General features: G+C 71.5%; 53 protein-coding genes, 1 other RNA gene and 1 pseudogene (1 of these 55 only partly in view). 34 read left to right on the top strand and 21 right to left on the bottom strand.

The annotated features are described in order from the left end of the window. From pflA to ACFQQJ_RS00250, 6 genes are all read right to left on the bottom strand, one after another. Positions 1 to 341: the beginning of a pyruvate formate-lyase-activating protein gene (pflA, locus tag ACFQQJ_RS00275; protein ID WP_377103058.1), read on the bottom strand. 532 nt of this gene lie to the left of the window's left edge; 341 of the gene's 873 nt are visible here — the first part of the coding sequence; it begins with the start codon at positions 339 to 341; the stop codon falls past the left edge of the window. A 2-nt stretch (positions 342 to 343) separates the two neighbouring features. Beyond that, positions 344 to 2,614: a formate C-acetyltransferase gene (gene pflB / locus ACFQQJ_RS00270; RefSeq protein WP_377103057.1), complete on the bottom strand. Its 2,271-nt coding sequence runs from the start codon at positions 2,612 to 2,614 to the stop codon at positions 344 to 346. A gap of 222 nt (positions 2,615 to 2,836) precedes the next feature. Next, a complete protein-coding gene (locus ACFQQJ_RS00265; protein ID WP_377103056.1) occupies positions 2,837 to 4,180 on the bottom strand; it encodes a neutral zinc metallopeptidase in 1,344 nt (447 codons plus the stop codon). Between the two features lie 53 nt (positions 4,181 to 4,233). After that, a complete protein-coding gene (locus tag ACFQQJ_RS00260; protein ID WP_377103055.1) occupies positions 4,234 to 5,307 on the bottom strand; it encodes a winged helix DNA-binding domain-containing protein in 1,074 nt (357 codons plus the stop codon). 1 nt (position 5,308) lies between these two features. Then, positions 5,309 to 5,689: a hypothetical protein gene (locus ACFQQJ_RS00255; protein WP_377103054.1), complete on the bottom strand. Its 381-nt coding sequence runs from the start codon at positions 5,687 to 5,689 to the stop codon at positions 5,309 to 5,311. 26 nt (positions 5,690 to 5,715) lie between these two features. Then, positions 5,716 to 6,138, bottom strand: coding sequence for a MarR family winged helix-turn-helix transcriptional regulator (locus ACFQQJ_RS00250; protein WP_377103053.1), 423 nt, complete (start codon positions 6,136 to 6,138; stop codon positions 5,716 to 5,718). Positions 6,139 to 6,190: 52 nt separating this feature from the next. On the opposite strand from ACFQQJ_RS00250, the gene ACFQQJ_RS00245 reads away from it, so the two are divergent. From ACFQQJ_RS00245 to ACFQQJ_RS00205, 9 genes are all read left to right on the top strand, one after another. Then, the gene (locus ACFQQJ_RS00245) at positions 6,191 to 7,996 is read left to right on the top strand and encodes an ABC transporter ATP-binding protein (RefSeq protein ID WP_377103052.1); all 1,806 of its coding nucleotides are present in this window, start codon (positions 6,191 to 6,193) and stop codon (positions 7,994 to 7,996) included. 86 nt (positions 7,997 to 8,082) lie between these two features. Next, positions 8,083 to 10,767 (top strand): pullulanase-type alpha-1,6-glucosidase, encoded by a 2,685-nt coding sequence (gene pulA / locus ACFQQJ_RS00240; protein ID WP_377103051.1) that lies wholly within the window; start codon positions 8,083 to 8,085, stop codon positions 10,765 to 10,767. Between the two features lie 197 nt (positions 10,768 to 10,964). Continuing rightward, positions 10,965 to 11,225, top strand: coding sequence for a sulfurtransferase TusA family protein (locus tag ACFQQJ_RS00235; RefSeq protein ID WP_377103050.1), 261 nt, complete (start codon positions 10,965 to 10,967; stop codon positions 11,223 to 11,225). Between the two features lie 4 nt (positions 11,226 to 11,229). Further along, positions 11,230 to 11,658 carry a hydrogenase iron-sulfur subunit gene (locus tag ACFQQJ_RS00230; protein ID WP_377103049.1) on the top strand — a complete coding sequence of 143 codons (429 nt, stop codon included), beginning with the start codon at positions 11,230 to 11,232 and terminating at the stop codon, positions 11,656 to 11,658. A gap of 39 nt (positions 11,659 to 11,697) precedes the next feature. Next, on the top strand, positions 11,698 to 12,177 hold the full coding sequence (locus ACFQQJ_RS00225; RefSeq protein ID WP_377103048.1) for a DsrE/DsrF/DrsH-like family protein: 480 nt from the start codon (positions 11,698 to 11,700) through the stop codon (positions 12,175 to 12,177). Between the two features lie 33 nt (positions 12,178 to 12,210). Beyond that, positions 12,211 to 14,934: an FAD-dependent oxidoreductase gene (locus ACFQQJ_RS00220; RefSeq protein WP_377103047.1), complete on the top strand. Its 2,724-nt coding sequence runs from the start codon at positions 12,211 to 12,213 to the stop codon at positions 14,932 to 14,934. Beyond that, a complete protein-coding gene (locus ACFQQJ_RS00215) occupies positions 14,931 to 16,733 on the top strand; it encodes a CoB--CoM heterodisulfide reductase iron-sulfur subunit A family protein (RefSeq protein WP_377103046.1) in 1,803 nt (600 codons plus the stop codon). Before ACFQQJ_RS00220 ends, ACFQQJ_RS00215 begins: the two co-directional genes overlap by 4 nt. After that, a complete protein-coding gene (locus tag ACFQQJ_RS00210; protein ID WP_377103045.1) occupies positions 16,730 to 17,005 on the top strand; it encodes a MarR family transcriptional regulator in 276 nt (91 codons plus the stop codon). Before ACFQQJ_RS00215 ends, ACFQQJ_RS00210 begins: the two co-directional genes overlap by 4 nt. Further along, positions 17,002 to 18,177 (top strand): 4Fe-4S dicluster domain-containing protein, encoded by a 1,176-nt coding sequence (locus ACFQQJ_RS00205; protein WP_377103044.1) that lies wholly within the window; start codon positions 17,002 to 17,004, stop codon positions 18,175 to 18,177. The genes ACFQQJ_RS00210 and ACFQQJ_RS00205 overlap by 4 nt, the downstream gene beginning before the upstream one ends. Before the next feature lie 100 nt (positions 18,178 to 18,277). On the opposite strand, the gene ACFQQJ_RS00200 is transcribed toward ACFQQJ_RS00205, so the two are convergent. Genes ACFQQJ_RS00200 through ACFQQJ_RS00190 form a run of 3 tightly spaced genes read right to left on the bottom strand, consistent with a single transcriptional unit; the run spans position 18,278 to position 20,701 of the window. After that, positions 18,278 to 18,838 (bottom strand): DsrE/DsrF/DrsH-like family protein, encoded by a 561-nt coding sequence (locus tag ACFQQJ_RS00200; protein ID WP_377103043.1) that lies wholly within the window; start codon positions 18,836 to 18,838, stop codon positions 18,278 to 18,280. Between the two features lie 12 nt (positions 18,839 to 18,850). Beyond that, the gene (locus ACFQQJ_RS00195; protein ID WP_377103042.1) at positions 18,851 to 19,165 is read right to left on the bottom strand and encodes a TusE/DsrC/DsvC family sulfur relay protein; all 315 of its coding nucleotides are present in this window, start codon (positions 19,163 to 19,165) and stop codon (positions 18,851 to 18,853) included. 12 nt (positions 19,166 to 19,177) lie between these two features. Then, complete coding sequence (locus tag ACFQQJ_RS00190; RefSeq protein ID WP_377103041.1) at positions 19,178 to 20,701, bottom strand: NAD(P)/FAD-dependent oxidoreductase; 1,524 nt, start codon at positions 20,699 to 20,701, stop codon at positions 19,178 to 19,180. Between the two features lie 213 nt (positions 20,702 to 20,914). On the opposite strand from ACFQQJ_RS00190, the gene tkt reads away from it, so the two are divergent. The 3 genes from tkt to ACFQQJ_RS00175 are packed head-to-tail and all read left to right on the top strand — an operon-like array spanning position 20,915 to position 25,698. Then, the gene (gene tkt, locus ACFQQJ_RS00185; protein WP_377103040.1) at positions 20,915 to 22,996 is read left to right on the top strand and encodes a transketolase; all 2,082 of its coding nucleotides are present in this window, start codon (positions 20,915 to 20,917) and stop codon (positions 22,994 to 22,996) included. Beyond that, positions 22,993 to 23,937, top strand: a complete 945-nt coding sequence (locus tag ACFQQJ_RS00180) for a DMT family transporter (RefSeq protein ID WP_377103039.1) — start codon at positions 22,993 to 22,995, stop codon at positions 23,935 to 23,937. Before tkt ends, ACFQQJ_RS00180 begins: the two co-directional genes overlap by 4 nt. A 33-nt stretch (positions 23,938 to 23,970) precedes the next feature. Then, positions 23,971 to 25,698 (top strand): VanW family protein, encoded by a 1,728-nt coding sequence (locus ACFQQJ_RS00175; protein WP_377103038.1) that lies wholly within the window; start codon positions 23,971 to 23,973, stop codon positions 25,696 to 25,698. A 26-nt stretch (positions 25,699 to 25,724) separates the two neighbouring features. Here ACFQQJ_RS00175 and ACFQQJ_RS00170 read toward each other — a convergent pair whose 3' ends face one another. Then, entirely contained in the window at positions 25,725 to 26,252 is a 528-nt protein-coding gene (locus ACFQQJ_RS00170) for a hypothetical protein (RefSeq protein ID WP_377103037.1), read from the bottom strand. Between the two features lie 71 nt (positions 26,253 to 26,323). On the opposite strand from ACFQQJ_RS00170, the gene fdxA reads away from it, so the two are divergent. After that, a complete protein-coding gene (fdxA, locus tag ACFQQJ_RS00165; RefSeq protein ID WP_377103036.1) occupies positions 26,324 to 26,644 on the top strand; it encodes a ferredoxin in 321 nt (106 codons plus the stop codon). Next, positions 26,641 to 27,747, top strand: coding sequence for a succinyldiaminopimelate transaminase (dapC, locus tag ACFQQJ_RS00160; RefSeq protein ID WP_377103035.1), 1,107 nt, complete (start codon positions 26,641 to 26,643; stop codon positions 27,745 to 27,747). The genes fdxA and dapC overlap by 4 nt, the downstream gene beginning before the upstream one ends. Before the next feature lie 57 nt (positions 27,748 to 27,804). Here the strand turns inward: dapC and ACFQQJ_RS00155 are convergent, their stop codons facing one another. Both ACFQQJ_RS00155 and dapD read right to left on the bottom strand, forming a co-directional pair. Further along, on the bottom strand, positions 27,805 to 28,665 hold the full coding sequence (locus tag ACFQQJ_RS00155; RefSeq protein ID WP_377103034.1) for a hypothetical protein: 861 nt from the start codon (positions 28,663 to 28,665) through the stop codon (positions 27,805 to 27,807). A gap of 7 nt (positions 28,666 to 28,672) precedes the next feature. Beyond that, complete coding sequence (gene dapD, locus ACFQQJ_RS00150; RefSeq protein ID WP_377103033.1) at positions 28,673 to 29,596, bottom strand: 2,3,4,5-tetrahydropyridine-2,6-dicarboxylate N-succinyltransferase; 924 nt, start codon at positions 29,594 to 29,596, stop codon at positions 28,673 to 28,675. Positions 29,597 to 29,652: 56 nt separating this feature from the next. Between dapD and dapE the strand changes: the two genes are divergently transcribed. Beyond that, complete coding sequence (dapE, locus tag ACFQQJ_RS00145) at positions 29,653 to 30,708, top strand: succinyl-diaminopimelate desuccinylase (RefSeq protein WP_377103032.1); 1,056 nt, start codon at positions 29,653 to 29,655, stop codon at positions 30,706 to 30,708. 24 nt (positions 30,709 to 30,732) lie between these two features. Here the strand turns inward: dapE and ACFQQJ_RS00140 are convergent, their stop codons facing one another. Both ACFQQJ_RS00140 and ACFQQJ_RS00135 read right to left on the bottom strand, forming a co-directional pair. After that, positions 30,733 to 31,059 carry a hypothetical protein gene (locus ACFQQJ_RS00140; RefSeq protein WP_377103031.1) on the bottom strand — a complete coding sequence of 109 codons (327 nt, stop codon included), beginning with the start codon at positions 31,057 to 31,059 and terminating at the stop codon, positions 30,733 to 30,735. Positions 31,060 to 31,109: 50 nt separating this feature from the next. Continuing rightward, positions 31,110 to 31,466: a YchJ family protein gene (locus ACFQQJ_RS00135; RefSeq protein ID WP_377103030.1), complete on the bottom strand. Its 357-nt coding sequence runs from the start codon at positions 31,464 to 31,466 to the stop codon at positions 31,110 to 31,112. 77 nt (positions 31,467 to 31,543) lie between these two features. On the opposite strand from ACFQQJ_RS00135, the gene ACFQQJ_RS00130 reads away from it, so the two are divergent. From ACFQQJ_RS00130 to ACFQQJ_RS00120, 3 genes are all read left to right on the top strand, one after another. Next, positions 31,544 to 32,302, top strand: a complete 759-nt coding sequence (locus tag ACFQQJ_RS00130) for a TIGR00730 family Rossman fold protein (protein WP_377103029.1) — start codon at positions 31,544 to 31,546, stop codon at positions 32,300 to 32,302. A gap of 32 nt (positions 32,303 to 32,334) precedes the next feature. Further along, positions 32,335 to 32,592: a DivIVA domain-containing protein gene (locus tag ACFQQJ_RS00125; RefSeq protein ID WP_377103028.1), complete on the top strand. Its 258-nt coding sequence runs from the start codon at positions 32,335 to 32,337 to the stop codon at positions 32,590 to 32,592. A 130-nt stretch (positions 32,593 to 32,722) separates the two neighbouring features. After that, entirely contained in the window at positions 32,723 to 32,893 is a 171-nt protein-coding gene (locus tag ACFQQJ_RS00120) for a DUF3117 domain-containing protein (RefSeq protein WP_300143940.1), read from the top strand. A 59-nt stretch (positions 32,894 to 32,952) separates the two neighbouring features. Here ACFQQJ_RS00120 and glgA read toward each other — a convergent pair whose 3' ends face one another. Beyond that, a complete protein-coding gene (gene glgA / locus ACFQQJ_RS00115) occupies positions 32,953 to 34,146 on the bottom strand; it encodes a glycogen synthase (protein ID WP_377103027.1) in 1,194 nt (397 codons plus the stop codon). Positions 34,147 to 34,284: 138 nt separating this feature from the next. Here glgA and glgC point away from each other — a divergent pair, with 138 nt between their 5' ends. Beyond that, positions 34,285 to 35,511, top strand: coding sequence for a glucose-1-phosphate adenylyltransferase (glgC, locus tag ACFQQJ_RS00110; protein ID WP_377103026.1), 1,227 nt, complete (start codon positions 34,285 to 34,287; stop codon positions 35,509 to 35,511). A 96-nt stretch (positions 35,512 to 35,607) separates the two neighbouring features. Here the strand turns inward: glgC and ACFQQJ_RS00105 are convergent, their stop codons facing one another. Continuing rightward, positions 35,608 to 36,228, bottom strand: coding sequence for a helix-turn-helix domain-containing protein (locus ACFQQJ_RS00105; RefSeq protein ID WP_377103025.1), 621 nt, complete (start codon positions 36,226 to 36,228; stop codon positions 35,608 to 35,610). A gap of 72 nt (positions 36,229 to 36,300) precedes the next feature. On the opposite strand from ACFQQJ_RS00105, the gene ACFQQJ_RS00100 reads away from it, so the two are divergent. Then, positions 36,301 to 37,638, top strand: a complete 1,338-nt coding sequence (locus tag ACFQQJ_RS00100; RefSeq protein WP_377103024.1) for an MFS transporter — start codon at positions 36,301 to 36,303, stop codon at positions 37,636 to 37,638. Here ACFQQJ_RS00100 and ACFQQJ_RS00095 read toward each other — a convergent pair. After that, positions 37,628 to 38,287, bottom strand: a complete 660-nt coding sequence (locus ACFQQJ_RS00095; protein WP_377103023.1) for an O-methyltransferase — start codon at positions 38,285 to 38,287, stop codon at positions 37,628 to 37,630. The two genes, ACFQQJ_RS00100 and ACFQQJ_RS00095, sit on opposite strands and share 11 nt — an antisense overlap. Before the next feature lie 125 nt (positions 38,288 to 38,412). Between ACFQQJ_RS00095 and ACFQQJ_RS00090 the strand changes: the two genes are divergently transcribed. From ACFQQJ_RS00090 to ACFQQJ_RS00055, 8 genes and pseudogenes are all read left to right on the top strand, one after another. Next, positions 38,413 to 38,634: a biotin/lipoyl-binding carrier protein gene (locus ACFQQJ_RS00090; protein ID WP_377103022.1), complete on the top strand. Its 222-nt coding sequence runs from the start codon at positions 38,413 to 38,415 to the stop codon at positions 38,632 to 38,634. A 10-nt stretch (positions 38,635 to 38,644) separates the two neighbouring features. Continuing rightward, complete coding sequence (gene dapA, locus ACFQQJ_RS00085; RefSeq protein ID WP_377103021.1) at positions 38,645 to 39,526, top strand: 4-hydroxy-tetrahydrodipicolinate synthase; 882 nt, start codon at positions 38,645 to 38,647, stop codon at positions 39,524 to 39,526. A gap of 21 nt (positions 39,527 to 39,547) precedes the next feature. Then, positions 39,548 to 39,967: a sec-independent translocase gene (locus ACFQQJ_RS00080; protein WP_377103020.1), complete on the top strand. Its 420-nt coding sequence runs from the start codon at positions 39,548 to 39,550 to the stop codon at positions 39,965 to 39,967. Positions 39,968 to 40,013: 46 nt separating this feature from the next. Next, entirely contained in the window at positions 40,014 to 41,279 is a 1,266-nt protein-coding gene (locus ACFQQJ_RS00075; RefSeq protein WP_377103019.1) for a magnesium transporter MgtE N-terminal domain-containing protein, read from the top strand. Beyond that, positions 41,272 to 41,772 (top strand): DUF1003 domain-containing protein, encoded by a 501-nt coding sequence (locus tag ACFQQJ_RS00070; protein ID WP_377103018.1) that lies wholly within the window; start codon positions 41,272 to 41,274, stop codon positions 41,770 to 41,772. The genes ACFQQJ_RS00075 and ACFQQJ_RS00070 overlap by 8 nt, the downstream gene beginning before the upstream one ends. A 68-nt stretch (positions 41,773 to 41,840) precedes the next feature. After that, on the top strand, positions 41,841 to 42,995 hold the full coding sequence (locus tag ACFQQJ_RS00065) for an Mrp/NBP35 family ATP-binding protein (RefSeq protein WP_377103017.1): 1,155 nt from the start codon (positions 41,841 to 41,843) through the stop codon (positions 42,993 to 42,995). A gap of 115 nt (positions 42,996 to 43,110) precedes the next feature. Beyond that, positions 43,111 to 44,052 (top strand): HpcH/HpaI aldolase/citrate lyase family protein, encoded by a 942-nt coding sequence (locus ACFQQJ_RS00060; protein WP_377103016.1) that lies wholly within the window; start codon positions 43,111 to 43,113, stop codon positions 44,050 to 44,052. Beyond that, positions 44,049 to 44,546 (top strand): annotated as a pseudogene (locus tag ACFQQJ_RS00055) (general stress protein); the annotation flags it as partial. The gene ACFQQJ_RS00060 and the pseudogene ACFQQJ_RS00055, both read left to right, overlap by 4 nt. A 286-nt stretch (positions 44,547 to 44,832) precedes the next feature. On the opposite strand, the gene ACFQQJ_RS00050 reads toward ACFQQJ_RS00055, so the two are convergent. Beyond that, positions 44,833 to 46,149 carry a TrpB-like pyridoxal phosphate-dependent enzyme gene (locus ACFQQJ_RS00050; protein WP_377103015.1) on the bottom strand — a complete coding sequence of 439 codons (1,317 nt, stop codon included), beginning with the start codon at positions 46,147 to 46,149 and terminating at the stop codon, positions 44,833 to 44,835. 152 nt (positions 46,150 to 46,301) lie between these two features. Between ACFQQJ_RS00050 and ACFQQJ_RS00045 the strand changes: the two genes are divergently transcribed. Next, positions 46,302 to 46,928: an MOSC domain-containing protein gene (locus ACFQQJ_RS00045; protein ID WP_377103014.1), complete on the top strand. Its 627-nt coding sequence runs from the start codon at positions 46,302 to 46,304 to the stop codon at positions 46,926 to 46,928. 21 nt (positions 46,929 to 46,949) lie between these two features. Here the strand turns inward: ACFQQJ_RS00045 and ACFQQJ_RS00040 are convergent, their stop codons facing one another. Continuing rightward, entirely contained in the window at positions 46,950 to 48,446 is a 1,497-nt protein-coding gene (locus ACFQQJ_RS00040; protein WP_377103013.1) for an aminopeptidase P family protein, read from the bottom strand. A gap of 147 nt (positions 48,447 to 48,593) precedes the next feature. Here ACFQQJ_RS00040 and ACFQQJ_RS00035 point away from each other — a divergent pair, with 147 nt between their 5' ends. The 4 genes from ACFQQJ_RS00035 to rnpB all read left to right on the top strand — a co-directional run bounded on the left by ACFQQJ_RS00035 (position 48,594) and on the right by rnpB (position 52,374). Next, positions 48,594 to 49,337, top strand: coding sequence for a zinc ribbon domain-containing protein (locus ACFQQJ_RS00035; RefSeq protein ID WP_377103012.1), 744 nt, complete (start codon positions 48,594 to 48,596; stop codon positions 49,335 to 49,337). Then, entirely contained in the window at positions 49,337 to 49,882 is a 546-nt protein-coding gene (locus ACFQQJ_RS00030) for a reverse transcriptase-like protein (protein ID WP_377103011.1), read from the top strand. Before ACFQQJ_RS00035 ends, ACFQQJ_RS00030 begins: the two co-directional genes overlap by 1 nt. Positions 49,883 to 49,891: 9 nt before the next feature. Continuing rightward, positions 49,892 to 51,322 carry an RNB domain-containing ribonuclease gene (locus ACFQQJ_RS00025; protein ID WP_377103010.1) on the top strand — a complete coding sequence of 477 codons (1,431 nt, stop codon included), beginning with the start codon at positions 49,892 to 49,894 and terminating at the stop codon, positions 51,320 to 51,322. A 655-nt stretch (positions 51,323 to 51,977) separates the two neighbouring features. Further along, positions 51,978 to 52,374: RNase P RNA component class A (gene rnpB, locus ACFQQJ_RS00020), an RNA gene on the top strand. Positions 52,375 to 52,389: 15 nt separating this feature from the next. Here rnpB and ACFQQJ_RS00015 read toward each other — a convergent pair. Together ACFQQJ_RS00015 and ACFQQJ_RS00010 are read right to left on the bottom strand one after the other, a co-directional pair. Further along, on the bottom strand, positions 52,390 to 53,664 hold the full coding sequence (locus ACFQQJ_RS00015; protein ID WP_377103009.1) for a tyrosine-type recombinase/integrase: 1,275 nt from the start codon (positions 53,662 to 53,664) through the stop codon (positions 52,390 to 52,392). Further along, positions 53,664 to 54,359 carry a helix-turn-helix domain-containing protein gene (locus ACFQQJ_RS00010; RefSeq protein ID WP_377103008.1) on the bottom strand — a complete coding sequence of 232 codons (696 nt, stop codon included), beginning with the start codon at positions 54,357 to 54,359 and terminating at the stop codon, positions 53,664 to 53,666. The genes ACFQQJ_RS00015 and ACFQQJ_RS00010 overlap by 1 nt, the downstream gene beginning before the upstream one ends. A 112-nt stretch (positions 54,360 to 54,471) precedes the next feature. On the opposite strand from ACFQQJ_RS00010, the gene ACFQQJ_RS00005 reads away from it, so the two are divergent. After that, complete coding sequence (locus ACFQQJ_RS00005; protein WP_377103007.1) at positions 54,472 to 54,666, top strand: helix-turn-helix transcriptional regulator; 195 nt, start codon at positions 54,472 to 54,474, stop codon at positions 54,664 to 54,666. Positions 54,667 to 55,425: the final 759 nt, after the last annotated feature.

The raw sequence follows: 55,425 nt of genomic DNA, 5'->3' as shown, positions 1-55,425 counted from the left end.
AACACCCCGCGGTAGCGGCGGATCCGTGCCAGCAGGTCGTCCGCGCGGACCGGCAGGCCACGGTTGGCGTTCATCGTGTCGGGGTTGTGGCAGTACAGGCAGCGCAGCGGGCAGCCGGCGAGGAAGGTGGTCATGCGGGTGCCGGGACCGTCCACGGCGGTGACCAGCTCCCAGGAGTGCACCGACCCGACCTCCCCGGTGCGCTGGGCGCGCAGCAGCCCGGCACGGTCGAGACCGGTGGCCACCGGGACGCCCCCCAGCATCGGGGCCCGCGCCGGCGCAGCGGGGGAGAGCGCCCCGGGCTCATACCCCGGGGCGACCTCCACCGACGTCAGGGCCACGCTCAGACAGCCTCGTGGAACGTGCGCGACAGCACGTCCAGCTGCTGCTCCCGGGTGAGCTTGGTGAAGTTCACCGCATAGCCCGACACCCGGATGGTGAGCTGCGGGTAGTTCTCGGGGTTCGCCATCGCGTCGAGCAGCGTCTCCCGGTTCAGCACGTTGATGTTCGCGTGGTAGAGCCCCTCGCCGAAGCCGCCGTCGAGGATGCCGACGAGGTTGGCCACCCGCTCCGCCTCGGAACGCCCGAGGGCGTCCGGGGTGATCGTGTTCGTCAGCGAGATGCCGTCGAGCGCGTCGTCGTAGGAGAGCTTGCCGACACTGAGCATCGAGGCGAGCATGCCGTGGGTGTCGCGGCCGTTCTCCGGGTTGGCTCCCGGAGCGAACGGCGTCCCCGCGGCGTGCCCGCAGGGGAAGGCGCCGGTGGCCTTGCCGTAGACGACGTTCGAGGTGATGGTCAGCACCGACTGGGTGGGCACAGCGTCGCGGTACATCCGGATCCTGCGGATCTTGTCCATCACGGTCGAGACCACGAGCGAGGCCAGCTCGTCTGCCCGGTCGTCGTCGTTGCCGTACATCGGGAACTCGCCCTCGGTGAGGTAGTCCACGACCAGGCCCGAGTCGTCGCGGACGGGCGTGACCGTGGCGTACCGGATCGCCGACAGCGAGTCGGCCACGATCGACAGGCCGGCGATGCCGCAGCCCATCGTGCGCACGATCTCGTCGTCGTGCAGGGCCATCTCCATCGCCTCGTAGGCGTACTTGTCGTGGCTGTAGTGGATGATGTTCAGCGCCTCGACGTAGGTCTCGACAGCCCAGGTGAGCATCTCGTCGTACTTCGCCCACACGGTGTCGAAGTCGAGCGGGCCGTCGCCCTCGATGCCGGCGAGGCCGGGCACCACGAGCCGCCCGGACATCTCGTCACGACCGCCGTTGATGGCGTACAGCAGCGTCTTGGCCGCGTTGAGCCGTGCGCCGAAGAACTGCATCTGCTTGCCGATGGCCATCGGGGAGACGCAGCACGCGATCGCGGTGTCGTCGCCCCAGTGGCAGCGGATCTCCGCGTCCGACTCGTACTGGACCGCCGAGGTCTCGATCGAGATCTGCGCGCAGAAGTCCTTGTAGCCGGCGGGCAGCGCGGCGTCCCAGTAGATCGTGATGTTCGGCTCGGGGGCCGGGCCGAGGTTGCGCAGCGTCTGGAGCAGGCGGAAGGACGTCTTCGTCACCAGCGTCCGGCCGTCGTCGGCGAAGCCGCCGTCGGTCCAGGTGGCCCAGTACGGGTCGCCGGAGAAGATCTGGTCGTAGTCGATCGTGCGCAGGAAGCGGACGATGCGCAGCTTGGTGACCAGCGCGTCGATGACCTCCTGGGCCCCGGACTCGGTGATCATGCCCGCGGCGAGGTCGCGCTCGGCGTAGATGTCGAAGAACCCGGACAGCCGCCCGATGCTCATCGCGGCGCCGTCCTGGCTCTTCACGCTGGCGAGGTAGGCGAAGTAGGTCCACTGGACGGCCTCGACGAAGGTCGTCGCCGGGCGGGCGAGGTCGAAGCCGTACTCCTCGCCGAGGTTCTTCAGCTTCTTCAGCGCCTTGATCTGCTCGGCGTGCTCCTCACGGTAGCGGGCCCAGTTCTCGCTGAACGGCTGGTCGACGATGGAGTCCATGTCGGCCTTCTTGGCCTCGATCAGCCGGTCGACGCCGTACAGCGCGACACGGCGGTAGTCGCCGATGATCCGGCCGCGGCCGTAGGCGTCCGGCAGGCCCGTGACCAGGTGCGCGCTCCGTGCGGCCCGGATGCGGGGGGTGTAGATGTCGAAGACGGCCTCGTTGTGCGTCTTGCGGTAGCGGGTGAAGATCTCCTTGATCTTCGGGTCGGGGGTGAGCCCGGCCTCGGTGATGGCGGTCTCGACCATCCGCCAGCCGCCGGCCGGCATCATCGGCCGCTTCAGCGGGGTGTCGGTCTGGAGCCCGACGACCAGGTTGTCCTCGTCGCAGATGTAGCCGGCCGGGAACGCGTCCACGTCGGCGGGGATGCGGGTCTCGACGTCGTAGACGCGCTTCGCGCGCTCCACGCTGAGGTAGTCGCGCTGGAGGGTCTCCCAGACGGTGAGGGTGCGGGCGGTCGGCCCGGCGAGGAAGGCGGCGTCCCCGGTGTAGGGGGTGAAGTTGGAGAGGATGAAGTCACGCACGTCGATGCGGTCGGTCCACGGCCCGGTGGTGAAGCCCTCCCAGGCGTCGTCGCGGTAGAGCGGGGTTCGTTCCTCGACCTCGGCGGTCATCGGTCTCCTTCAGGGCGCAGGCGGGTGACGCCTGCTCGTCGTTGGGGAATTCTGTGCGCCGCGGCGTCGGGGTACGTGCCACGGGCGGGGCGGGGGTTGCCTGCCGACACCCAGACTAACTGAAATTGCGTACCTGGTCTGACCAATTGTGCGTTGGTGAGACGGCAGGCCGTGCCCCGAGCCCAGCCACCATCGCGCGCGGGCGCGCCGACGGCCCGTCGCTCACTTCACCACCGAAGCCTTGACCTTCCAGGTGTTGCAGGCGCCGATGGTGGAGGCGTCGAGACCGCGACGTCCCCAGTAGCGCTCGGCCTTCACCGAGCCGTGGCCCTTGGCGTCGTTGGTGTAGCTGAATTGGTACTCCGCGTCCGACCGGTCGAGACTGTCGAATCCCAGGTCGGAGTGGGTCAGCTGGTAGTGGGCCATGCAGTGGGCCTGCAGTTCCACGCGGCGGGTGGTCACCGCCCGGCTCTCGTCCAGCGCGTCCTCCGCGGAGAAGATGCCGGCCAGCTCCTGCACGTGGTGGGCGTACTCGTGCATCACGAATTGCGCCACGGCCAGCCGGTAGTAGCGACCCTGCTGGTAGGAGGCGGTCGAGAAGTACAGCGTGCGGTCGGCGCTGCAGTACGCGGCGGGGAAGGTGTTGCCCAGCTTGCCGCACGGGGTGGTGGTGCGGACGTCGTAGAACGTGACCTTCGGCTTGGCGAACTCGACCGCTGTCGGCGCGAGCGCCTTCTTCCAGGCCGTGTTCTCACAGGCCAGCAGGGCCTTCACCTGGGTGCGGAAGGCCGCCTTGCTGCTCGGCCTGCCCTGGCTGGGGCACTTCGCCGGCACCTTCACCGTGTAGATCGGGTTCTTCTTCAGCACCGCCACGGGGTCGCTCGGCATCGTCGGGCTGGGCTCGGCCGTCGGCGAGCCGGGCGTGGGGCTCGCCGAAGCGGACGGCGGCACCGGCGAGGCCGTGCCTTCCGGACGGCGACCGGGCACCTCGAGGGCCGTGAAGGACGGCACGGCCAGCGCAGCGATCAGTCCGACGACGACCACACCGACCACGCTCAGCAGCGCCACCAGCCAACCGCGTCCCGCCGAAGGGGGTGGGTCGTACCGCCCGTCCGAGAGTGCCCGGGGCGGGGCCGCCACCCAGTGTGGGGGAGGGCCCTGCGGCGCTCCGCCCGGGGGTGGGAACCCGGCCCGGCCGTGGTACGGCGGCGTCCAGGGTGCGCCGGGAGGGGCCTGATGGGCGTAGGGCTGGGGGGCGGTGGGCCGGCCGTACGGGTTCGGGTACGCCTGGCCCGGGTACGGCGGGGGCGGGTACGGCGGGGGCGGGTACGCCTGGCCCGGGTACGGCGGGGGCGGGTAGCCCTGGAAGGGGCCGGGGTGGGTGGGGCCGGAGGGGGGCTGCTGCCAGGAGGGGTCGGGCGCGGCGAAAGCCGGCCCCGCCGCAGCACCCGCGTACTGGTCGGGGGTGGGGAAGGCCGGAGGCGTCGCATCCGGCCCTGGAGCCGGTGTCGCAGGGGTGTCCCACAGGCGCGCGGGTCCCCCGACGGGGTCCTGCTCGCTGCTCATGGGGCTCCTTCGCGGTCGTTGCCCAGCCTAGGTGTACGAACCGGCCTGTGTGCTCAGGCGATCACCGTGGCGAGCGTCGCGGCGGCATCGTCGATCGCCTGGAGGGCCGAGGGGGACAGGGTGGTGTCGAGCTCGAGGTCGATCCGGACGCGACCGCCGCGGCGGGTTCGTTTCCAGGCGCCCACGTCCTCCAGGTCGCACAGCACGACCCCACCGCCCGCCTCCGCGAACCGGTAGGGGTCCTCGCCGGCGGGGTGCCCGGCCGACCGCGGCCAGGGCACCGTCCGGTAGCTGAGAAAGACCTCGTCGAAGGTCGAGACCAGCCAGGCCCGCTGCGCCCGGCTGGCCGGCAGGACGGCGTCCGGGGCATGCCATAGCACCTGTCCGTCCACCACGAGCGGGGCGACCTGCCCGTCGAGGTCGCGCAGCGCCGTCCGCACCTCGCCGAGCGTGACGCGGGCCCAGCGCACCAGGTCGGACGGTGAGACGGGCCCGTGCCCGGCGACGAAGCGACGCACGAGCTCAGCGAGGGCCTCCCGGTGCTCCCGGGGACGGCTGGCGGGCACCACCTCCTCGACCAGGGCGTAGTGGTGCTCGGTGCCCTCGACCGGAGCGGAACAGATCAGTGCCCGGAGTTCGCCGAGCAGCAGGACGTGCCCCACCTGCTGGCCGAAGAGCGGGTCGTCCCGGTCGAGGACGCCGGCTCCGGCCAGCGCCGCGCCGAGGGTGGGACGCGGGGCGAAGCGAAGCCCGGCCAGCGCGTCGGCCACCACGGAGAGTCCGGCGTCGACCCGGGCAGCGGTGAGCGACAACTGGCGGTGGCGCGACGCCATGCCGGATTCGACCTTCTCGGAGGTGAGCGCCAGCAGCCAGCACAGGTCCTCGGCGGCGAGGTAGTGCCACGTCGGGCGCAGCACGTGGGTGCGGACGAGCTCACCGCGCGCGACCGCGGCCCGGACACCGGCATCGGTGCCTCCGCAGCGCAGAGCGATCATGGCCCGTGCCAGGGGCGCGTCCTGGGCCTGGACGCAGAGGAGCTCGGCCACCGCCGACGCCGGTCCGGACGCGGGCGGCCCGTTCAGGCGCTGGGTGGCAAGGCGTGCGGCAAGCACCCCGTCGCGGTCCACGTCACTCCCGGAAGCCGGCGTAGAACACGGCCAGGGCGAAACCGAGCGCCGCAAGGAGCACGCGCACCCACCGTGAGGGGGGACGCACCGACTCCGCCGCGCCCCACAGGGCCAGCGCGGCGAGGCCGAGCCCGACCGCGCGTCCGGGGAAGGGCACCCGCAGCCCGAGGGCGCCGATGACCGCTCCGGCGGCCACCGCTGCGGCGCCGATGACCTCGAGGGCGCCACGCACGCGGCGTCCCACCCGGACCCACCCGGGTTCGGCGTCGGCTGCGCGTCGTCCGGCGGCGGGGGTGCGCGAGAACAGCTCGACCAGCCCGGTCACGGCGAACCACGCCGCGACGACCACGGCGAGGACCACGTCCCACCCGATCCGATCCACCAGCACCTCCTCAGGCGTGGAGCAGTCTAGGGCGCACCGCCGCCGAGCCTGGCGAGCAGCGCGGCCAGGGTGGCCCGGTCCTCGGCTCCGAGGCAGCCGAACAGTTCCGCGCCGACCTCCGTGCGGATCCGGTCGACCTCCGCGAGTGCCCGGCTGCCCTCCGGCGAGATCGCCAGCAGGTGGGCGCGCCGGTCCGCCGGGTCGGTGTCACGGACGACGAAGCCGCCGGCCACGAGCCCCGCGACGGCGTCCGTCGCGGAGCGGGCGACGATCCCCAGGTGTTCGGCCAGTTCGGACGGGCGCAGCGGTCCGGCCCCGGAGATCACCCGGAGCGCCCGCGACTGGTGGAGGTTCAGCCCGAGGGGGGCGATCCGGCGCTGGGTCTCGCGGCGCAGCTGCCTGGCGACGCGGAGGAACTCCTCCGCGAGGGCCTCCGGGAATACCTCCATGGCACCACAGCTTATATCCTGTGGTTACCTCACTAAACTTCGGAGGCCGCAGATGAGCCTGATGGCGACGAGCCCTGTCGAGATGCGCGGGCCCTCCCGGATCAACCCCGCCGACCGCGCGCAGCTGGCCGAGTCTCCGGTGGCCTTCTCCCGCGTCGCGGCGATGTTCCGGGGCCACCGCCTGGAACTGGCCGCCGTCACCGGCATCATCGTGGTCGCCTCGGTTGTCGGCCTCGCGCAGCCGTTCCTGCTGCGCGAGATCATCGACGTCGCCCTGCCCGGCGGCGACACCGTCCTGCTCGCCTGGCTGGTGGCCGGAATGGTGGCCGTCGCCGCCGTCACCGGCGTCCTCGGGGTGTGGCAGACGTGGCTCGCGACCGGGATGGGCCAGCGCGTGATGCACACGCTCCGCGTGAAGGTCTTCGCCCACCTCCAGGCCCAGTCGATGGAGTTCTTCAAGCGGACGCGGGGCGGCGAGATCCAGTCGCGACTCCTCCAGGACGTCGCGGGCCTGCAGTCGGTCGTGACCACCACCGCCACCTCGATCGCTGCCAACCTCACCACGGCTGTGGCCACCGCCGTCGCCATGCTGGTGCTCAACTGGCGGTTGTCGCTGCTCTCGCTCCTCGTCCTTCCCCCGGCCATCGCGCTCACCCGTCGCGTGGCCCTGGTGCGCCGCGACATCACCCTCGCCCAGCAGCGCGCGCTGGCCGACCTGCACACCCAGGTCGAGGAGGCGCTGAGCGTGAACGGGGCGATGCTCACCAAGACCCTGGGCAGCGGGCCCGCCCGCGAGCACGACTTCGCCGACACCTCCTCCGCGCTGATCGACCTGGAGGTGCGCTCCCAGCTGGCCGGGCGCTGGCGGATGGCGACCATGGGCATCGTCTTCGCCGCCATCCCCGCGTTGCTCTACCTCATCGCCGGCTTCCCCGGCCTGTCCGGCGACATCTCCATCGGCACGCTGATCGCCTTCGCCAGCCTCCAGGGGACGATCTTCCGGCCGATCATGGGCCTGCTGAACGTCGGCGCGCAGTGGGTGGCGTCCATGGCCCTGCTCAGCCGCATCTTCGGCTACCTCGACCTGCCCGTGGAGGTGCCGGAGCCCGCGCACCCGGTGCGGCTCGACCCCGCGTCCGTGCGGGGAGAGGTGCGGTTCGAGCGGGTGGGCTACCGCTTCCCCGACGGCACGCAGGACGCGCTGTCCGGCATCGACCTCAGCATCGGGGCGGGCCAGTCGGTCGCGGTCGTCGGCGAGACCGGCTCGGGCAAGTCCACGCTGGCGGCGCTGCTCGTCCGCCTGGCCGACCCGACAACCGGACGGGTGAGGGTCGACGGCGTCGACCTGCGTGAGCTCGCGAGCGAGGACCGGACGCGGATCGTGGGCATGGTGACCCAGGAGACCTACCTCGCGCACACGACGATCGCGGCCAACCTCCGGGAGGCAGCGCCCGGGGCGAGCGACGAGGAGTTGTGGGCTGCCCTCGAGGCGGCGCAGGTGGCCGACGTGGTCGCCGGGCTGCCTGACGGCCTCGACACCGTGGTGGGCGCGCGGGGCCACCGCTTCAGCGGCGGCGAGCGGCAGCGCCTCGCGATCGCACGGACGCTGCTCGTCAACCCGCCCATCCTGGTGCTCGACGAGGCCACCTCCGCCCTCGACACCGACACCGAGCGCGAGGTGCAGGCCGCGCTGGACACCCTCATGGCCGGACGCACGACCCTGACCATCGCCCACCGGCTGAGCACCGTCCGGGGCGCGGACCAGATCGTCGTGCTCGACCGGGGCCGCATCGTCGAGCGCGGACGCCACGACGAGCTGCTCGCCCGGGGCGGCCGGTACGCCCGCCTGCACGGTTGACCAGCGGGGGCGGCGGTGTTGGTGCATCCTTTCGCCCCGGATCTGGTGAACCCTGCCCGGGTGCGGCCGGTGGCAGAATCGGCAGGGTGCAGTGGACGGCCGATGACGCCCCCGGCCTCGAGGAGGCCCCGGGCCACTGGCTGCGTCCCGGCGTGATCGCCTGGCCGCCCGGGCACCTGCCGCCGGGAGAGGCGCCCGCCTCGCTCGACTGGCGGCTGCACTGGTCGGCAGAGGACCACATCGACCCCACGGCGAGCGAGCCGGTGCCCTGGCACACCGCGTCCCTCCGGTTCGACCCCGCGGGCCTCCCCGCCGACCTCGTGGCACGCTTCCCGCACCTGCACGCCCACCTGGCGCTCCGGCTGCCGGACGAGGCCGCGGCCAGCGCTGCCGAGGCCGTGCGCTGCCAGGTGGCGGTGAGCGCCCACCGGCCCTCCGGGCGGCTGCTGGACGCGGGGCAGCTGCAACTCGCCGGAGTGATCGACGAGCTCTCCGCCTCTGCGGCCGACGCCGACCTCGGCGCCACGTGGCACCTCGGCACCCCCACCCTCCGGTTGTGGGCGCCGACCGCCCGCCAGGTGGCCCTGCTGTTGTGGCCCGTGGGAGCGAGCCTCCACGACGCCCCGGAACGACGCCGGATGGTCCCCGCGGACGACGGCACCTGGGCGGTCACCGGCGAGGCGGGGTGGCGAGGTGCCCGCTACCGCTACGAGGTGACCGTCTACACCCCGCACCACCGGCGCGTGGTCGCGAACCAGGTGACCGACCCGTACTCGGTGTCGCTCACCGTGAACTCCACCCACTCGGTGCTCGTCGACCCGGCGGACCCGGCGCTCGTCCCGGCGCAGTGGGCGTCCGCGGTGCCGCCGCGGCTGGAGCACCCGGTGGACCAGGTGGTCTACGAGCTGCACCTGCGGGACTTCTCGATCTCGGACGCCAGCGTTCCCGCGGGCCTCCGCGGCACGTACCTCGCCCCCACCGTGGACAGTGCGGGCATGGCGCACCTGCGGCGGCTGGCGGACGCGGGGCTGAACACCGTCCAGCTGCTGCCGCTGTTCGACAACGCCACCGTCGAGGAGCATCCCGAGCGACGCATCGCGCCACCGTGGGAGCACCTGAAGCAGCTGCCGCCCGACAGTCCGGAGCAGCAGCGCAGCGTGAACGCTGCCGGCGGGCGCAGCGGCTTCAACTGGGGCTACGACCCCTGGCACTACTTCGCACCGGAGGGCTCCTACTCCTCGACCCTGGACGCCGCAGAGGGCGCGGCGCGGGTGTCGGAGTTCCGGGCGATGGTGGGCGCCTTCCACGCCGCGGGCCTGCGCGTCGTGCTCGACCAGGTGTTCAACCACACCGCGAGCGCGGGCCAGGACAGCAAGTCGGTGCTCGACCGGATCGTCCCCGGCTACTACCACCGCCTCGACGCCGTCGGTGCGGTGGAGACCTCGACGTGCTGCCCCAACGTGGCCACGGAGAACCTGATGGCCCAGAAGCTCATGGTGGACGCGTGCGTGCACTGGGTGCGGCACTACCGCGTGGACGGCTTCCGCTTCGACCTCATGGGCCACCACAGCCGGGCGAACATGCTGGCGGTCCGGGCGGCGCTGGACGCGCTCACCCCCGAGGCCGACGGGGTGGACGGCCGCGCGGTGACGATGTACGGCGAGGGGTGGAACTTCGGCGAGGTGGCCGACAACGCCCGGTTCGTCCAGGCCACCCAGGGCCAGCTCGGCGGCACCGGGATCGCCACCTTCTCCGACCGGCTGCGGGACGCCGTCCGCGGTGGGTCGGTGTGGGACGCGGACCCCCGCAGCCAGGGCTTCGGTACGGGCCTGCTCAGCGCCGACAACGGCACCGGAGTGAACGGGGACGAGCGGCTCCAGGGCGAGCGGCTCGCCTGGTACACCGACCTGGTCCAGCTGGGGCTGGCCGGCACCCTGCGCAGCGTCCGCTTCGGCTCGAACTCCCGCCACGCGGACGTCACCGGCGAGCAACTCGACTTCGGTGGTCGCCCGGCGGGCTACGCCGACGAGCCGGGCGAGGCGATCAGCTACGTGGACGCCCACGACAACGAGACACTGTTCGACGCGCTCACGCTGAAGCTCCACCCGGCGACGCCGATGGCGGCGCGGGTGCGGCTCAACACGGTCTGCCTCGCGCTCGCCACCCTCGGGCAGAGCCCGGTGATGTGGCACGCGGGCACCGACATCCTGCGCAGCAAGAGCCTCGACCGGAACTCCTACAACTCCGGCGACTGGTTCAACTACCTCGACTTCACGATGACCGACAACGGATTCGCCGCCGGGCTCCCGCCCGAGCGCGACAACGCCCAGGCCTGGCACGTGCTGGCGCCGCTGCTGGCCGACCCGCGCCTGAAGCCGTCACCGGACGACATCCGCCGGGCCCATGCCCAGGCCCTCGACCTGTTGCGGCTGCGCGCGTCCACGCGGTTGTTCCGCCTGGGCAGTGCCGCCCGCGTCAGGGCGAAGGTGTCGTTCCCGGCCTCCGACAGCTGGCACCAGCTCCCCGGCGTCGTCGCGATGGCGGTCGACGACCGCACCGATCCGGTGGACGAGCGGTGGTCGGGCCTGCTGCTGGTGGTCAACGCCACGCCGTGGCTGGTCCGGCAGGTCCTTCCGATGGACCTTGCGGGCTTCCGGCTGCACCCGGTGCAGCAGTCCGGGACCGACGAGATGGTCCGCGGGGCAGAGGCGGGCACGGACTGGGTGACCGTCCCGGAGCGCACGGCCGCGGTCTTCGTCCGTCCCCGCTGACCGGACGCACCGGTTCAATGATTCGCTCGCTCGACGTATCGAAAATGCCGGTGGCAGCCGCGATTTGAGGCCGCGGCGGTCCGTCGGATGGGTGTTGCGGAATTGCCGTCGAAAACGACGTGCGGGTACCCCCGGGGGTGTACGCTTCTGAGTACCGGACAGAGCTGTCCGGACAGAAATGAGGAGTACGAAGGACAATGTCCGCAACCATCACTGAACTCAAGTCCATTGCGTCCCCGGTCGTCGTCGACGCCCGCGGTGTCTCCTGCCCGGGCCCCATCCTCGCGGCGAAGAAGCAGATCGGTGGCGTGCCCGTGGGCAACGTCATGGAGGTCCTCGCCACCGACTCCGGGACCCTCAAGGACATCCCCGCCTGGTGCCGCAAGATGGGCCACGACTTCCTCGGCTCGTTCGAGGAGGCCGGCTCGATCCACCTGTTCCTCCGCAAGGCCAAGTAGTCCGATGTCCGGAGCTGCTGGCCCCGGCGACAGCTCGCCACGGATCCTGGTCTTCTCCACCATCAACATCTCCGACCCCGGCATCGACCTCGCCGGCAGCCGCCACCTCGAGTACCCCGCCACCGTGCAGACGATGGCGGTGCCCTGCAGCAGCGGCCTGAAGCCGTCCTGGCTCGTGCACGCGCTGGACAGCGGTTTCGACGGCGTCTTCGTCGCCTCGGACGGGGAGGAGTGTGCCTACCTGCCCGACTGCGCGGAACGCACCGCGCACATCATCAGTCAGGCCCAGGCGATCATGGCCGAGCGAGGCATCCCGGCACAGCGGCTGAAGATGGCCGCGCTGTGCTCGGTGTGTGCCGAGCCGTTCGCGAACTACATGCGCGAGTTCTCCGCCGCACTGACGCGGCTGGACGAGAGCGCGTCCGTGGCCTGAACCGGGCCACCGACAACGACGACACAGTTAGGAACCTCCATGTCGAAGAAGACCATCATTGTCTTCAGCGGCGACTACGACAAGCTGATGGCGGCATTCATCATTGCCAATGGTGCTGCCGCGATGGACGACGAAGTCACCATGTTCTTCACATTCTGGGGATTGGCCGCATTGCGCAAGCCGGTGGGCGCGGTGGCGAATTCCGCGGACAAGAGCGGCCTCCAGAAGGCATTTTCGGCAATGCTGCCGAAGCACGCCGAGAAACTCGGGCTCTCGCGGTTCAATTTCGCCGGCGCCGGTCGTTCGATGATGAAGAAGGTCATGAAGTCCGAGAACGTGATGACCGTGGCGGAGCTCATGGAGACCGCGCGCGAGCAGGGCGTGAAGATGATCGCCTGCACGATGTCGATGGACGTTCTCGGGATCGGCAAGGACGAGCTCGTGGACGGCATCGAGTACGCCGGGGTGGCGACCTACCTCAGTGAGGCCGACGAGTCCAACGTCAACCTCTTCATCTGACCGCACACCTCGTTTCACAAGGAGCGATACGCGATGGACTATGACGTCCTGGTCATCGGCAGCGGCATCGGCGGCATGGAGTCGTCGATCAAGCTGGCGGACATGGGTTACCGGGTGCTGCTCGTGGAGAAGGAGGCGAGCGTCGGCGGCCGAATGATCCTGCTGTCGAAGGTGTTCCCGACGCTCGACTGCGCCTCGTGCATCTCGGGGCCCAAGATGTCGTCGACGATCAATCACCCGAACATCACGACGATGGCCTACAGCGAGGTCCAGGGCATAAGCAGAAATGCTGATGGCCAGTTCCTGGCAGCCATTCAGGAGAAGTCGAAATTCGTCGACTGGGCGGCCTGCACCGGCTGTGACGCGTGCCAGAAGGCATGCACGGTCGCCGTCCCGGACCAGTTCAATGCCGAACTCGCCGCACGGCGGGCCGCGTACATCGCGTTCCCCCAGGCCGTCCCCAAGAAGGCGATCCTGCAGCGCGAGGGGACGTCGCCGTGCATCGGCGCGTGCCCGGCCGGCATCAAGGCCCACGGGTACGTGTCGCTGGTACGCGGCGGCAAGTACGAGGAGGCCTTCCAGCTCGTCCTCGACGCCACGCCGCTGGTCGGCACCCTCGGCCGCGCGTGCTACGCGCCGTGCGAGTCGGAGTGCACCCGGACCAAGCTCGAGGGCCCCGTCCCGATCCGGCTCCTGAAGCGGTTCGCCGCCGATCGGCACTACGAGGGCGCCGGGGCGGCCGACGGTCCGGCGATCGAGGTCGCGGAGCCGAACGGGAAGCGGGTCGCGGTCGTCGGTTCCGGCCCGGCCGGCCTGACCGCGGCCTGGCAGCTGGCCCGCAAGGGCTACCAGGTGACGGTGCTGGAGAAGAGGTCGCAGCCGGGCGGCTACCTCCGTCACGCCATCCCGACCTACCGGCTGCCGCACGAGGTGGTGGACGCCGACATCGCCAACCTCACCTCGCTCGGGGTCGAGATCCGCTGCGACGCCCCGGTCTCCGATCCCGAGGCGCTGAAGGCCGAGGGCTACGACGCGGTCGTCGTGGCGACCGGCACTCAGGTCGCGACGCGCATGGGCGTCCCGGGTGAGGACGCCGAGGGCTCGGTCAACGGGCTGGACTTCCTCGCCGCCGTGGCGAACGGCGCAGCTCCGGACCTCACCGGCCGGCGGGTCGTCGTCGTCGGCGGCGGCAACGTCGCGATGGACGCCGCCCGCGTGTCCCTGCGCCTCGGCGCGTCCGAGGCGCGGGTGGCCTACCGGCGCACGCGCTCGGAGATGCCCGCCCACCACGTGGAGAGCAAGGACGCCGAGGCCGAGGGTGCGGTGTTCGAGCTGCTCGTCGCCCCCACAGAGGTGGTGACCCGCGACGGCCGCGTCACCGGGCTGAAGCTCCAGCGCATGCAGCTCGGTGCGCCGGACGCGTCCGGGCGCCGCAGCCCCGAGCCGGTCCCCGGCAGCGAGTACGTGCTCGACTGCGACCTGGTGATCTCCACCATCGGCATGAGCCCCGACCCTGCGCCGTTCGCGAGGCTGGCGGACACGCGCGGCCGGATCACCGTCGACCCCCGGACGCTCCAGACCTCTGTGCCCTACCTGTTCGCCGCCGGCGACGTGACCGCGGGAGCGACCGACATCACCCGCGCGATCGGGTCGGGCCGCAGGGTCGCGCACATGGTCGACCGCTGGCTCACCGGCCAGCCGATGGACGGGTTCGTCGCCCTCGACGACCGGCTGGAGACGATCGCCCCCGACAGGGTGCTGGCTCGGCAGACGGCCTTCGGCCACCGTCACCCGGTCAGCGGCGAGGTCTCGCTGGTGGACCACCCGCGCGACTTCTCCGAGATCGAGGCCCCGCTGACGCTCGCGCAGGCGCGTGCCGGTGCCGGCTCCTGCCTCGACTGCGGGGTGTGCTCGGAGTGCCAGCAGTGCGTGCAGGCGTGTCCGGCCTTCGCCATCCGGATGGACCAGCGCGACCAGGTGCACGAGGTGCGCGTGGGTGCGGTGGTGGTCGCGACCGGCCACAAGCTGTTCGCCGCGGACCTGAAGCCCGAGTACGGGTTCGGGAGGTTCCCGAACGTGATCACCGGCATGCAGATGGACCGGCTGCTCGCTCCCACCCGTCCGTTCAACACCGTGCTGCGGCCCGGCGACGGAAAGGTGCCCGAGCGCATCGGCTACATCTCCTGCACCGGCTCGCGCGACAAGACCGTCGGCAACCCGCTGTGCTCGAAGTTCTGCTGCATGTACTCCATCAAGCAGAACCAGCTGATCATGGGGGCGCTGCCGCTGGCGGACGTGAGCATGCACTACATCGACATGCGGGCCGCGGGGAAGCGCTACGAGGAGTTCTACACGCAGGCCCAGGACATGGGCGCGCAGTACATCAAGGGCCGCGTCTCGAAGATCACCGAGGAGCCCAACGGCGACCTGCTGGTTCGCTACGAGGACATCGAGGGTGGGGGCGGCATCGTCGAGGCGTCCTACGACCTCGTGGTGCTCGCCGTGGGCATCCAGCCCAACCGTGACGTGGAGAAGCTGTTCTCCCAGGCCCCGCTCGGGCTGGACGAGTACTACTACGTGGCCGAGCCCAGCGCCGAGCTGAGCCCCGGCCAGACCAGCATCCCCGGGGTCTTCGTCGCCGGCACCGCGTCCGGGGCGAAGGACATCGTCGACACGATCCTGCACTCCGGCGCGGCGGTCGCCCAGGTCGCCGCCCACCTCGAACACCACCACTTCACCGAGGAGGTGCCGGTATGACCACGCCGGACAGCCCCGAGCCGGTCGCGGACGCCTCCGCGACGTCGGGCAAGCCCGAGCGCCGGATCGGCGTCTACATCTGCCACTGCGGCGGCAACATCTCCGACTACGTGGATGTGGAGGCCGTCCGGGAGGCGCTGAAGGACGAGCCGGGCGTCGTGGTGTCGGAGTCGCCGGTCTTCGCCTGCTCCGACGGCACGCAGCACGACATGATCGACGACATCCGCGGCCGGAACCTCGACGGGCTCGTGGTCGCGTCCTGCTCGCCGAAGCTGCACCAGGTGACCTTCCGCAACGTGGCGAAGCGGGCCGACCTCAACCAGTACGCCTACACCCAGGTGAACGTGCGCGAGCAGGACTCCTGGGCGCACCCCCACGACCGCTCCGGCGCCACGGAGAAGGCGATCGGCCTGGTCAGGGCGGGCGTCGCGAAGACGCGCCTGTCCGACCCGCTGGAGCCGCTGGTCGTGCAGACCGTGCCGCGGGCGCTGGTCGTGGGCGGCGGCATCACCGGCCTGCGGGCCGCGATCGGCCTGGCCGACGTCGGCATCCAGGCCGTGGTCGTGGAGCGCGCGGCCACCCTCGGCGGCTGGGTGGGCACCTTCGGGGCGACCTTCCCCGATGACGCGTCCGGCGCGGAGGAGGTCGCCGGCCTGGTCGAGGAGATCAGGAAGCGCCGCGACATCACCACCTACACCGGCGCGGAGCTGACCGGGAAGTCCGGCAGCTTCGGCAACTACACCGTCGAGCTCACCCTCCACCGGGACGGGTCGGACAAGGTGCTCAGCCTCGAGGTCGGCTCGATCATCGTGGCCACCGGGTTCGACGCCTACAGCCCCGACGACGGCGAGTTCGGCTACGGCATCGACGGTGTGGTCACCCTGCCCGAGTTCAAGGCCATGGTGGACGCTGCCCCGTCCGGCGGGCTCACCTGGCGGGGACGCCAGGTCCGCTCGATCGCCTACGTGTACTGCGTCGGCTCCCGGCAGGAGGCCGGCGGCAACGAGTACTGCTCGAAGTACTGCTGCACCGCCACCATCCACGCGTCGCTCCAGGTCGGCACGGTGGACCCGTCGATCCGGCAGTACCACCTGTACCGCGACATCCGCGCGTACGGCCGCAACGAGCTGCTCTACAACGCCTCCCGGGAGGCCGGCTCGACGTACGTGAAGTTCGCCGACGACCAGCCGCCGAGCGTGGCCGCCCTCCCCACGGGGGGCCTCGCCGTCACGGTGACGGACCTCCTCACCGAGAGCCGAGAGCTCACGATCGGGGTCGACCTGGTCGTGCTGGTGACCGGCATGGTGCCGCGGGATCCGTCCCGGCTCGTCGAGGTGCTGAAGCTCCCCGTCGGCAGTGACGGCTTCTTCAACGAGATCCACCCCAAGCTGCGTCCGGTGGAGACGGTGGTCGACGGCGTGATGATCGCCGGCTGCTGCCAGAGCCCGCGCACGGTCGGGGAGAGCGTCTCCGCCGGGCTCGCGGCCGTCGCGCAGAGCGCGGCGCTGCTGAAGAAGGGGTTCGCGGAACTGGAGCCGCTGGTCGCGCGGGTGAACCCCGAGAAGTGCACCGGCAGCGGGGAGTGCCTCTCGTCCTGCCCGTACGACGCGATCACCAGCATCGAGTGGGAGGGGCGGTCCATCGCGTCCGTCGACCCGGCCACCTGCAAGGGCTGCGGCGGCTGTGTCCCGGTCTGCGGGAGGGACGCGATCGACCTGCTCGGCTACACCGATGCGCAGATGCGCGCGGCCATCGAGGAGATGGTCGCGACCGAACGACCCAAGGAGCCGGTGGCATGACCCAGGTACTGCGTGACCCGCGCGAGGTGATCCGGGAGGAGCCGCTGATGCACGCCCCGATCCTCGCGGCCGTCGCGGACGGAGGGAAGACGATCGGCGAGATCGCCGAGCGCCTCGGCCACCCCACCCACGAGGTCGTCTACTGGGTGATGGGCATGCGCCGCTACGGCCTCCTCGTGGAGAGCACCGAGGCCGACGACGACGGCTACTTCAGCTACCGCGCCGTGGGCCAGGGCCCCGCGGCGGTCCTCGAGGAGTGTGAGTACGAATGACAGCGACGGTGGATCCGCACCTGATCACCGACCTCCAGAAGTTCGGGGCCGCGGACATCAACGCGTGCTTCAGCTGCGGCAACTGCACGGCCATCTGCCCGCTCGCCGACAGCGACGCGATGTTCCCGCGCAAGCTCATCCGGCTCGCCCAGGTCGGGCTGACCGACGACCTGGTGTCGAGCAAGGAGCTGTGGACCTGCTACGGCTGCGGCGTCTGCACCACCCGCTGCCCGCAGCAGGCGGACCCGGGCGAGTTCATGGGCACCGCGCGCCGCTACGCGATCGCCCACTACGACAAGAGCGGGATCGCCCGCGTGCTCTACACCAGGCCGGTGATCGGCAGCGCGATCGCGATCGGTGCCGCAGCCTTCTTCGCGCTCTTCTTCGCCGCGGTGCGGGGTGAGCAGAGCCGTGACACCCTCGCCCTGTTCGACTTCATCCCCTACAGCGTGATCCACACGACCGGCATCGTGCTGATGGTCGTCGTGGCGCTGTTCAGCCTGCTCGGCGTGGGCCTGCTGGCCCGGGACATCGCCCGACGCGACCAGGTCACGTGGTCGGCGCTGTTCGGCAGCCGGCAGGCGTGGGGACGGACGCTCCGCGCGGCGTGGTACGCCCTCGGCATCGAGTCGCTGGGACAGAAGCGGTACCGGGAGGACTGCCACGACGACGAGCCGGTGGAGCCGCTGTACCGGCGGCGCTGGCTGATCCACGCGCTCACCCTGTGGGGCTTCCTCGGGCTGCTGCTCGCAACCACGCTCGACTACGGGATGGACCTGCTGGGGATCAAGGCGACCGGCACCCCGGTGCCGATCTGGTACCCGGTCCGGCTGCTGGGCACGGTCGCCGGCCTCGCGCTGATGTACGGCGTCACCTGGTTCATGATCCGTCGCTGGCAGGAGACCCGCCAGGGCAACGACACCAGCAAGCCGTCGGACTGGTTGTTCCTCGTGCTCCTGTGGGTGGCGGGGCTCACCGGCTTCGTGATCGAGGCGGCGCTGTACGCCGAGCCGGTGCCGGGCTGGGGCTACTGGGTGTTCCTGCTGCACGTGGCCATCGCCATGGAACTGGTGCTGTTCCTGCCGTTCACCAAGTTCGCCCACGTGATGTACCGGCCGGTCTCGCTGTTCTTCTACGGCCTCGTGAAGGACGCACAGCGCACTGCTGGCTGAGCCCTCCGGGGCGGCGGTGGACAACTGCCCCCCGGGGGCGATCGTGGCGAACGCCTGTGACCAACCACGCGGAAGCGGCCCCCAGGGCCGGCGCCGGGGCTCAGATGAAGATGATCTGGCCGCCCTCGGACAACTCCATGAAGTCGGTCGCACTGATCACGGCCTCGACGCCCTCGTAGAGGTCGGCCTCGTTCAGCTGCATCATGTCGAACGACATGCGGCAGGCCCACAGGTGGCCGCCCATCTCGACGATCTGCTCCAGCATCTCGGGCACGGTCGGCACCTCGAGGTCGGCGATCTGCTTGCGCATCATCTTGGTGGCCATCCCGGTCATGCCGGGGATGGCACCCATCAGCGCGGGCAGCGGCATGTTCGGGGCCTGGACCAAGTGCATGGCCGTGTTCCCGAGCGGGTTGAACTTCAGGTGGTCCATGCGGGAGTTCGTGATCATGTCGAAGCCCCAGAAGGTGAAGAACAGGTGCGTCTCGATGCCTTCGCCCAACGCGGCCGCCCCGAGGATCAGGCCGGGGTAGGCCATGTCGAGGTTGCCCTTGCTGCAGATGATCACCAGCTTGCGCGGGGTGGGGGTGGACGACGTCGGGGCCGGGCAGTCGGCGCCGTCGAAGTCGGGCACGATCGGTGCGGAGATGGTGTCGGTCATGGTCGTGCTCCTTTACACACAGCCCTTGGGCTTCGGGAGGCCGGCGATGTAGGCCAGCTTCTTCGCCGGCTTGCCGGGGAAGAGCTCGAACAGCTGTTTGATCGGGTAACCGCCGACCGTGCTGGTGCGACGCAGCGTGGCGGTCTCGCCGCGGCCCGGGTAGTCCATCCTCAAGAACCGGATCGGGCCCCAGTGGGCGTCGGTCAGCTCGATCCCGATCAGCCGGGCGAGCTCGGCGCCGAGCTTCTCGTCCCACTGGTCGTAGACGGTCAGGAATCCCTCATCGTTCACGTCGATGGGGCGCCCGGCGATCATGGTGGTGGGCATCGGTGACTCCCTTCAGAACTTGGGGACGATCGGCTGGGGCAGAACGGTGGTCGGGTCGGCGGTGGAGTCCACCCCGGGACGGTCGACATAGCCGCCGACCGGAGCGGACGGCCGAGGTGCGGGCGCCGGTGTGGCGGCAGGACGCGGGGCCACCAGCGGTGTGGTCTCCAGCCGTGGCTTCGCCGGCGCACGTCCCTTCGACGCGACGGGCTCAGCGGTGGTCTTCGCCGGACGGGGCGGGGGGGCCGGGCTGGACGGTGCCGGCGTGGTCGGCATTCCCGTGCCCTCTGCCGTCACGTCGGTCTCCACCCGCTTGCCGACCAGGCTCATCGCCGTCGGGATCAGTGGGATCGGTCGCCCGGGCAGCAGCAGGTTCCAGTAGATCCAGCGGAAGGCCAGCTTCCCGATGTGGTTGAGGTGGGTCTCCTTGAGCAGCTTGAACGGACCGACGGCCGGCAGTGGGAAGTTCCCGGTGAACGGTTCGGTGGTGTAGTTGAAGTCGAGCAGCATGCCCTTGCGGTTGCCGGACTCGATGAAGCAATTGGCGTGCCCGTCGAAGCCGTGGGTGGCGGGCCGGCCGTTGAACTCGTCGACGAAGTTGTGCACGAACACGTCCACGGCGAAGTGGGCCACTGACCCGGCCTTCGAGGTCTGCAGCGTGCCGGCGTCTCCGAGTACCCACACGCCCGGATGGGCGAGGCTGGCCATGGTGTGCTGGTCGCACGGGACGAGGTTGAGCTCGTCGCCCATCCCCGAGCGGGCCACGTAGTCGGCGCCCATGTTCAGCGGCACGGTGACCAGCAGGTCGAACCCGATCCGGCGGCCGTCGAAGGACACCAGCTCGCAGGTGTTGTTGTCGATGCGCTCGACGGCGAAGTCGGTCTCCAGCCCGACCTGCCGGTCGACCAGCGCGGTCGCCAGCTCCCGGGACGCGACTGGCTTGGTGAACGCCCCGTCGAGCGGAGTGACGTAGGTGACCTCCGTCCGGTCCCGGATGCCGTGCTTGCGCAGCCAGTCGTCGGCCAGGAATGTGAACTCCATCGGCGCGACCGGGCACTTGATCGGCATCTCGGTGATGTGCACGACCAGTCGGCCGCCACGGAACCGGCGCATCGCCTCGGTGAGCGCCTGCGCACCCGGGAGGCTGTAGAACTCGTGCACCTTCTCGCCCCACAGCGCACCCTGCATCCCAGGCGTAGCGTCAGGACGCGGGGTGACGCCGGTGGCGATCACGAGGTAGTCGTAGGACAGCGTCCGGCCGTCCGCGAGGTGCACCGTCTGGTAGGTCGGGTCGACGCGATCGATCTCGGTGAGGACCAGGTCGACGCCGTCGTCGATGAACCGGTGCCGGGAGCGCACAATGTCGGTCGTGTTGTAGATCCCGAAGGGCATGAACAGGTAGCCCGGCTGGTAGTGATGGGCGTCGTCCCGATCGACGACGGTGATGTGCAGTTCGTGGGTGCCCACGGCGGCCCGGAGCTTGTTGGCCACCATCGTGCCCGCGGTCCCGCCACCAAGGATGACCAGTCGCTTCATCGTTGAACTTCCCGTCGGTGGTGTTGGTACCAACAGTACCTGAGGGGGTATCTGCTCGGGCCGATTCGGGGCAAGTGCGCGCGGTCGTGCCCGGGGCGCCGTAGTGCAACATCCGGTCGCCGGACGGGCCTGCCATCCTGAGTGTGAAATGCTGGCGGCGAGCGCCAGAACGGCTATTGTTACGTTTCAAAACGAGTTGGGAGAAGGCCGACGATGACCGATTTCACCTGGACCGAGCTGGATCAGCGGGCGGTGGACACCGCGCGGGTGTTCGCGGCGGACGCGGTGGAGAAGGTGGGCAACGGGCACCCGGGTACCGCCATCTCGCTGGCGCCCCTGGCGTACCTGCTGTACCAGAAGGTGATGACCGGTGACCCGGCGGATCCGACCTGGGCGGGCCGCGACCGGTTCGTGCTGAGCATCGGCCACTCCTCGCTCACGCAGTACTGCCAGCTGTTCCTGGCCGGCTACGGCCTGGAGGCCGCCGACCTCGCCTCGCTGCGCACCGAGGGCTCGCTGACCCCGGGCCACCCGGAGTACGGCCACACCGCGGGCGTGGAGTGCACCACCGGCCCGCTGGGTGCCGGCGTCTCCGATGCGGTCGGGTTCGCGATGGCCGCGCGCAGGGAGCGGGCGCTGCTCGACCCGTCCACCCCGCTGGGGGAGTCGAGCGTGTTCGACCGCACCGTCTACTGCATTGCCGGTGACGGCTGCATGCAGGAGGGCGTGGCCGCGGAGGCGTCCTCGCTCGCGGGGGCGCAGAAGCTGGGCAACCTGGTGCTGATCTACGACGACAACCGGATCTCGATCGAGGGCGACACCAAGATCGCGTTCACCGAGGACGTCGCCGCCCGGTACGCCGCCTACGGCTGGCACGTGCAGACCGTCGACTGGACGAACGGTGGCACCGGCTACGTCGAGAACGTGAAGGCCCTGTACGAGGCCATCGAGGCCGCGCGGGCGGTCACGGACAAGCCGTCCTTCATCAAGCTCACGACCGTGATCGGCTGGCCGCTGCCCACCAAGGCGGGCCACCACTCCGTGCACGGCGCCAAGCTGGGCGCAGAGGAGGTCGCCGGGCTGAAGAAGCTGCTCGGGTTCGACCCGGAGCAGAGCTTCGTCGCCGAGCCGGAGGTGCTCGAGCACACCCGCTCCAACGCCGCGGCGCGCGCGGCCGCGGCCAAGGCCGACTGGCAGCCCCGCTACGACGCGTGGCGCAGCGCCAACCCCGGGCAGGCCGCCCTGTTCGACCGGCTGTCCGCCCGCGCCCTCCCCGAGGGCCTGGCCGAGGCGCTGCCGGTGTTCCCCGCGGGCAAGAAGGCCACTCGGGCCGCGTCCGGTGAGGTGCTCACCGCGCTGGCCGACGTCATGCCCGAGCTGTGGGGCGGTTCTGCCGACCTCGCCGGCTCGAACAACACCACGATGAAGGGCCAGCCGTCGTTCCTCCCGCCGGAGCAGTCGTCCCACGACTTCGCCGGCGACTACTCCGGCCGCACGCTGCACTTCGGCATCCGCGAGCACGCGATGGGCAACATCGTGAACGCGATCACGATGTCGGGCCTCACCCGGGCCTACGGCGGCACCTTCCTGGTCTTCGCCGACTACATGCGCGGCGCCGTCCGACTGGCAGCCCTGCAGAAGGTGCCGAGCATCTTCGTCTGGACGCACGACTCGATCGGCGTCGGCGAGGACGGTCCCACCCACCAGCCGATCGAGCACCTCGCCAGCCTCCGGGCGATCCCCGGCCTCGACGTGATCCGTCCCGCGGACGCCAACGAGACCGCCCAGGCGTGGGCGGCAGCGCTGGCCCACACCGACCGGCCGAGCGCCCTGATCCTGTCCCGTCAGGACCTGGCGACGATCGACCGCAGCCTGCCCGGTGTCGCCCCCGCGTCCGACCTCACCAAGGGTGGCTACACCCTCGTCGACGCCGAGGGTGAGCTGAAGGTCGTGCTGATCGCGACCGGCTCCGAGGTCGAGGTCGCCCTGGCCGCCCGCGACGTGCTCCAGGCAGAGGGCATCGGCACCCGCGTGGTCTCCATGCCGTGCACCGAGTGGTTCACCGCGCAGGACGCCGCGTACCGCGCGTCGGTCCTGCCGGCGGGCGTCGCCCGGGTGGCGGTCGAGGCCGGCTCGCCCATGGGCTGGCGCGACTTCGTCGGCGACGCCGGCGAGATCGTGGCGATCGACCACTTCGGCGAGTCCGCCTCGGGCAACCTGCTGTTCGCGAAGTACGGCTTCACCGCGGAGAACGTCGCCGCGCACGCGAGGACCGCGCTCTCGCGGATCGGGTGAGCGTCACCGTCTCCTCACGGGGCCAGCGGCTGCGCGCGAACGGCGCGCTGCTGCTGGCCTCGGCCCTGTGGGGCTTCGCGTTCGTCGCCCAGCGGGTGGGGGCGGACCACGTCGGCCCGCTCACGTTCACCGGCGTCCGCTTCGCGATCGGGTCGGCCGTGCTGATCCCGGTGATCCTGCTCCGCGACCGGGTGCGCGGCGTCCCTGCCCCCAGGAGGGCCGCCGCGACGCGCGCGGTGCTCGTCCCCGGGATGGTCGCGGGTGTCTTCCTGACCATCGCGGTGAACCTCCAGCAGGCCGCCATGGCCGACACCCCGGCGGGCAACGCCGCCTTCATCACCGGCCTGTACATGGTGTTCGTGCCGGTCATCGCCGCGTTCCGCGGCCACCGCAGCAGCCCGGCCACGATCCTCGGCGTGCTCTCGTCACTCGCCGGGCTGTACCTGATCAGCGTCAGCGATGCCCTCACCATCGGCACCGGCGAGCTGCTGCTGATCCTCACCTGCATCCCGTGGGCCATCCAGATCCTCGTCATCGAGCACTACAGCCCCCGCCTGTCCGCGCTGCGGTTCGCGGTCGTCCAGTTCCTCACCTGCGCGGTGCTGAGCAGCCTGGCCGCGCTCGTCCTCGAGCCGGCGCCGTTCACCGGCCTCGACCAGGCCGTCGTCCCGCTGCTGTACGGCGGCCTGGTCTCTGTCGGCATCGCCTTCACCCTGCAGGTGGTGGGCCAGCGGCACGCGCTGGCCACCCACGCCTCCCTGATCATGGCCACCGAGTCGGTGTTCGGGGCCATCGGCGGCGCCATCCTGCTCGGCGAGAACATGGGGCTACGCGGCTACGCCGGTGCCGCGCTGATGATCGTCGGGATCGTGGTGTCCCAGCTCGGGCTGCCCGCCGCACCCCTGGACGACCTCGCCGACGCCGCCGAACCGCTCCCGTAGCATGGAAGCCGCTCACCCGAGAGGATCCTTCCCGTGGCCAACACCCGCACGCTGTCGACCACAGCCAAGATCGGCATCGGCGTCGGCGCAGGACTCGTCGTGCTCCTCGGCGGCGGCTACCTCGCCGGGCACTTCCTGGCCGGCGAGAACGTGCCGCGCAACGCCTCGGTGGCCGGCGTCCCGATCGGCGGGCTGACCCCGGAGACCGCGGAGCACACCCTGCGCGCCGCGCTGGGGGAGCGCAGCGAGAAGCCGCTGGTGCTCACCGCCGGGGACGAGAAGCTCACCGTCGCGCCCGGCGAGGCGGGCCTGGCCGTCGACTACGCCGCCTCGGTGGCACAGGCCGGGGGCGGCCGCAGCTGGAACCCCGCCGCGATCCTCACCGTGCTGTTCGGCGGCTCGGAGCACCCGGCGGTGCTGGCCGTCGACACCGCGAGGCTGGACGCCACGATCGGCGGCCTGGCCGACAAGGTCGACGTCCCCGCGGTCGACGCGACGGTCGGCTACACCGGCCTGAAGCCCGTCCGGACGACGGAGGGCGCCGACGGCCGCGTCGTCGACCGTGCGGCGACGGCGGAGGCGGTCAGGGCGGCCTACCTCACGACGTCCACGGTGGACGCGCCGCTGGTCACCGCCGCGCCGGTGGTCACCACCGCGGAGGCCGACGCCGCGCTCGCCGGGCCCGCCGCCACCGCCGTCGCTGCGCCGGTGGACGTCGCGGTCGGTGACGCCGGCACCCTGGTCGTGCGTCCGGAGCACCTGGCCGCGTCCCTCACCTTCGGTCCGGTGGACGGCGGCCTCGGTCCGGTGTTCGACGTGAAGAAGCTGGAGGCCCAGGTGAAGCCGGGTCTGGCGAAGCTCGGCCTGAAGCAGCCGCGGGACGCCACGATCACGATGGGGAAGACCAAGCCGCGGATCGTGCCGTCCGCCGACGGCCTCGGCGTCGACCCCGCGGAGCTCGCCGCCGCCCTCGTGCCGACGCTCGCCCAGCCGTCCGGACGCACCGCGTCGGTCGGGGTGAGCGCGCGGCCGGCGTCGTTCACCACGGCGGACGCCGAGAAGCTGGGGGTCAAGAAGGTGATCGGGAAGTTCACCACCTACTTCCCCGGTACCGCCTACCGGTACAACAACATCGGCAAGGCAGCGAAGCTGATCAACGGCACCTTCCTCAAGCCGGGCGAGGTGTTCAGCATGAACAAGACCCTCGGCAAGCGCACCAAGAAGGCGGGCTGGATGGCCGGCGGCGCCATCGACGGCGGCAGGATCGTCGAGCGGCAGGGCGGGGGCATCTCGCAGGCCACCACGACGACGTTCAACGCGATCTACTTCGCCGGCCTCGAGGACATCTACCACAAGCCGCACTCGCTCTACTTCAACCGCTACCCCGTCGGCCGGGAGGCCACTCTGGACTGGGTGAGCGTGGACATGAAGTTCCGCAACGACTCGCCCTACGGCGTGGTCCTCCAGGCCTGGATCACCGGGCGGCCCGGCACGACCGGCTCGGTCACCGTCCGGGTGTGGTCGACGAAGCGGTACACGATCAAGGCGTCCAAGCCGGTGCTGTCGAACTACCGCGCCCCGGGGAAGACCGTCTACGACGACTCGGACGGCTGCATCCCGCAGAGCGCGATGACCGGCTTCGACGTCCACCACTACCGGCTGTTCTACAAGGGCGACAAGCTGGTGAAGAAGGAGCGCTTCAACTGGCGCTACAACTCCCTGACCCCCGTCGTCTGCGGAAAGAAGCCCTCGGACGCCTGAGCGTCCGGGGCCGGACGGTCGGCCGGTCAGGGCAGTTCGGTGAAGCCCAGGCGCAGCAACTCCGCGATCGCGGCCGGGTCGTCGGTGCGCACCTGGATGCTGCGGGCGTCCTGCCGGGTGGCCCACCGGGCGAGCGCGATCAGGTCGTGGCAGTCTCCCGTGGTCACCCACTCCCCGGCGAGCACGGCCGGGCAGGGAGGCGACTCGCCCCAGGCGTCCGGGACGGTGGGGGAGCGCGGGTCGAGGAGTTCGCTCACCCGGGCGACGAAGGCCGGCCCGGCCACCCCGGCCGCGTCGGCGAGCCGGTCGAGTTCCTCCCGGGGGGCACGCCTCGGGTCCCGTCCCCGGGCCACCCCGACGGTCCGCAGCGCCCGGACGTCCGCCCAGGCCACCTCGTGGACCGTGCCGCGGCGGTCCCGCAGCCGGAGCCCGTCGGCGTCGGCCGCGAGAACGAACCCGACCAGGTCACCCGGCTCGCCGTCGGGCCGGACGCGGCGCAGGCTGACCCGTTCGCCCGGGTGGGGCGGTCGCTGGTCGGGATGCGGGCGAGCCACGTCGTATCAACTCCAGGTGCCGGTTGTAGAGTGCTCTCAGTTTGCCAAGTACCTGATGAGGAGCCGGTCCCATGACCTACGTGATCACCCTCCCGTGTGTGGATGTCAAGGATCTCGCATGCGTCGAGGAGTGTCCGGTCGACTGCATCTACGAGGGCAACCGGATGCTCTACATCCATCCTGACGAGTGCGTCGACTGCGGGGCCTGCGAACCGGTCTGCCCGACCGAGGCCATCTTCTACGAGGACGACGTGCCCGCCGACCAGGCCGAGTACTACGACATCAACGTCCACTTCTTCGACGAGATCGGGTCCCCCGGCGGCGCGGCCAAGCTGGGCCCGATCGACGCCGACCACCCGACCGTCGCCGCGCTCCCGCCCCAGGGCGAGTGACGCCCGGGCTGGCCGGCCAGCTGCCCGACTTCCCCTGGGACTCCCTGGACGCTGCGAGGGCGAGGGCGGGCGCCCACCCCGACGGCATCGTCGACCTCTCGGTCGGGACACCCGTCGACCCCACCCCTGAGGTCGGACGGCTCGCGCTGGCGGCGGCCGCGGACGCGCCGGGCTATCCGACGACCTGGGGGACACCACGCCTGCGGGCAGCGATCCGCGGCTACCTCGAGCGGCGGTGGGGTGCCGTCGGGCTCGCCGACGACGGCGTGCTGCCGGTGGTCGGCACCAAGGAACTCGTCGCGCTGCTGCCGACGCTGCTGGGCGTGGGCCCGGGCGCGACCGTGGTCATCCCGTCCACCGCCTACCCCACCTACGACGTGGGCGGACGGATCGCCGGGGCCACCGTGGTGGCGACCGACGACCCGTCCGACCTCGCGTCGCTGCGTCCCGGGCTGGTGTGGATCAACTCGCCGGCCAACCCTCACGGGGCGATCCTGTCGCCGGACGCGCTGCGCGCCTGGGTGGACGCCGCACGCGCCGCCGGAGCCGTCCTCGCCTCCGACGAGTGCTACGGAGAGTTCGGCTGGGACGTCGAGCCGATGTCCGTGCTGCACCCCGAGGTCAACGGGGGCTCCCTCGAGGGGCTGCTGGCGGTGCACTCGTTGTCCAAGCGGTCGAACGCGGCCGGCTACCGGGCGGGTTTCGTCGCCGGTGACCCGGAGGTCGTGCGTCCGTTGCTGGAGGTGCGCAAGCACGCCGGGCTGATGGTGCCCATGCCGGTGCAGGCGGCCATGGTTGCCCTGCTGGACGACCAGGTCCACGTCGAGGAGCAGCGGGCGCGGTACCGCCGTCGCCGGGCGATGCTGCGCCCCGCGCTCGTCGCGGCCGGGTACCGGGTCGAGCACTCCGAGGGCTCGCTGTACCTGTGGTGCACGCGGGACGAGGACTGCCGCGCGAGCGTCGACCACCTGGCCGGGCTCGGCATCCTCGTCGCTCCCGGAGACTTCTACGGCGAGGCCGGACGCCGGCACGTGCGGGTCGCGCTCACCGCGACCGACGAGCGGGTGGAGGCGGCCGCACGCCGCCTGCTGGCCCAGGCCTGACCGCCTCCAGACGCCCCGGGGTGGCGATCGCGCGTCCCTGCTGCAGCCAGACTCGGGTCAGCGGGGTGCTGGCTCGGAGAAGACCAGCGTGACCTTCACCGCGGTGCTCGGGCCCGTCCCCTGCCACTGCGCCGGCCCGGCGGGGGAATGTGTCCATGCGTACGGGCCGACCTGGACGGAGGCGAGCCCGTAGGAGGCGGTGTTCGCGACCGCCAGGTGCGCGACGGCCCACGCCGCGGTCGGGTTGTCGGTCGTCACGGTGAGGGTCGACCCGTTCACGCGGGTGGTGACGGCGCCGGCGCCGAGGGTCTTCTTCAGGAAGGACGCCATCGCCTGCGGGTCGCCCTCGCCGGGTGACGCCACGACGCAGCTGAACGACGCCGGGGTCTCTCCCGTCAACGAACTGGCCAGCGCGCGGGCGTTCGGCACGTGGCGCCGGTAGGCCTCCGGGTAGGCGCTGCGCTGCACGGCCTGGGCCACGTCGTTGATGTCGCGGGTCTTCCAGTTCTTCACCCGCACCAGCGCCTGGTAGAACGACCGGGACGCGTACCAGGGGTCGGTCACCTGCTCGACCGTCCCCCAGCCCTTCGACGGCCGCTGCTGGAACAGCCCCAGGGAGTCCGCGTGCCCGTAGTCGAGGTTGCGGATGCCCGACTCCTGGTAGGCCGTGGCCAGGGCGATGGACGCCGCCCGGGGCGCGAGGTCGCGCCGGATCGACACCCCGGCGATGATCGCGGCGTTGCGGGCCTGCTCCGGCGTGATCGTCGTGGTGTGCCCGCCGGCCGTGGCGGTGCACCGGTCCTCGATCGGCAGGGGCACCTTGTTGTAGGTCGACCACAGCACCACGCCCCCGACGACGAGCGCCAGGGCGACGGCGATGCCCAGAACCGCCCAGAGTGCACCCCTGGCCCGCTTCATCGGCGCCTCAGTTGTCGTGCAGCGCGGCGTTCAGCTCCACGCCGGTGCCGCGCCGGTCGCGGGCCTCGACCGCGCCGGTGAGCGAGTTGCGAAGGAACAGCAGGCCGCTGCGGCCACTGAGCTGGACGGCCTTCACCACGGCGCCCCCGGCCAGCGTCACCTTCGTGCCGGCCGTCACGTACAGCCCCGCCTCGACCACGCAGTCATCCCCGAGCGAGATGCCCAGGCCGGACTCCGCGCCCAGGAGGCAACGCTCGCCGATGGTGATCTGCTCCTGCCCGCCGCCCGACAGCGTGCCCATGATGGACGCGCCGCCGCCGATGTCGGTGCCGTCGCCGACCACGACGCCCGCCGAGATCCGCCCCTCGACCATGGACGTCCCGAGCGTGCCGGCGTTGAAGTTCACGAAGCCCTCGTGCATCACGGTCGTCCCGGGCGCGAGGTGGGCGCCGAGGCGCACCCGGTCGGCGTCGGCGATCCGGACGCCCCCGGGGACGACGTAGTCGGTCATGCGGGGGAACTTGTCCACCCCGTAGACGGTCACCCGGTCACGGGCGGACAGCAGGGCGAGGCGGACGTCCTCGAAGCCCTCGGCCAGGCACGGGCCGAAGTTCGTCCAGACCACGTTCGGCAGCACGCCGAAGATGCCGGTCAGGTCGAGCGTGCGCGGGGCGCAGCGCCGTGAGCTCAGCAGGTGCAGGCGCAGATAGGCGTCCGGGACGTCGGCGGGCGGGCTGTCGAGGTCGATCTCGACCAGGACCGGCTCGGTGCGCACCTGCCGCTCGTCGTCGCGGCGCGCGGCGGCGACCAGGGTGGCCGGGGCGTCACCACCGGGCGCCTCGCCGAGGGCGGGAGCGGGGAACCAGGTGTCGAGGACCTGGCCGGAGGCGTGGATCGTGGCCAGGCCCCAGCCGTGCGCGGGTCGGGTCATGCCGGCCAGCCTACCGGGCGCCTCCGACGCGCCGGCGGGCCCTAAGATGGCCGTCCATGAGCCTGGACCTGACCGGCGACCTGGTGGCCCTCTTTCGCGACATCGTGGACGTGGAGTCGGTCAGCGGCAACGAGAAGGAGCTCGCCGACCTCGTGGAGGCCGCGCTGCGCGGGCTGCCGCACCTCGACGTCGTCCGCGACGGCGACACGGTGATCGCGCGCACCACGCTCGGACGGGCCGAGCGGGTCGTCGTCGCCGGGCACCTCGACACCGTCCCGGTCGCGGGCAACCTGCCGTCCCGGGTCGAGGACGGCGTGGTCTACGGCCGCGGCACGTGCGACATGAAGGGCGGGATCGCGGTCGCCCTCGCCTGCGCCGCCGCGCTGACCGAACCCCGGCGCGACGTCACCTGGGTCTTCTACGACCACGAGGAGGTCGCGGCGGAGTTCAACGCCCTGGCCCGGATCGCGCGGGAGCACCCGGAGTGGCTGGCCGGCGACTTCGCCGTCCTGATGGAGCCCACGTCCGCGGGTGTCGAGGGCGGCTGCCAGGGCACGCTGCGCTTCAGCCTCACCACCACCGGCGTCGCCGCGCACTCGGCCAGGTCCTGGCTGGGCCACAACGCCATCCACGACGCCGCCGACGTGCTGGGCCGGCTCCAGCGCTACCGGCCCCGCGAGGTGGAGGTGGACGGGCTCACCTACCGGGAGGGCCTCAACGCCGTGGCCATCAGCGGCGGCATCGCCGGCAACGTGGTGCCCGACGCCTGCACGATCACGGTGAACTTCCGGTTCGCGCCCGACCGCGACGAGGCGGACGCGCTCGCGCACTGCCGGCAGGTCTTCGACGGCTACGAGCTGGCCGTGGTCGACGTGGCCGCCGGCGCCCGGCCCGGGCTGGACCGTCCGATCGCGCAGGAGTTCCTGGCCGCGGTGGGCGGCGAGCCCCGCGCCAAGTACGGGTGGACCGACGTCGCGCGCTTCAGCGCGCTGGGCGTTCCGGCGGTCAACTTCGGGCCGGCCGACCCCGGCAAGGCCCACGCCGACGACGAGTGCTGCCCGGTCGACGACCTGTTCACCTGCAGGGACGCGCTGCTGCGCTGGCTCGGCTGATCCCTGCCCGGTGGCCGCGGACGGTCAGGACCGGCGCCGGCTCCACGCGTAGACCGTGTTGACCAGCACGATCCCGACCCACGCCACGATCAGCCCGGCCACCCCGGCAGTGCCGGCCGCGATGGCGGTCAGCGGGATGCCGAGGGCTGTGGAGACGATCGCCAGCACGAACACGGTCCGGTCCGGCCGCGCCTGCGGCGCCGGCAGCGCGGTGTGCGGAGCCGGGACCGGCGGCTGTGCCGCGGGCAGGGGCGCCAGGCCGTGTCCCTGGAGCGGGGGAGCCGGGGCGGGGGCGGGCGGCTGTGCCCAGAGCTCGGCGTTGGTCGGCTCCCGGAAGTCGGAGCTACTCATACCGCAGATGGTAGCTGCGCCGGACCCCGTGCGGCGGAGGGGACGACCGCTCAGGACGCGGTGCCGTCGACGTAGAACCAGCGGCCGGCACGCTGCGCGAACCGGGACACCTCGCGCTGGAAGCCGCGCCCGGTCGGACCGCGGTAGCGCGCGATGAACTCGACCGTGTCGCCGTCGGTGGCCACCACCTGGAGGGACAGCCAGGTGAGCTCCGGGTCGAGCGCCAGCCGCGCGGGCCGCGTCCGGGGGTGCCAGGTGCGCAGCAGGTGGTCGGCGTCCCCGACGGCGAAGGCGGTGTAGCGGGAGCGCATCAGCTCTTCGGGGCTGCCGGCGACGCGCTCCCCGCTGAGCAGCGGGCCGCAGCAGGCGTCGAGGGCGGATCCGGATCCGCACGGGCAGTCGGGCACGCCCCGACCCTAGTCGCCCGGGCCGGGTGCGGCGCCGTCCCCGACGGAGGGCCCGCGCCGGGCATAGATTGGCCGCTGTGAGCAAACAGGCGCGCACCCAGGGGCCGGTGATCCGGCGTCACGACCAGGTCCTGCCCACCACCACCGACCAGCGACTGCTGTCCAGCAAGGGCGACGGCGAGTGGGTGCACTCCGACCCGTGGCGCGTGCTGAGGATCCAGGCGGAGTTCGTGGAGGGCTTCGGGACGCTGGCCGAGCTCGGCCCCGGCATCGGGGTGTTCGGCTCGGCGCGGACGCCACGCCGCGACCCGATGTACGCCGCGGCCGTGGAGATCGGCCGAGGGCTGGCCCAGGCGGGCTACGCGACGATCACCGGCGGCGGGCCGGGGATCATGGAGGCGGCCAACAAGGGTGCGCTGGAGGCCGGCGGGGTGTCGGTCGGGCTCGGCATCGAGCTGCCGTTCGAGCAGGCGCTGAACAAGTACGTCTCGCTCGGCATCAACTTCCGCTACTTCTTCGCCCGCAAGGTGATGTTCCTGAAGTACTCGCAGGGCTTCGTCGTGATGCCGGGCGGCTTCGGCACCTTCGACGAGGTGTTCGAGGCCCTCACCCTCGTCCAGACCCGGAAGGTGACCTCGTTCCCGATCGTCCTGTTCGGCCGCGCCTTCTGGACGCCCCTGCTGGACTGGCTCGAGGACGGTGTGCTGGCCGGTGAGTACATCGCCTCCGCCGACCTCTCCCTGCTCCAGCTCACCGACGACCCCCAGGAGGCCGTCGCGCTGGCCACCGGCCCGGGTCCCCAGCCGCGTCCCTCGGCCGCCCGCCAGATGTCCTGACCGCGGTCGCGGCACTGGGTAGAGTTCCGGCCATGGAATGGGTGCTGTGGATGATCGCCGTCGCGATCCTCGGCCTGGCCGCGGTCGCGTCGACCGGCCGGCTGGGCGAGTTCCCGGCCACGGTCACCGACACCCCGCGTCCGCACGTCCCCGAGGGCGAGCTGAGCGGCGACGACCTGCGCGGGCTGCGGTTCGGCGTCGTCACCCGGGGGTACTCGATGCAGCAGGTGGACGAGCTGCTGGACCGCCTCGCCCGCCAGCTCGACGCCAGGGACCACCAGGACGCCTGACCGGCGCGCCACTCCCTACTCCTGTTCAGGGCCACCCCGGGGGCGCGCCCGCCACGTGGCCCCGCCCGTCTGCGCGGGATGGAATAATGGGAGAGTTGGATCCACAACCAGCCAGAAATTGAGGTATGCGATGGCAGCGATGAAACCGCGGACCGGTGACGGGCCGATCGAGGTGGCCAAGGAGGGTCGCGTGATCGCCATGCGGATCCCTGCCGAGGGTGGAGGACGCCTGGTCATCGAGATGAACGCCACCGAGGCCGCAGAGCTGAAGGCCGCCCTGGAGGGCGTCGTCGTCGCCTGAGAAGACAACGCAGTACGAGGGCCCCGGGAAGATCCCCGGGGCCCTCGTTCCGTTCCGCGTCAGTGCGACTGGTGGTAGGCGATGGCCTTCTCGTACACCGCGACGGTCTCCTGGGCGATCTTCTCCCACGAGAACTCGTCGATGCAGCGGCGGCGGCCGGCCTTGCCGAAGCGCTCCGCCAGCGCCGGGTCACGGGTGATCCGGTTCACCTGCTCGGCGAAGCCGGCCTCGAACGCCGACACGAAGGCCGGGTCGCCGGCCTGCTTCGGGTCGTAGGGAACCAGGATGCCGGTCTCCCCGTCCACGACGACCTCGGGGATGCCACCGACGGCCGAGGCGACGACGGCGGTCTCGCAGGCCATCGCCTCGAGGTTCACGATGCCGAGCGGCTCGTAGACCGACGGGCAGGCGAACACGGTGGCGTGCGTGAGCACCTGGCGGACGGAGGCCCGCGGCAGCATCTCCTGCACCCACTTCACGTTGCCGCGCACCTTGCTGAGCTCGGCGAACGCCGTGTCGAACTCGGCCGCGATCTCCGGGGTGTCCGGCGCGCCGGCCAGCAGCAGCAGCTGCGTGTCCGGGTCGAACTGCTGGGCCGCGCGCACCAGGTGCACCAGGCCCTTCTGGCGCGTGATCCGGCCGACGAACACCACCAGCGGACGGTCGCGGTCGACGCCGAGCGCGTCGACGACGTCCGTGTCGAAGTCGGGCTTGAACTCCTCGGGGTCGATCCCGTTCTTCACCACGTACACGCGCTCGGGGTCGAGGTCGGAGTACGACTCGAGCACGTCCGCGCGCATGCCGGCGCTCACCGAGATCACCGCTGCGGCGTCGACGAACGAGGTCTTCTCCGCCCACGACGACACGCGGTAGCCGCCGCCGAGCTGCTCGGCCTTCCACGGGCGGTGGGGTTCGAGGGAGTGGGACGTGACGACGTGCGGCACGTCACGGAACTTCGAGCCGATCAGGCCGGCGAAGTTCGCGTACCAGGTGTGGGAGTGGATGACATCCACGTCGCCGATCGCGTTCGCCATGGAGATGTCCGCCCCCAGCACCCGGAGGGCGGCGTTGGCCCCCGGCGGGAAGTCCTCGGCGTGGGCGGTGGCGCCGTCACGCGGCTCGCCCATGCACTGGACCTCGACGGACTCGGTGAACTTGCGCAGTTGGGGCACCAGCTGGCCGACGTGGACGCCGGCTCCGCCGTAGATGTGGGGAGGGTACTCCCGGGTGAGGATCGAGACTCGAAGCGCCATAGCGCGATCGTGTCACACAACCCCCCGCGGCGTCGCCGGTTGGGCGGGTTCCGCCCGCTCGCAAGCCCGGGTCCAGATCCCGCTCGGCAATTCTCGGGTTTCCTTGTGGGCCGCGACGCGACGCCTTAGGTTCTGAGCATGACTAGCGGACCGAATGTGTTGTCGATCGTCCTCGCCGGCGGCGAGGGCAAGCGACTCATGCCGTTGACGGCGGACCGGGCCAAGCCCGCGGTTCCCTTCGGAGGCACCTACCGGCTCATCGACTTCGTGCTGTCGAACCTGGTGAACTCCGACCTGACCAAGATCTGCGTGCTCACGCAGTACAAGTCCCACTCCCTCGACCGGCACATCTCCGTCACCTGGCGCATGTCGGTCCTTCTCGGCAGCTACGTGACGTCCGTTCCCGCACAGCAGCGCACGGGCAAGCAGTGGTACCAGGGCAGCGCCGACGCGATCTACCAGTCGATGAACCTGATCAACGACGAGGATCCCGACTACGTGGTCGTCTTCGGCGCCGACAACATCTACCGGATGAACGTCGAGGACATGGTGAACGCCCACATCGAGTCCGGGATGGACGCCACCATCGCCGGCATCCGGGTGCCCAGGAGGGAGGCGAGCGCGTTCGGCATCATCGACGCTGCTCCGGACGGCCGGATCAACGCCTTCCTCGAGAAGCCCGCCGACCCGCCCGGCCTGCCCGACAGCCCCGACGAGTCGTTCGCGTCCATGGGCAACTACGTGTTCAGCAGGAAGGCCTTCGTCGAGGCGCTCAACGACGACGCCGCCAGCGCCGACTCCCGGCACGACATGGGGGGCAACATCATCCCCGGCTTCGTCTCCCAGGGAGCGGCGCAGGTGTACGACTTCACCAAGAACAACGTCCCCGGCTCCACGGAGAAGGACCGCAACTACTGGCGGGACGTGGGCACCATCGAGGCCTACCACGCCGCGCACATGGACCTGGTCTCTGTCGAGCCCGACTTCAACCTGTACAACCGCAAGTGGCCGATCTGGACGTCGCAGGCGCAGCTGCCGGGCGCCAAGTTCACCCTGCGGGGCACGGCGGAGGACTCCATCGTGGGCTCGGGCTGCATCATCTCCGGCGGCGACGTGGACCGCTCGGTGCTCTCGCCCAACGTGATGGTCGACAAGTGGGCCAAGATCGAGGAGTCGGTGATCTTCTCCGGCTGCCGCATCGGCCGCAACGCTGTCGTCCGGCGCGCGATCCTCGACAAGAACGTCGTGGTTCCCGACGGCGTCGAGATCGGCGTGAACCCCGAGCACGACAAGGCCCGAGGCTTCCACGTCGAGGACGGCATCACCGTGGTCGCCAAGTCTGCGGAGGTTCCCGGCAACTGGTGAGCCCTGCCGTCCGCCCGGACGACGCACGAGAACGGGGACGGTTCCTGACTCCCGCCGGCCGGTGGGAACGGGGACCGTCCCCGCTCGGCGTCGGGGTCAGTCGGTGCCGGCGAGCGGGAAGACGTCGACGTGGACGCGGAAGCGGCGGGCGCCGTCGGGCAGGTCGCGGCCGCGGACCGCGGCGGCGTGACGCTCCAGCACCTCGTTCAGCTCGGTGGTCATCGTCTCGGCCTCCGCGGGGGTGAGGGCGAGCGTGGAGGAACTCAGCAGGCCGTCGTCGGCCTGGTCGGGGTCGTAGGCGTTGAACCAGGCCGTCAGGGCGGCCGCCCGCTCGGCGATCACCTGCTGGACCACCGCCCGCACCGCCCCCGAGGTGGCCGGGTCGCGCAGCAGGGCGGGCTCGGTCATGGCGAAGCCCACGGCCCGCCACCAGCGCTCGCGTCCGCCGGTGTGCGCCGGGTCGTCCTCGACGAAGCCGTGCCGCTCGAGCTGGCGGAGGTGGTAGCTGGTCTGGCCGCTGCTCTCCTCCAGGGCCCGGGCCAGCTGGCTGGCCGTCGCAGAGCCGCGTCGCTGGAGCTCGGCGTAAAGGGCCATCCGCAGCGGGTGTGCGAACGCCTTCAGCGCGGTGGGGTTCACCGACTCCTGGCCGACCGCGGCGAAGCGTCCGCGGGGGCCCTCCTGCGGGCCGGTCGCGGTCGGGGGCTTGCCGTCCGTCATATGCAGAGATACCTTTGCATAGATTCCTTTGCAGAGGTTTCTCTGCACACTCATCCTAGGAGGTGCCCGCCCGTGTCCGCCACCGTGAGACCCCGCCGCAGGGCCGTCGCGGCGAAGGCGCCCCTGGGCCGTCCGTTCGCCACCCAGCTCGCCTCGACCGGCCTGGCCAACCTCGGGGACGGCGTGCTCGTCACCCTGGCGCCCCTGGTGGCGCTCTCGCTGACGACGTCGCCGGCCCAGGTGTCGCTGCTGTCGGCGGCGGCCTGGCTGCCCTGGCTGCTCCTCGGCGTCGCCGCCGGGGTGGTCGTCGACCGCGTCGACCGCCGGCGGGCGCAGGTGGTCGCGCTGGGCGCCCGGGCTCTCGTGCTGGCGGCGGGGGCCGCGCTCGGGTTTTCCGGGGCGCTCACCATGCCACTGCTGGTGGGCGTGGTGCTGGTCTACGGCGTGACGGAGGTGTTCGCCGACCTCGGCGCCACCTCGATCGTCCCCGACCTCGTGCCCGCCGACCGGCTTCCCGCGGCCAACGGGCGGGTGCTGGGCGTCCAGCAGGTCGCGAACGCCTTCCTCGGCGCGCCCCTGGCCGGCGCCCTGGTCGTCCTGGGTGCCGGGATCGGCTTCGGTGCGTCCGCGGGCCTGGCCGCGCTCGCCGCCACCGTGCTGGCCGTCGGCCTTCGGGGCGACTTCCGCAGGGTGGTGCCCGACGGACGGCGTCCGCACGCCCTCCGCGAGGTGCGCGAGGGCCTCGCGTTCCTCGTGCGCCACCGGGTGCTGCGTCCGCTGGTGATCGCCTCCAGCGTGCTGAACATGGCCAGCACGGCCTACTTCGCGGTGTTCGTGCTGTGGGCCGTCGGCCCCGGCTCCGCGATGGGGCTGACGCCCGCCCAGTACCCGCTGGTGATGCTGGGCTTCGCTCTCGGGGCGGTCGCCGGGTCCCTCCTGGCCGAGCGCGTCCGCGACCGGCTGGGGGAGGTGCCCACCCTGATGTCCATGCTCACCGCCAGCGTGGTGCTGATGCTGGTGCCGCTCGCCTGGCCGGACGCGTGGGCCGTGGCCGTGGCCGTGACCGCCGTCGGTGTCACCAACACGATCGGCAACGTCGTGTCGATGTCGTTGCGACAGCGGCTGGTGCCCGGGCCGCTGCTCGGACGGGTGGGTGGTGCGAGCCGCACCCTCTCCTACGGACTGATGCCGGTGGGCGCCGTGCTCGGCGGCCTGGTGGCAGAGGTGGCGGGCCTGCCGGCGACGTTCCTGTCCGCCGTGGCGGTGTCGCTGCTGGCCTGCGGGACGCTCGCGCTGCGTGTCCGGACCGCCGACGTTCGCGCCGCTGAGGACGCGCCCCCGGCCGCGCACCGTGCGTCGGGTGGTGAGGCTGCCGTCCCGCTCGCCGCGTGCGACGGCGTCAGGCCCTGACGGCCACCAGCAGGCCGTCGCCGAGCGGCAGCAGCGCCGGGGTGAAGGCCTCGTCGCCCAGGACGACCTCGAGGGCCTCGCGGATGATCAGGGGCTCGTCCTCGTCGTTGCGCTCGTCGGCGACGAGGCCCCGCCACAGCGCATGGTGCACCGCGAGCAGGCCGCCGGAGCGCAGCAGGCGCTGGGCCTGCGCGACGTACTCGACGTACTCCAGCGGGTCGCCGTCGATGAAGACGATGTCGTAGGCGCCGTCGGTCAGTTTGGGCAGCACGCTGAGGGCCTGCCCGGCGATGAGCCGCACGCGGCGGCTGGGGATGCCCACCGCGGTGAGCACCTCGCGGGCGGCGAGCTGGTGCTCGGCCTCGGCGTCGATGCTGGTCAGCACGCCGTCGGGCACCATCCCGGCGAGCAGCGCGAGGGCGGCGACGCCGGTCCCCGTGCCGATCTCGGCCACGGCCCGGGCGCCGACGACCTTCGCCAGCAGGGTGAGCGCGGAGCCCACGCCGGCGCTGATCGCCTCGAGGCCCAGTTCCTCGGCGCGCCGGCGGGCGAGCGCCGAGCCCTCCGGTTCGTCGGCGAAGGCTTCCGCGTACGCGAGGGAGGCCGACGGCGAGGCGGCGCGGGCGGCGCCCTTGGGTGCTGGGTTCACGGAGGCCAGCCTACGACGCCCCTTCTCGCCGCGTCAGCAACTCCGGCACGCCGGGACGTCGTGGCGGGGCCGCCACCACCCGGGCAGCGCGCCGCCGGGCGGGTGTGCCCCTACCATTGCGTCCCATGAGTCATGTCGTCGTGGCCGAGCTGGTCGCCAACGTCCTTTCCGTCGAGGTCGCGCCGGGCCAGCGGGTCCAGGCGTCCGACCCCGTGGTGGTGCTGGAGTCGATGAAGATGGAGATCCCGGTGCTGGCCGATGTGGCGGGGACGGTGAGCGAGGTCGTCGTCCAGGTCGGGGACGTGGTTCGGGACGGCGACCCGATGGTCGTGATCGCGACCGCTTAGGCTTGCCCCCATGACAGCGCTGCCCTTCGGCCGGGTCCTGACGGCCATGGTGACCCCGTTCGGCGTGGACGGCTCGGTGAACCTCCCCGAGGCCCGCCGGCTGGCCGCGCACCTGGTGGACGTCCAGGGCAACGACGCGCTGGTCGTCAACGGCACGACGGGGGAGTCCCCGACCACGACGGACGCGGAGAAGCTCGCGCTGCTCGAGGCGGTGGTGGACGAGGTGGGCGACCGGGCGAAGGTCCTCGCCGGCGTCGGCACCTTCAACACCGCGCACACCATCGAGCTGGCCGCCCAGGCCGAGCAGGCCGGGGTCGACGGGTTGCTCGTCGTCACCCCGTACTACAGCCGCCCGCCGCAGGACGCCCTCGCCGACCACTTCCTCACCGTGGCCGATGCGACGTCGCTGCCGATCATGATCTACGACATCCCGCACCGCTCCGGCGTCCCCGTCGAGACGGCCACCCTGGTCCAGGTCGCGGCCCACCCGAACATCGTCGCGGTCAAGGACGCCAAGGGCCTGCCGGTGGCCTCGTCCCAGGTGATCGCCGCCACCGGCCTGGCCTACTACTCCGGTGACGACGCCATGACCCTGCCGTTGCTCGCGGTGGGAGGTGTCGGCGTCGTCGGCACCTCCACCCATTTCACGGGACGGCGCACCAGGGAGATGATCGACGCCTTCGTCGGCGGCGACCCGGCCCGCGCCACCGCGCTCAACGCGGTACTGCTGCCGGTCTTCCTCGGGGTGTTCGCCACCCAGGGCTGCATGCTGGTGAAGGCCGGCCTGGCCGCCCGGGGCTTCGCGCCCGGACCGGTGCGCAAGCCCCTCCTCGACGCCACCGCCGAGCAGGCCGCCACGTTCGTGGCCGTCCTTGATGCCGCGGGGTTGTGAGTCCGGAGGAACCGTCACGTCATGATCGACCTGAACTGGTCGGAGATCCTCGTCCTGGCGATCTTCGCGGTGATCCTCTTCGGACCGGAGAAGCTGCCGGAGCTCGCCCGCAAGGCTGCGCGCGTCCTCAACTACCTGCGCAACATCGCCAACGATGCCCAGGGGCGGCTGCGGGAGGAGCTCGGCCCTGAGTTCGCCGACCTCGAGCTGACCGACCTGAACCCCCGGGCCCTGGTGAGCAAGCACCTCGTCGCGCCGGTCCAGGAGGGCCTCGAGCCGCTGAAGGCCGACCTGGAACCGCTGCGGGCTGAGCTGGAGCCGCTGAAGGCGGAGCTGGAGCCCGCGCGGAACGCCCTCGCCGGCGCCCCGGTGTCGTCGGTGGCCCCGGTGCCGCTGCCCGTCCCTGTTGCCGCGGTGGCGTTCGATCCGGAGGCAACGTAGCGGTTCGGGGTGGGGTGGGTCACGCGGACGCGGTACCCTGCCGGACGTGACCTCGGCTTCGTCGATCTTCGTCTCGAGGATCAAGGGACTGCCCATGCTCGACCCCAATGGCGAGCAGGTGGGCAAGGTGCGCGACGTCGTCATCCAGAACCGCTCGGGCAAGCGGCCGCCGAGGGTGAAGGGGCTTGTCGTCGAGCTGTTCGCGCTGCGACGGATCTTCTTCCCGATGGAACGCGTCCATTCGATCGACGCCAACCAGGTGATCATCTCCGGCCTGGTCAACACCGTCCGCTTCTCCCAGCGCGAGCGCGAGATGCTGGTGGTCAACGACCTGTTCGACCGCACCGTCAGCCGGGTCGGCGCGAGCCAGCCGGAGACCATCTTCGACGTCGCCATCAAGCGCAGCCGGTCGCGCGACTGGGTGCTGGCAGAGGTGGCCCTGCGCGAGGCCGGACGACGGCCGTTCCAGCGCGGCCACGTGACGATCGTGGACTGGTCGGAGGTGCCGGACTTCATCGAGCAGCCCGCCCCGAGGGACGCGGAGCAGCAGGCGATGCGCCTGTCCGAGCTGAAGGCGGCGGACGTGGCCCGCGAGCTGCACGACATGGACCCGGTGCTGCGCAACGCTGTGGTGCGGGCCATGGACGACGACCGGCTCGCCGAGGCGCTGGAGGAACTGCCCGAGGACGAGCAGGTGGACGTGATCGCCTCGCTCGACACCGAGCGCGCCGCCGACGTGCTGGAGGAGATGGACCCCGACGACGCGGCCGACCTGATCGCGGAGCTGGACTCCGAGCTGGCAGAGACGATCCTCGAGCAGATGGAGCCCGAGGAGGCCCGCGACGTCCGCACGCTGCTCAGCTACGACGCCGCCACCGCCGGCGGCCTGATGAACCCCGAGCCGGTGATCCTGAACGCCGACGCCACGGTGGCCGACGCCCTCGCTGCCGTGCGACGCCAGGAGATCACCCCGGCGATGGCGGCGCTGGCGTTCATCTGCCGTCCGCCGATGGACACACCGACCGGTCGCTACCTCGGTGCGGTGCACATCCAGCGCCTGCTGCGCGAGCCGCCGTCGGTGCTCGCCGCGGGCCTCATCGACTCCGACATCACCCCGCTCACCCCGCAGAGCAACATCGCGCAGGTGAGCCGCTACTTCGCCACCTACGACCTCGTCTGCGCCCCCGTGGTGGACGCGGAGCGGCGCCTGCTGGGCGCGGTCACGGTGGACGACGTGCTCGACCACATCCTCCCCAACGACTGGCGAGGGGTGCAGCTGGACCGACTCGACGCGGAGGTGAGCGATGGCTAAGCAGGAACGTCTGGACACGCCGGGCCGCCGTCGCAACGAGTGGCTCCCGCGGATGCGGATGGAGGACGACGCGTTCGGCAGCTTCGCGGAGTCCTTCGCCCGCTGGATGGGGACGGCGAACTTCCTCCTCTGGATGTCGATCCTGATCATCATCTGGGTGGTGATGAACGTCGTGCTGCCCAAGGACGTCGCGCCCGATCCCTTCCCGTTCCTGTTCCTCACCCTCGCGCTCTCGCTCCAGGCCTCCTACGCGGCGCCGCTGATCCTGCTCGCGCAGAACCGCCAGGAGGCCCGCGACCGGGTGAGCCTCGAGCACGACCGCGAGGTGGCGGCCCAGTCGCGCGCCGACATGGACTTCCTGGCCCGCGAGATCGCGTCCCTGCGCATGCGGATGAACGATGTCGCCACCCGCGACTTCATCCGCTCCGAGCTGCGCGACCTGCTCGACGAACTCGGCCGCGAACCCGAGGAGCCGAAGACCCGGGCGAGCTGACCGGCATACCCCGTCCGGCATCGCGCCCGGTTTGGGGTGGGGCTGCGGCGCGGATTAGTGTTGCGGCCATGTCTGAGTTGGCCACCGCCGTCCGCACCGCACTGTCCGGGGTCATCGACCCCGAGATCCGCCGTCCGATCACCGACCTCGGCATGGTCGAGTCCGTGTCCGTCGACGACGCGGGGGTGGCGTCGGTGACCGTGCTGCTGACCATCGCCGGCTGCCCGCTGTCGAACACGATCGAGTCCGACGTCACCGCGGCCGTCTCCGCGGTGGAGGGCGTCACCGGCGTGAACGTGGCCCTCGGCACGATGAGCGACGAGCAGCGCGCGGAGCTGAAGAAGCAGCTGCGGGGCGGGCGTGAGGAGCGCGAGATCCCGTTCTCCCGGCCCGACTCGCTCACCCAGGTGCTCCTGGTCGCGTCCGGCAAGGGTGGTGTGGGCAAGAGCTCGGTGACGGTCAACCTCGCGATGGCGCTCGCCGCGCGGGGCAAGAGCGTCGGCATCCTGGACGCCGACATCTACGGGCACTCGGTCCCGCAGATGCTCGGGCTGATGGAGGCCATGCCCACCAGCGTGGACGGCATGATCATGCCGGTTCCCACCATGGGCATGCGGGTGATCTCGATCGGCATGCTCAAGGAGAGCCGCGACCAGGTGATCGCCTGGCGCGGGCCGATCCTGGACCGCGCGCTGCAGCAGTTCCTCGCCGACGTCTACTGGGGCGACCTCGACTACCTCGTCGTCGACCTGCCGCCGGGCACCGGCGACGTCGCCCTCTCGCTGGGCCAGAAGCTGCCCAACGCCGAGGTGATCGTGGTGACCACCCCGCAGCAGGCCTCCGCGGAGGTGGCCGAGCGCGCCGGGACGATGGCCTCGATGCTCGACCAGAAGGTGATCGGGGTCGTCGAGAACATGGCCTACCTCGAGGTCGCCTGCCCCCACTGTGGCGAGTCGCACCGGGTGGACGTCTTCGGCACCGGTGGTGGCGCGGAGGTGGCCGGCACCCTGAGCACCCGGCTCGGCTACGAGGTGCCGTTGCTGGCCGAGGTGCCGATGGACCCGGCCCTTGCCTCCGGTGGGGACCTCGGCGTGCCGCTGGTCGCCACCGCCCCGGAGCGTCCGGCAGCGGCGGCGATCATGGCGCTCGCCGGGCGCCTGGCAGCCAGGAAGCGAAACCTCGCCGGCCTCAAGCTCGGGCTCACCCCGGTCTCGCAGGGCTGACCCGACCGCCCACCGGCGGTGGGTGGCACACGTGCGCACCGCTGAGCCCCGCCCCACAGCCTGCGCACAGCGCACGTCTGGCGGAGCCGTCCGCGGGCTGCAATAGGCTGGAGCGGTGACCACCAGCCGCGCCGTGCCCCGCCGCACGATCCTCGCCGTCCCCGGCTCGTCCGACCGGTTCATCGAGAAGGCCCGCACCCTCGGCGTCGACGGGTTGTTCCTCGACCTGGAGGACGCCGTGGCGCCCGCGGTGAAGGTGGAGTCGCGCCGCCGCATCGTCGACGCGCTGAACAGCCCAGCGGGCTTCGCGGCAGGCCTGGTCACCGTCCGCGTCAACGGCTGGGAGAGCCCGTGGACCTACGGCGACGTGATCGACGTGGTCACCGGCGCCGGCGCCCGGATCGATGCGCTCGTGCTGCCCAAGACCCAGTCGGCGGCCCAGGTACAGGCCCTCGACCTGCTGCTCACCCAGGTGGAGCACACCGCCGGACTGCCGGTCGGGAGGATCGGGCTGGAGGTGCAGATCGAGGACGCCGTCGGCCTGCTGCACGTCACCGCCATCGCCGCCGCCAGCCCTCGCCTGGCCAGCCTGGTCTTCGGCCCGGGCGACTTCATGGCGAGCCTCGGCATGGGCGGGCTGAACGTCGGCGCGCAGCCCGCCGGCTACCCCGCGGACGCGTTCCACCACGTGCTGATGTCGATCCTCGTGGCGGCCAGGGCGCACGGCCTGCAGGCCATCGACGGCCCGTTCGTCGCGATCAGGGACGTGGACGGCTTCCGGCGCTCCGCCGAGCTGAGCGCGGCCCTGGGCTACGACGGCAAGTGGGTGCTGCACCCGGCACAGGTGGAGGCCGGCAACGAGGTGTTCTCGCCGCGCCCGGCGGACTTCGAGCGCGCCCAGCGCATCATGGCCGCGTACGCCCACGCCACCGAGCTGGCGCAGGGGGCTGTCGGGGCGATCGTCGTGGACGAGGAGATGGTGGACGAGGCGGGGGTCAAGCTGGCCGCCGCGATTCTGGCCCGAGGTCGGGCCGCCGGAATGGAGGAGCACGCATGAGCCAGCCGACGCCGGGCCTGAGCAGCCTGTTCAATCTCGAGTACCCGCAGTCCGTCGGGGTTTTCGGCACCTACGACGAGGCGCAGAAGGTGGTCGACTTCCTGGCTGACGCCCGGTTCCCGGTGGAGAACCTGTGCATCGTCGGCACCGAGCTGAAGTCGATGGAGCGGGTGCTGGGCCGCCGCAGCTGGGGCACCGTGATCGGCGCCGGCGTGCAGAGCGGACTGTCCACCGGCCTGATGATCACCCTGCTGATGTGGATCTTCATGCCCGCGGCGAACTTCCTGTTCCTCGTGCTGTACGCGCTGGCGATCGGCGTGTTCGTCGGCGTCACCATGGCCGCGATCGGCTACTGGATGAGCCAGGGCAAGCGCGACTTCCGCTCGGTCTCCCAGACCATCGCGACCAAGTACGAGGTACTCGCCGAGCACAAGGTGGCCGGCAAGGCCCGCGAGCTGATCGCCACCATGCCGGGTGCCCGGGCGGCGCAGTTCACGCCGCCGGTGGCGCCGTCCTACCCTGCGGCCGGCTACGGCCAGCCCGCGCCGGGCTACGGCCAGGCCTTCCCGCAGGGCTTCCCGCAGCAGCCCGGGTACGGCCAGCCCTACCCGCCGCAGCAGCAGTACCCGGCCGGGGCGTACGGCGCGCCGGCCGCTCCCGCTTCCGCTCCGGAGCCGGCGCAGCCCGAGCCGGGGCCCGCTCAGGCGGCGCCGGAGGACGACAAGCCGGCCGGCTGAGCAGCCGGCCCGGCGCGTCCCCTCGTCGCCGCCGGAGGCGGTGTCAGCTGTCGGCCATGTCGCCGGCGAGGAACTCGGCGTAGGCGGGCAGGTCGAGCTGACCGGAGCCGGAGACGCCGATCACGATCACCGGCGAGTCTCCGTCCTCCGTGGCCTTCCGGGCCTGCCGGATCGCCCCGGCGATGGCGTGGTTGGACTCCGAGGCCGGCACGATGCCCTCGGCGCGCGCGAACATCACGCCCGCCTCGAACGCCTCGCGCTGCTTCACCGAGATCGCGCCGATCAGGCCCTCGTGGTAGCAGTGGCTCACCAGCGGAGCCATGCCGTGGTAACGCAGGCCACCCGCGTGCACCGGGTCGGGCACGAAGTCGGCGCCGAGGGAGTACATCTTCAGAAGCGGCGTCAGGTGCGAGGTGTCGCCGAAGTCGTAGCGGTACTCGCCCTCGGTGAGGGACGGGGCCGCCTTCGGCTCGCACGCCACGATCGTGGTCTCCGCCCGGCCCTCGAGGTTCTCGCGCAGGAACGGGAACGCGATGCCGCCGAGGTTCGAGCCGCCGCCGGCGCAGGCGAACAGGTAGTCGGCGGGGTGCTCGTCGAACATGGCGAGCTGCTTCACCGCCTCCTGGCCGATCACGGTCTGGTGCAGCAGCACGTGGTTCAGCACCGAGCCGAGCGAGTAGCTGGCGTTCTCGTCCTTCGCCGCGGCCTCGACGGCCTCGCTGATCGCCATGCCGAGGGAGCCGGTCGTGTCCGGGAACTGCTCGCGCAGCGCGCGTCCGGCCTCGGTCAGCTCGGACGGGCTGGCGACCACGCTGGCGCCGAAGGTCTCCATCAGCACGTGCCGGTAGGGCTTGCCCTCGTAGCTGGAGCGGACCTGCCAGATGTCGCAGCTCATCCCGAAGATCTGGCAGGCGAACGCCAGCGCGGAGCCCCACTGGCCGGCGCCGGTCTCCGTGGTGATGCGGGTGCGCCCGGCGAGCTTGTTGAAGTAGGCCTGCGCGACCGCGGAGTTGGTCTTGTGGCTGCCGACCGGCGAGGCGCCCTCGTACTTGTAGTAGATGCGCGCGGTGGTGCCCAGCGCCTGCTCGAGGCGGCGTGCCCGGTAGAACGGGGACGGCCTCCACAGCCGGTAGATGTCGTGGACGGCCTTCGGGATCTCGATCCAGCGCTCCGCGGAGGCCTCCTGCTCGATCAGGCCCATCGGGAACAGCGCGGCCAGGTCGGCCGGCTGGAGCGGCTGCTGGGTGCCGGGGTGCAGGGGCGGCGGCGGGGGGGTGGGCAGGTCCGCGACGATGTTGTACCAGTGGGTGGGCATCTCGCTCTCGTCGAGGACCACCTTCGTCTGCATCGGATCGGACACTGCAGGCTCCTTCGCCATTGTTTCGCCGGTTCGACCGGCCCCCTGCCGGTCCGCGCGCAACTCTAGGCCGATCGCCCCGCCGCGCGCGCCGCGTCCGTGGTGTGGGGCGGGTCCCGTCGTCGCCACGATCCGCCGACGGCTAAGGTCGGCGCATGCCGCACCTCGAGTCCGTGAACGTCGGACGGTCGCGTCCGAGCCGGAGCGCGAAGCTGGGCAGTACCGGGATCGACAAGCGCCCGGTGGTCGGACGCGTGCGCATCCAGACGCTGGGCGTCGACAGCGACACCATCGTGAACGCCCGGCACCACGGCGGCGCGGACCAGGCGGTCTACGCCTTCGCGCGCGAGGACTACGCGTTCTGGGAGGCGGAACTCGGCCGGCCGCTGCGACCCGGATCGTTCGGGGAGAACCTCACCACGGTCGGCCTGGACGTGCAGCAGGCCCGGCTCGGCGAACGCTGGCGGGTGGGGGAGTGCCTGCTCGAGGTGACCCACGTGCGGATCCCGTGTTCGGTCTTCGCCGCGTTCGTCGACGAGCCCCGCTGGGTTCGCCGGTTCACCGAGCACGGCGTCCCGGGTGCCTACCTCAGGGTGCTGGAGGAGGGGACCGTGGCCGCGGGCGACCCCGTGGACGTGGTCGAGACCCGTCCGCACGACCTCACGGTCGGCTACGCGTTCCGCGCGCTGACCACGGCGCCGGAGCTGCTGGCGTCCCTCGCCGCGGAGGAGCGCATCGGACGTCGGCTGCGCGAGCGGCTGGAGCGGCTCGGCCACGCGTAGCCGAGCCGGCCCGGGTATCGCTCAGCGTGCCCAGATGGCGGCCATCCAGGCCTCCACGGCGTCCGGGTCGCGGGGCAGGTGGTCGGAAAGGATCTCGCAGCCGTCCTCTGTGATCACGATGTCGTCCTCGATCCGCACCCCGATGCCCCGCAGTTCCTCGGGCACCAGCAGGTCGGTGGACTTGAAGTACAGGCCCGGCTCGACCGTGATGACCATGCCGGGACGCAGTTCGGCGTCGCGGTAGTTCTCCCGGCGGGCCTGCGCGCAGTCGTGCACGTCGAGCCCGAGGTGGTGGGACGTCCCGTGCACCATCCAGCGCCGGTGCTGTCCGCCCGTCTCGGGGTCCAGCGACTCCTCCGCGGAGACCGGCAGCAGGCCCCACGCCTCGAGGTGTTCTGCGATCACCCGGATGGCCGCGGCGTGGACGTCGGAGAACCGGTTGCCCGGACGCGCGGCGGCCATGCCGGCCGCCTGTGCGGCGAGGACCGCCTCGTACACGGTGCGCTGGGCCGGGCTGAAGGTGCCGTTGACCGGCAGGGTGCGGGTGATGTCGGCGGTGTACAGCGACTCCACCTCCACGCCGGCGTCGAGCAGCAGCAGGTCGCCCGGGCGCAGGTCGCCGTCGTTGCGGATCCAGTGCAGGGTGTTCGCGTGGTCGCCGGAGGCGGCGATCGTGTCGTAGCCGACGGCGTTCGCCTGGTGGCGGGCGTGCAGCCCGAAGACGCCCTCGACCCAGCGCTCGCCGCGTCCCCGGCGGACGGCCTCGGGCAGGTCGGCCACCACGGCCTCGAACCCCACGGCGGTGTCGGCGCAGGCCCGGCGCAGCTCGTCGAGCTCGAAGGGGTCCTTGAGCAGACGGGCCTCCGACAGGTGCACGGCGAAGGCGTTGTCGGTCTCCGCTGCGGCGATCGCGTCCACGCCCGCCTGGGCGCGCAGCAGGTCGAGGGTGCCGGTGACGGACGCGTCCGCCTCTCGCAGCAGCCGGACGCCGGTCGCGGCGAGGTTCTTGGACAGGGCGTCCTCGAGACCCGAGACCGGCGCGCAGGACAGCCCGGTGAGGGCGCCCATCTCGGCGAGCGACTCGCGGGTGCCCACCCACATCTCGCCGTAGCGGGCGTCGGCGTAGAACTCGGGGTCCGTGCGCGGGGCCCGCGGCTTGAAGTACAGGGTGGCCTCGTGGCCGGTGTCGGTGGGCTCGAGGACCAGGACGGCGTCGGGCTCGCGGTCGGAGCCCAGGCCGGTCAGCCAGGCGAACGCCGAGTGCGGCCGGAACCGGTAGTCGGTGTCGTTGGCGCGCGGCTTCAGCCCGCCGGCCGGGATCACCAGGCGCTCCCCGGGGAACGCCTCCGCCAGCGCGCGACGCCGCAGCGCAGCGCGGGACGCCGCCGGGAGCTCGGCGGGGAGCTCGTCGGGGTACGGCGCCCAGGACTGGGGGATGAACTCGCGGAAGGCCTCGGAGAAGGGCGTCTGCCGGTTGGGCAGGGCGGGCTGCTCGCCGGCGGGGGGCTGGTCGGTCATGAGCCAGATGCTAGCGCCGCCGCACCCCCCGGCCGTCCGGCGGCCGGTCCCGTCCCCGGTGGCGGCCGCGCGCCGGCGGCCGCGCCCGGCGTCCGCGCGGTGGCGCGGAGCCAGTAGAGTCGGGGTCCACAACTTCAGGAGGCTCGAATGAAGGCTGCCGCACCGGCTCAGCTCCGCCTGCTCGACCTGCAGGCAGAGGACACCGCCATCGCCCAGCTCGAGCACCGCAAGCGCGCGCTGCCCGAGCACGCGGCGCTGGTCGAGGCACGGACGGTCCGTGGACGGCTCGGCGAGGCGCTCGTCGCGGCCCGCACCAGGGTCGCCGACCTCCAGCTCGACGTGGAGAAGGCCGAATCCGACCTGGTTCCCGTGCGCGAGCGGCGCGTGCGCGACCAGCAACGGGTGGACTCCGGAGCGGTCACCGACCCCAAGCAGCTCAATGCCCTGCTGGACGAGATCACCCACCTCGGGCGCCGCATCGCCGACCTGGAGGACGTCGAACTCGAGGTGATGGAGGAGCTGGAGTCCGCGACCGCAGAGCAGGAGAAGGTCGCCGCGGAACTCACCGAGGTCGAGAACGCCATGCGCGCCCTGATCGCCTCCCGCGACGAGCAGGTGGCCCAGCTCGACGCCGAGCTCGCCACCCACCAGGTCGCCCGCGACGGCATCGTCGCGGAACTGCCCGCCGACCTGGTGGCGCTGTACGACCGGATCCGCGTCCGCGCCGGCGGCGTCGGCGCCGCCGCGCTGCGGGGACGCCGCTGCGGCGGCTGCCAGATCGAGGCGACCCCGATCGCGCTGGGCGCGTACGCCGCCGCCGCACCGGACGAGGTGCTGCGCTGCGAGGAGTGCGAGCGGGTGCTCGTGCGCATCGGAGCCGTGGACGCCTGATGCCGCGCGCGCCGCGGCTGCCGCAGGGCGGCCCGTCCCTCCTCGATGCCGGCGACGCGCTCGCCGGGACGGTGCCGGACGGCGTGGAGCCGGCGGACGGCGCTTCCGGGGCAGGGCTCGCGACGGTGACCCGGCACCTCGTCGTCGAGGCGGACGGCGGTTCGCGCGGCAACCCGGGACCGGCGGCCTACGGCGCGCTCGTGCGGGACGCCGACAGCGGTGAGGTGCTCGCCTCCGAGGGGCTCCCGCTCGGCGTGGCCACCAACAACGTGGCCGAGTACTCCGGCCTCGTCGCCGGGCTGGAGATGGCCCGGGCGATCGATCCGTCCGCCAGCGTCGAGGTGCGGATGGACTCCCGGCTCGTCATCGAGCAGATGGCCGGGCGGTGGCGGGTGAAGCACCCGTCCCTGCGTCCGCTGGCGGCGCGGGCACAGGAGCTGCGTCCGCACCGGGTGAGCTGGACCTGGGTACCCAGGGAGCAGAACAAGGCCGCGGACGCCCTGGTCAACGCGGCCCTCGACGGACGTCCGCGCACCCGCGGCTGAGGAGGAGTCATGCCCACCCGCCACGTCTCCCTCCGGGACAGCGAGCCACCCGCCCTGGCCGAGGGCCTGCGCCGGCTCCGGGCCTCGCTCGGGGTGCCGTCCGCGTTCCCCGCCGACGTCCTCGCCGAGGCCGACGCTGCGGCGGCCAGCCCGCGGCTGCCGTCCCGTGACCTCACCGACGTGCCGTTCGTGACCCTCGACCCCGAGGCGTCCACGGATCTCGACCAGGCGTTCCACCTCTCCCGCACGCCCGGGGGCTACCTGCTGCGCTACGCGATCGCCGACGTGGCGGCCTTCGTCGTCCCGGGCGGTCGGGTGGACGCGGAGGCCAACGCCCGCGGCGAGACCCTCTACGCACCGACGCGCCGGACGCCGCTGCACCCGGCGACGCTGTCCGAGGGTGCCACCAGCCTGTTGCCCGGCCAGGTGCGGCCCGCCCTGGTGTGGGAGCTCCGGCTGGACGCGGACGGCGGGACCGTCGACACCCGCGTGGAGCGGGCGCTGGTGCGCAGCAGGGCGAAGCTGAGCTACGCCGGCGCGCAGGCCGACCTGGACGCCGGACGTGCGGACGAGCAGGTGCAGTTGCTGCGCACCGTCGGGCGGCTGCGCCAGGAGGTCGAGGTGGCGCGCGGGGGGGTGAGCCTCTCGGTTCCCGAGCAGGAGGTCCGAGCCTCCGACAGCCGTTGGACGCTGGCCTTCCGGGCGCCCCTGCCCGTCGAGGACTGGAACGCCCAGCTGTCGCTCGCGACGGGAATGGCGGCGGCGGCGCTCATGCTGGAGGCCGGGGTCGGCATCCTGCGGACGCTCCCGCCGGCCAGGGACAGTGCGCTGGGCAAGCTGCGCCGGACGGCGTCCGCGCTCGGGATCGCCTGGCCGCGAGCCATGGAGTACCCGGAGTTCGTGCGCAGCCTCGACGCCTCCGTGCCCGCGCAGGCGGCGATGCTGAACGCCTGCACGATGCTGTTCCGTGGCGCCGGCTACCAGGCGTTCGAGGGGTCGTCACCCGAGCAGCCGCTGCACGCGGCGATCGCCGCTCCGTACGCCCACGTCACCGCGCCGTTGCGGCGGCTGGTGGACCGCTACGCCGGCGAGACCTGCGTGGCGATCTGCGCGGGGACACCCGTCCCGGAGTGGGTGGCCGCCGCCTTGCCGGGCCTGCCCGCCGTGATGGACGAGTCCAACCGCCGGGCCAAGAAGTACGAGCGCGGGACCGTGGACCTCGTGGAGGCGATGGTGCTCGCGCCCAGCCTCGGGCGCACCTTCACCGGGACCGTGCTCGAGGTCGATCCGGACGACGGGGACGGCGTCCTCCAGCTGGCCGACCCAGCCGTGGAGGCACGGGTCAAGGGTGACGGCCTGGTGCTCGGCGAGACCGCGTCCGCGACCCTCGTGGCCGCCGACCTGCTCGCCGGCACGGTGGAGTTCCGCGTCCTCGGCTGAGCCGCCCGCCTCACCCCACCCTTCGGGCCCCGCCCCTCCGCTCGCGCTGCCGAGTGCAACTCCTGCTGCCGGAATTCCGGTGGCGGGAGTTGCGTTCGGGAGCGAACGGGACGGGGAGCGGCTGCCGGAGAGGTCCGCGGACGGGGTGACGGGCGCGTCGTCCGGTGTCGGGAGTCTCGCGGTGGCGACGATCCGATGGCTGAAGTTGCCGCCAGCAGTTCCTCCGCGGCCGTCCCGGGTCTCCCATCCGCCCCACGCGTCTGCTCGTGCTGCCGAGCGCAACCCTTGCTGCCGGAATTCCGGTGGCGTGAGTTGCGATCGGGGGCGAACGCGGACGGAGGGGCGGAGGCCGTCCCCTCGGGCCTCCTGCGTGCTGCCTGTCGGCCGGCCTCGGGCACGCCTCGCCCCGCCGAGGGTGGTCGGGTGGCTGCCTTGGTGCTGGCTGACGGACGCGCGGCCGGCGACTCGCTGGCCGAGGTGCCTCCGGTGGTGGGGCCGGCGCCGCCGTCCCACCCGTCCCGCCGATCCGTTCGCGCTGCCGAGTGCAACTCCTGCTACCGGAATTCCGGTGGCGGGAGTTGCGATCGGGGGCGAACGCGGGTGGGAAGGGGCGGACGCGAAGGCCGGCGTCCGCCTCCGCTACCCTTGAGGCGGACGAGTCGGCCGGGTGATCGCAGCGCGAGCTGAGGAAAGTCCGGACTCCACAGAGCAGGGTGGTGGGTAACGCCCACCCGGGGTGACCCGCGGGAAAGTGCCACAGAAAACAGACCGCCCCGCGCCGTTCGGCAGGGGGCAAGGGTGAAACGGTGGTGTAAGAGACCACCAGCACCCCAGGTGACTGGGGTGGCTCGGTAAACCCCACCCGGAGCAAGACCAAGAAGGGTCCCGGTCCACCGGACCAGGACCTGCGGACGCCGATCGAGCGCTGCTCGCGCGAGGCGCCCGGGTAGGTCGCACGCCGGCGACGGCGAAGGAGGCTGGCAACAGCCTTCGCAGATGGATGATCACCGCCCGTGAGGGCACAGAATCCGGCTTACAGGCCGACTCGTCCCCAAGTCTGGCTCTGACTAGGCCAGATGCTGGCCCGGGTGGCTGGGAGTCCGCAGGGAGTCCGGAAAATTCCCGAACTTCTCTCCGGACTCCGCCCGCAGAGCCGCATCGACGGCGTCCCGACTGCGGTCGTCGGAGTCGGGCCACAGGTGCGAGTACGTGTTCAGGGTTTCCTCGGCTGACTTGTGTCCGAGCCTGGCCTGAACCGTCTTGATCGACTCGCCATAGCGGATCAGCAGGGACGCGTAGTAGTGCCTCAGTTCGTGGAAGTCGAAGCCCTCGAGCTTCGCGGCGCGCATCTTCGCCCGCCACACTTCCCCGAGAGTCGTCCAGCGCCACGCGTGGCCGTGGGAGGTCGTGAACAGGAGGCCGTCTGGTCCTGGAGGGTGCTGCTCGATGTGCTTCGCAAGGGCCTCTGCAACAGACGTTGGGAGCGGGATCTCCCGGACACTTGCCCTCGTCTTTGGTGGACCGAATACGGGGTCGCCCTGCCGGACTCCGACGAGCTGGCGATCGACGATGATCTTTCGCTCCAGGAACAGGACCCGGTCCTCCGTGAGGCCGAAGACCTCACCGCGGCGCATACCGGTGCCGGCGGCGAGCAGAACTGCCGCACGCAGACGATCACCCGCTGCCTTGGCCGCCGCCTGGACCTGCTGGGTCGTCCTCGGCTCAACCCGCTTCTTGACGATCTCCGGGAGCTTGATTCCGACGCACGGCGTCTGGGCGATCCTGCGATTCTCGACGGCGTCCTTCAGGACCGTGCTCACGTAGGAGTACGTCACGACGACAGTCGCGGGAGCGTAGGTCTCGTTCAGGGACGCCACGAGTTTCTGGATCATCGTCTTGGAAATCGAACTCAGCGCCTTCGCGCCAATGGCGGGGTAGACCCGCTTGCGCAGCGCGAGTTCGACGAGCGCCGCGGTGGACGGCCGGAAGACCTGCGAGGTCCGCCACGACTCTGCGTACTCCTTGAAGGTCACCTTCCCGGCGTTGGGTACGACATACGTCCCGGTGACTGTTGCGGTCGTCTGCGCATCGAGCCAGGTCTGGGCGTCCCGCTTCCGCGCGAAGTGCTTGGCGTGCTCCTTGCCGGCATCGTCGACGAAACGTGCCCGCCAGGCGGCCGCAGTCGCCTTGACTCCGGCCGTGGTTCCTTGGTCCGCGAGTTCGGCCACGAGAGCGTCGACCTCCGCCTGGGACTTCATCGTTGACACGTGGTTCCGCCCGGCGGAGTCGACGTACAGCACTCGCCACGACGCGGGCCTGGCGGCGATGTTCTTGCCTGCCATCAGCCCGACCCCCCATCCGCGAGGCCGTGAGCGTCTCCGGCGGCGGCCTCTGCGCGACGGGCGGCGATGGCCGCCTCATGAGCAGCCAGGATCCCCCCGAAGTACTGGCGGTTCACCTGCTCCATCACCCCACCCGGCCTGAGCGGAAGGTGAGCCGTCATGCCTTCGAGGATGCGCTCCGCGCCAGCGGAGAGAGCGTCGAGTAGTTCCAGCACCTCTTCGGCCCAGGCCCGTACCTGGTCGCCGTCGGCTGAGTCGCTGCTTCGGGCCAGGCCGGCCACTACGCGTTCGCGGTCGCCGTCGACCGCTGCCAGTTCCTGCTGAATGCCCATGGCGATCCGGTATTCCGTCTCGCCTGCCCGCCTCGCGATACTGGTCAGCTCGCGGAACGCACTGTCTGCACTCGACCAGTCCGCCAGCATGTCGTCCACCGTGGACCCCAGGACCTCGGCAAGTGCGTACACCTCGTCCAGCCGGCAGGGCCGGACACCCTTCTCGACGCGGTCGATCGTCGCCTGGTGGAACTTCAGGCCGTGCCGCTCGCGCAGCTGCGCCGCCAGATCAGTCTGGGACAAGCCACGAAGCTCACGTAGGCGCCGAACCTCGCGCGCAAAGGTTTGGCCCAGGGGGCCGACGTCGGCACCGCCGTCACGGTCAGGCGGACTGCTTTTCGGGGACAGCCTGTGTGCACGCATACCTAAACGATAACAACACCATGTTGCGTTGCCAATATGGTGCTTGACAGCCGTGGCTCAGCAACGTACCATCAGGATGCTGGTATCCCATCACCCTGTTATGGAGCGAGCGATGATCGACGAAGCAGAGATCTGGTTCACCGCGCAGGTCGCCGAGTACCTCAAGACCCCAGCCACAACCATCCGGTGGTGGCGCCACATCGGCCAAGGCCCCAAGAGTTTCAAGCTTGGCGCTCGGAAGGTCGCCTACCTCAGGAGCGACGTCGAAGCCTGGCTTCAGCAGCAGTACACCGCTGAGGCCGTCTGAACAGGCCCCCACCCCGACAGCACGCCGCCTCCACGTGTCGGTCCGCACGGTCGCCTACTGGCAAGTATCACAAGCCTGACGGGATACGACCCGACCGTTCCGTCCCAGCGACTGACTCCGCAGGCCTCGGTCATCGGTGCACGCCTGCTGCCGTGCTCCGGAGACGCCTACTGCGATCGAGTAGGTAGCCGACCGCCCGAGGTCACGCGCACGGGTCGACATGCGCTCTCCAGCCAGATTCCCTCGCACACCGGCCGGTTGCAGAAGGCCGTCAGCCCAGCGCTCAGCGGGCACCCTCAAGCTCGGGCGCTCCGAGATGCGTGCCGACCGATCCGACTCCGTTCGGAAGTGAAGCCGGGAACCTCGCACGCGATGGGTGGAGACAGGCTCCGCGGCGCCTGATGTCGATGTATTGAGCAGAGCTTCCAAGACCTCCCCAATCCGTCCCGTGCTGCCCACAACCCCGGCCTCAGGCCTGGCGCACGTGGAGCGATCACCGCTGCGTCGTCGCCGCTTATGGGCGTGGGAATGACACTCTGATTTGGCCCCACTGTGACGGTCTGATCTGGCCCCGGCCGCGACACTCCGGGGTGGTTGTGACGGTCTGATCTGGCCCCACCTGACGCTGGTCGACGGCAAGTTCGTCGATGAGTGTGGGGGTGGGCCGGAGTGTCTGTTGGGAGTCGTGTCAGGGTGTTCGAAGCGATCCGTAGGGACCGGCGGGATGATCCGGATGTGTCGATCCGCGAACTCGCGGCG

Origin of the sequence: Propionicimonas sp. T2.31MG-18 (assembly GCF_964266745.1) — a bacterium.
GTDB lineage: Bacteria > Actinomycetota > Actinomycetes > Propionibacteriales > Propionibacteriaceae > Propionicimonas.
The sequence above is the reverse complement of the archived record's forward strand: the minus strand, read 5'-3'. Positions and strand labels throughout refer to the sequence as shown.

Coding starts and splice junctions, on each gene's coding strand:
- ACFQQJ_RS00120 (WP_300143940.1), top strand. CDS start 32,723: ATGGCAGCGATGAAACCGCGGACCGGTGACGGGCCGATCGAGGTGGCC.
- ACFQQJ_RS00090 (WP_377103022.1), top strand. CDS start 38,413: ATGAGTCATGTCGTCGTGGCCGAGCTGGTCGCCAACGTCCTTTCCGTC.
- dapD (WP_377103033.1), bottom strand. CDS start 29,596: ATGACCCGACCCGCGCACGGCTGGGGCCTGGCCACGATCCACGCCTCC.
- ACFQQJ_RS00245 (WP_377103052.1), top strand. CDS start 6,191: ATGAGCCTGATGGCGACGAGCCCTGTCGAGATGCGCGGGCCCTCCCGG.
- ACFQQJ_RS00035 (WP_377103012.1), top strand. CDS start 48,594: ATGAAGGCTGCCGCACCGGCTCAGCTCCGCCTGCTCGACCTGCAGGCA.
- dapE (WP_377103032.1), top strand. CDS start 29,653: ATGAGCCTGGACCTGACCGGCGACCTGGTGGCCCTCTTTCGCGACATC.
- ACFQQJ_RS00210 (WP_377103045.1), top strand. CDS start 16,730: ATGACCCAGGTACTGCGTGACCCGCGCGAGGTGATCCGGGAGGAGCCG.
- ACFQQJ_RS00065 (WP_377103017.1), top strand. CDS start 41,841: ATGTCTGAGTTGGCCACCGCCGTCCGCACCGCACTGTCCGGGGTCATC.
- glgC (WP_377103026.1), top strand. CDS start 34,285: ATGACTAGCGGACCGAATGTGTTGTCGATCGTCCTCGCCGGCGGCGAG.
- ACFQQJ_RS00250 (WP_377103053.1), bottom strand. CDS start 6,138: ATGGAGGTATTCCCGGAGGCCCTCGCGGAGGAGTTCCTCCGCGTCGCC.
- ACFQQJ_RS00190 (WP_377103041.1), bottom strand. CDS start 20,701: ATGAAGCGACTGGTCATCCTTGGTGGCGGGACCGCGGGCACGATGGTG.
- ACFQQJ_RS00265 (WP_377103056.1), bottom strand. CDS start 4,180: ATGAGCAGCGAGCAGGACCCCGTCGGGGGACCCGCGCGCCTGTGGGAC.
- ACFQQJ_RS00125 (WP_377103028.1), top strand. CDS start 32,335: ATGGAATGGGTGCTGTGGATGATCGCCGTCGCGATCCTCGGCCTGGCC.
- ACFQQJ_RS00155 (WP_377103034.1), bottom strand. CDS start 28,665: ATGAAGCGGGCCAGGGGTGCACTCTGGGCGGTTCTGGGCATCGCCGTC.
- fdxA (WP_377103036.1), top strand. CDS start 26,324: ATGACCTACGTGATCACCCTCCCGTGTGTGGATGTCAAGGATCTCGCA.
- ACFQQJ_RS00070 (WP_377103018.1), top strand. CDS start 41,272: ATGGCTAAGCAGGAACGTCTGGACACGCCGGGCCGCCGTCGCAACGAG.
- ACFQQJ_RS00195 (WP_377103042.1), bottom strand. CDS start 19,165: ATGCCCACCACCATGATCGCCGGGCGCCCCATCGACGTGAACGATGAG.
- ACFQQJ_RS00040 (WP_377103013.1), bottom strand. CDS start 48,446: ATGACCGACCAGCCCCCCGCCGGCGAGCAGCCCGCCCTGCCCAACCGG.
- ACFQQJ_RS00215 (WP_377103046.1), top strand. CDS start 14,931: ATGACCACGCCGGACAGCCCCGAGCCGGTCGCGGACGCCTCCGCGACG.
- ACFQQJ_RS00235 (WP_377103050.1), top strand. CDS start 10,965: ATGTCCGCAACCATCACTGAACTCAAGTCCATTGCGTCCCCGGTCGTC.
- ACFQQJ_RS00205 (WP_377103044.1), top strand. CDS start 17,002: ATGACAGCGACGGTGGATCCGCACCTGATCACCGACCTCCAGAAGTTC.
- ACFQQJ_RS00015 (WP_377103009.1), bottom strand. CDS start 53,664: ATGGCAGGCAAGAACATCGCCGCCAGGCCCGCGTCGTGGCGAGTGCTG.
- ACFQQJ_RS00220 (WP_377103047.1), top strand. CDS start 12,211: ATGGACTATGACGTCCTGGTCATCGGCAGCGGCATCGGCGGCATGGAG.
- ACFQQJ_RS00025 (WP_377103010.1), top strand. CDS start 49,892: ATGCCCACCCGCCACGTCTCCCTCCGGGACAGCGAGCCACCCGCCCTG.
- ACFQQJ_RS00140 (WP_377103031.1), bottom strand. CDS start 31,059: ATGAGTAGCTCCGACTTCCGGGAGCCGACCAACGCCGAGCTCTGGGCA.
- pflB (WP_377103057.1), bottom strand. CDS start 2,614: ATGACCGCCGAGGTCGAGGAACGAACCCCGCTCTACCGCGACGACGCC.
- ACFQQJ_RS00105 (WP_377103025.1), bottom strand. CDS start 36,228: ATGACGGACGGCAAGCCCCCGACCGCGACCGGCCCGCAGGAGGGCCCC.
- glgA (WP_377103027.1), bottom strand. CDS start 34,146: ATGGCGCTTCGAGTCTCGATCCTCACCCGGGAGTACCCTCCCCACATC.
- dapA (WP_377103021.1), top strand. CDS start 38,645: ATGACAGCGCTGCCCTTCGGCCGGGTCCTGACGGCCATGGTGACCCCG.
- ACFQQJ_RS00230 (WP_377103049.1), top strand. CDS start 11,230: ATGTCCGGAGCTGCTGGCCCCGGCGACAGCTCGCCACGGATCCTGGTC.
- ACFQQJ_RS00200 (WP_377103043.1), bottom strand. CDS start 18,838: ATGACCGACACCATCTCCGCACCGATCGTGCCCGACTTCGACGGCGCC.
- tkt (WP_377103040.1), top strand. CDS start 20,915: ATGACCGATTTCACCTGGACCGAGCTGGATCAGCGGGCGGTGGACACC.
- ACFQQJ_RS00045 (WP_377103014.1), top strand. CDS start 46,302: ATGCCGCACCTCGAGTCCGTGAACGTCGGACGGTCGCGTCCGAGCCGG.
- ACFQQJ_RS00005 (WP_377103007.1), top strand. CDS start 54,472: ATGATCGACGAAGCAGAGATCTGGTTCACCGCGCAGGTCGCCGAGTAC.
- ACFQQJ_RS00080 (WP_377103020.1), top strand. CDS start 39,548: ATGATCGACCTGAACTGGTCGGAGATCCTCGTCCTGGCGATCTTCGCG.
- ACFQQJ_RS00010 (WP_377103008.1), bottom strand. CDS start 54,359: ATGCGTGCACACAGGCTGTCCCCGAAAAGCAGTCCGCCTGACCGTGAC.
- ACFQQJ_RS00030 (WP_377103011.1), top strand. CDS start 49,337: ATGCCGCGCGCGCCGCGGCTGCCGCAGGGCGGCCCGTCCCTCCTCGAT.
- ACFQQJ_RS00225 (WP_377103048.1), top strand. CDS start 11,698: ATGTCGAAGAAGACCATCATTGTCTTCAGCGGCGACTACGACAAGCTG.